The sequence below is a fragment of the Leucobacter faecis genome, from assembly GCF_054456695.2.
Genome location: NZ_JBTJER020000007.1, coordinates 115,343 through 172,457, shown reverse-complemented (window position 1 = coordinate 172,457; position 57,115 = coordinate 115,343). Strand labels below are relative to the sequence as shown.

Sequence of the window (57,115 nt, the reverse complement as noted above, 5' to 3'; positions counted from 1 at the left end):
GAAGATGAGCTTGTTGTACTTGTGCTCCGCCTCGGACATCGACGCGAGATTTACCGTTGACCCAGATTTGATGCGTTCATTGCCTCGAAGAGAGCGATTCAGCGGGTAGCCGCTCACCTCGCGCGGGGTGCGGGACTGGCCACAGACACAGTGACTACAAGCGTTAAGCTGTCGGCGGCTATCCGATCTCCTATGCCGAACGAGGTCGCGTAATCGATGCGTTTTGTCTTCTCCAGCAGCGGATGGATCCTACCCGGATAGGTTATGTCTATGAATGCCCGTACACGAATCAGTGCGATCGTTTTATCTTTTGTCGCATTCGTCTCCTTGGTGCTCTGCGTGCCGGCGGCCACAAAGGGTGGCTTCTTCGTGCTCTACGGGCTGCGGCTCAAGGTCAACGATCAGGTGCGGGTGGGCGACGAGTTTGAAGCCCAGGTGGGGCTGGTCTTCGCGGTGCTTCTGCTGCTGGTCGCAGCGTTGTGTCTGCTCTTCGCGGCACGGCTGGTGCGCCTGCACCTGACGCGCTGGGACTGGCTTTGGCTGGCTGTGGCCCTGCTCGGAGGCCTTGCCCTGGGGCTCAATGCGGGCCAGGTGCACAACTGCCTGATCTACTTCCCCGTAGAAGTGTGCCGCCCCGACCGGTACTAGGGGAATCAGGAGATCGAATCATGAACCCACCGAGTTGCGCTGCGAACTCGGCGTCAATCTCAGCACACACGCGGAAGCCGCCAAAGCCGCGTGTATCCATCGCTACGATGAGGGCATGGTCGACCTTCATCAAGTGGAGCCGGGCCTTCCTGACGGGCACCCCTGGAAAACCAGTTCACGCTGGCAAATGGCCTGGCGCACGTTCGGCGGCGTGTCACTCGTGGGCATGGCAGGCGTACTGTTTTTCTCGTTGATTACCGCGGGTAGCGGGTCGCTCAATATTATTGAGACGCTTTTCCCGTACGTCTTCGCTGCCGTCGTGCCGTTGATCTGTGCGGTGCTGGCGGTCGTGCTGGGCCCCTGGCTCAGGCGTTATTACCCGTTCTCGCAGTCGCTCCTCATGGGCGGATTTGCGGTACTAGCGGTCTTCGTTGTGTCCGCGGTCGCCTCCGTCTGGCAGTCGATTAACCAGGGCCCATGCCCGGCAGACACTATGTGTGCGTCGCCCCTTGACGGGATGTTCTGGGTAGGCATTCTTTATGGCCTTCCCGTGTTTCTGAGCGCATGCGTTGGATTCGGTATATCGATCTGGTCGCCCACGCCTCGCGGTCGTAAGGTCTTCTTGCCGCTGTGGGGTGCCCTGCTCGCTGCACTGGCAACGGTGCTTGTCGTCCTGGCTATGAAGTAAGGATTGCCGAACAGCAGAAAGCCCGAAGCGCTGCCGTTGCCCGCGGCGACGTCAAATATGTTCACGTACACGCACACGTATATGCCTATAACTCTCGTCACATCATCACGTTAAGCGTGATATTCTCGCGAAGAAGCGCGCGCGATGACCAGTGCTGAGGTCTTCGTTGACTGTGCTGGAGGGCCAGTCGTGGTTGGCCATGCGCACTTCACTTGACAGCGCGGCCAGATCTCCACCACCTTTCTGTATGACCTGGACTACCTGGCATCAGGCGGGGCAGTATCGACCCGGCACTGCCGCTTGTCACGGGCGCACAGCACCAGACCGAGCTGCTGCGTGCCTCCGATGAGCTTGCATCGGACGAGGACCCTACCGCCGCTGTGAAGCAGCTGCTCGACACAGGCACGACCGGGTTGGGTGGGGCGCGCCCTAAGGCCTCGGTGCGTCTCGAGGGCGGTGCCTTGGCGATCGCAAAGTTTCCGCACGGTAGTGACCAGTGGGATGTCATGGCGTGGGAGGCGACGGCGTTGGATTTGTTGGAAGCCGCGGGGATCGAGACACCTGATCGGCGGCTCCCCCGAGTAGTCGCCAGCGTTGCCTTGGGAAACGCCGACGACCATCTGCGCAACCACGGGTTCCTCGCCGACCGAGGGTTCTGGACGCTCAGCCCGGTGTTCGATGTCAACCCGCATCCCGATCCCTGGCGCATGCGCTCCACCTCGGTAATGGGCGCCGATGCGCTTCCTGATGAAGCCGAGGCTCTGCTCTCACTAGCAGAAGAGTGCAGCCTGACGGTCGAACAGGCTCGCGAGCGGCTTCGCGCTGTCGCCGAGACGCTCACATCCTGGAAGGAATGTGCTCGTTCAAATGGGATCCGTGAACGTGAGATCACGACGATGGCTGAATCGATCGAAACCCGACTGGACGCTGTGAATACTGTGGCAGGCAAAGGCTGAGCGGGCGAGTGCTACCTAGCGGCCCCGAGAGTGCGCCCACGAACGCCGCCCGCGCTAAAGTTGGCCTGTGACTTCTGCGCCCAGCGAACGCCCGCCACTCAGCGTTGATCTCTCTGAGCAGGAGTTCTTGCGATGGTATTGGCTCAAGGCCGAGCTTGAGGCTTTTGCACGCGAGCTCGGCGTTCGCGCCTCGGGCAGCAAAGACCTGCTCACCGCCCGAGTCTGCGCCTCACTGTCTCAGCGAGCATTCGTAGAACCCGCACCTGCGCGCACCTCTCATGGCGCGCAGCTCGTCGGCCCGCTTCTTCCCACGACCGTCATTCCTGCGGGCCAGCGGTCGAGCCAGGTTGTGCGCGCGTGGATGCGAGCGCAAGTAGGCTCCGGCTTCCATTTCGATGCCGCAATGCGCGAGTTCTTCGCGCAGGCAGACGGCACACAAACCATGCAAGACGCGGTCGACCACTTCCACGCGACGCGCGACGGGCACGCCGCGAAACCGATCGATCGACAGTTCGAGTACAACCGGTTCACCCGTGCCTGGCACCGGGAGCACCCCGCGGGCACGCGCGACGAGCTGCTGGCAGCTTGGCGCGCATACCGCAACGCCCCGATCGAAGATCGCGGTCGCGCGTAAAGCGCGCCGCGGCCTCGGGACACCGATCCGGATCTACGCCCCGGCACTAAGCAGCTGCCGCGATGATCGCGGCAAGCTCGGCAGGGAGGCTCCACATTGGCCAGTGGCCCGTCGGTAGGTCGATGTAGTTGGCGTCGTGATAGTGCGCGACGTCGGCGATAGCTTGCATTGGGGCCAAAAGTGGGGATTATGAGGCTCCATTACCCTCGTTTGTGGCCCCGCGAGGTGAAGTGGGAGTACGTATGCGCGGGGGTAGCGCAAGCGTGAGCGTCGGGATCGCAACCACTTCGGTTCCACTGCGACTCGCGCGCCTACCGATGCGCCGAAATCGCCCGTTGGATCTCCTCTGCGGCCGCTTGGTCGCGCACCACCATTTGCGTGCGGCGTCCGCCGATGTCGGTGACGGTGACTGACGCAGCGCCACCCAAATTGAGCCGCGTACGCGCGCCGTGATCTTCCCTCGTCACAAACCAGCTGACGCTCCCTTCAGCAAGGCCGTCGTCTGCTGCGACCGCGACGCCTGCGACCTCGTCGCGCGACAGGCAGCGCGTGAAGAACGGGCCACGAAAACACACGCCTTCGTCGTTCACCGTCACACTGGTGCGGGCGAACACAACGAGCGCGGCCACGATGAGCACCCAAGAGACCGTGAAAATCCACGCAAACAGCGACCCTGTGGCATACGAGATCAGCATCACTGCGGCGAGCGCGATGCCGAGCCCGACGAGCGGGCCGGTGAGCGCGGCGCGGCGCGGGCGTTCCGTGTGCGTAAATGTCGTGTGGTGGTGGGCTGCAGAGTGTTCAGTGGGCTCAGAGTTCATGCACGGGTCTCCCTCAATCGTTCACATCGACTGCTGCTGTGAGTCTACTGGGCCGAAACTCGGTAATGCGTGCTCAGGGCGACAAGTTCTGTCGCGCGAAAATACGCGCAAATTTCACCTGAAGGAACCAGCGAATCGCGTCAGTACAGCGGGCAAAGTGAGAAGTAGGCAGAACAGGCAGGCAGTACGCGGCCAGATCCAAGGAAGCCGAAGCCGAGAAAGCCGTGACCAACGTACAAGGGAGTAATCATGACTGCTTTTCAGAACGACAGCGCTTTTCAGAACGACAGTGCATTTCAAAACGACATGGACCAGGCTGAGACGCTCAAGCAGCAGAACGGGCGTGGCTGGAACCGCATCAGCGCCGAGGCGGTTGCCCGCATGCGTGCACAGAACCGGTTTCGAACGGGTCTTGAGATTGCGCAGTACACCGCCGACATCATGCGCCGTGACATGGCAGAGTACGACGTTGACCCGGCTGCTTACACGCAGTCGCTCGGGGTGTGGCACGGGTTCTACGCCCAGCAGAAGATGATCTCGATCAAGAAGCACATGAAGACGACGGGTAAGCGCTACCTGTACCTTTCGGGGTGGATGGTCGCGGCGTTGCGGTCGAAGTTTGGCCCGCTGCCCGACCAGTCGATGCACGAGAAGACCACGGTACCCGAGGTCATTGAGGAGCTGTACACCTTCTTGCGGCAGGCCGACGCTCGCGAGCTCGACCTGCTATTCACGCAGCTTGATGATGCGCGCGCGGCGGGTGATGACACCTCGGCCGAGTTCATTCAGTCGCAGATCGATAACTTTGAGACACACATCGTGCCGATCATCGCCGACATCGATGCTGGTTTTGGTAACCCCGAGGCGACCTACCTGCTCGCGAAGAAGATGATCGAGGCGGGCGCCTGCGCGATTCAGATCGAGAATCAGGTGTCAGACGAGAAGCAGTGCGGCCACCAAGACGGCAAGGTGACGGTGCCGCACGAGGACTTCATCGCGAAGCTGAACGCGGTGCGCTACGCGTTTCTCGAACTCGGTATCGATAATGGGATCATCGTGGCCCGTACCGACTCGCTCGGCGCTGGCCTCACCCAAAAGATCGCCGTGAGCCAGACACCGGGCGACCTGGGTGACCTGTACAACTCGTACCTCGATGTCGAAGAGATCCCCGCCGAAGGCCTCGAGAACGGTGACGTGGTGATCAAGCGCGACGGCAAGCTCGTGCGGCCCAAGCGCCTCGCCAGCAACCTGTTCCAATTTCGCCCCGGCACGGGCCCCGATCGGGCGGTGCTTGACTGCATCACCTCCCTGCAAAACGGTGCCGACATGCTGTGGATCGAGACCGAGAAGCCGCACATCGAGCAGATCGCGAGCCTCGTTGACAGGATCCGCGAGGTTGTGCCGAACGCGAAGCTGGTCTACAACAACAGCCCCTCGTTCAACTGGACCCTCAACTTCCGGCAGCAGGCTTTCGATCAGCTCGCCGAGGCGGGGCGCGATGTGACCGCGTACGATCGCGACCAGCTGATGGCCGTCGAATACGACGGCACTGAGATCGCCGAGATCGCTGATGACAAGATCCGGAGCTTTCAGCGTGACAGTGCGGCACGCGCCGGCATTTTTCACCATCTCATCACGCTGCCCACGTACCACACGGCCGCGCTGTCGACCGACGAGCTCGCGCGCGGGTACTTCGGCGACGAGGGCATGCTCACGTATGTGCGTGATGTGCAGCGGCGCGAGATTCGCGAGGGCATCGCGACGGTGAAGCACCAGAACATGGCAGGCAGTGACATCGGCGACAACCACAAGGAGTACTTCGCGGGTGAGGCGGCGCTCAAGGCGGGCGGCAAGGACAACACGATGAACCAGTTTGGTTAAGCACGAAGGCATCGCTCGCGACGAGGTCTGGTCGTAAGCTGTGTGACATGCGCACGAAGATACTGATTGCTCTGCTTGCGGGGAGCAGCCTGCTCACGGGCTGCTCCCCGCAAGCTGCGTCTGTGGTCTCAGAGACCCAGCAAGCGAAGCCGGATCACAGCGTCCAGGCCGACACCCGCGCGGCTCTGCCCGAGGGGTTCGTGTATGTGGGCGAGGCCGTGCCGGGGGTGCAGATCGATGCGCGGTACGGCACCCCCAATAACTTCACCGGGGCGATCGTTGACGGCTACCGTGACGGCACCGTCGCTGTTCTGCGTGATGAAGCGGCGGCCGCGCTCGCCGGTGCGCAGCAGGAGCTGGCAGAGGCAGGCCTCGGGCTGCTTGTGTGGGATGCGTTTAGGCCGACACGGGCGGTCGCAGACTTTGTGGCCTGGTCAAAGACCGACGACGAGTCCACGAAGGCCGAGTATTACCCGCAGCTTGAGAAGGCCGGCCTGTTTGAACTCGGGTACATTGCTACGCAGTCACGGCACTCCCTCGGCGGTACCGTCGACCTCACTGTCATCGACACGGCCACGGGTGAGCTTCTCGACATGGGCGGCAGCTTCGACCTCTTCAGCGAGCAGTCACACTATGCCGCCAACGGTTTGACCGACGAGCAGCGCGCGAACCGGCTGATACTGAACACGGTCATGCAGAACCAGGGGTTTGAGCCGTTCGACCTCGAGTGGTGGCACTTCAGCTACCCGCTCGACGAAAGCGTGAAACCGGCAGATTTTCGGGTCGAGTAGGCGCATAGTCGAGTAGGCGCAATGCAGCGACGGATGCAGCGACGGATGGAGCGACGGAGGCAATAATCATGCAGGTCAACACAGAGCACGCTGAATCAATGCACGCGACCGACGTGCTCATCGAGCTGGCCTGGCGGCCGCTCACGGCGGCGCAGGCACTCGCGCCGCTACTCACATCCGAGCGGCTGAACGCCCACCCGCATCACGACAACTCGATCGCATGGCTGCTGTGGCATGCGGGCCGCGAGATCGATGCGCAGCTCGCTGAGCTCACGGGAGGCGCGCAGGTGTGGGTGTCGCGCGGGTTCGATGCGCGGTTTGGGCTCGCGGTGGGTGAGCACGAGCACGGCTACGGCCACTCCTCGGCCGAGGCCCGGGCGATCGTCGTGCATGATTCAAGTCTGCTGCTCGAGTACCTCACTGCCGCAGTTAGCTCGCAGGTCGATTACTTGAACGGTTTGCAGGATAACGATTTGTCGCGGGTCGTCGATGACCGGTGGGAGGCGCCGGTGACGCTCGCCGCTCGCATGGTGAGCGTCTCGGTTGACGCGGCAGAGCACGTGGCACAGGCCGCTTACACTGCGGGCATGCGGGCCGCGGCCTTCGAATAGGGGATTGTCACAACCGTTCGGCGAGCGCGACGATGATCCCCTCTGGTCCTCGCACGTAGGCCATACGCCAAACACCCTCGTAGTCTCCGACGCCGCCGACAAGATGGAACCCATCAGCCGCGAGTCTGGCGATCTGCGCGCGTACGTCACTCACTTCGAACGCTACGCTGCGAATACCCGGGTCCGTCGCCATTGGGGCGGCCGACTCTGCCTCCGGTTCAAGTCCCGGCTCTGGAGCGGGGCGTACGAAACGTGATAGCTCCACCGTGGCGCCGCCCTCGGGTAGACGCAACATGACGATCTCAGAGCGGGCACCATCGATACCGGTCACGGTGTCGATGAAGTCGCCTTCGACGAAGGTGCGGCCCTCTACCTCTAAGCCCAAACTTTCAAAGAAGGCAGTCGCAGCATCGAGGTCGCGCACAGTGATACCAACGTGGTCGAACCGAATTTTTCGTGACATGGGCTACGCCTCCAGCAGTTGTGCCCGACGAATTACCTCAGAGTGTACGCCTCATCAGCCATCCTGCGAAGGGGCGTCACCCAGCGGGCCGCTGAAACACGAGCAGCGCGTCAGCGACGAGGTCGTGCGGGTACCGATCCCACACGACCTGTGTCTCACCCAACGGTGTCAGATGCTCACTGAGCACGCGCGCGCAGTCCCGGATCAGGGGAGTGACCTCCCCCTCGTGCAGAATATCGGCGACGTTCCACACCACGAAGCCGCCCGGCGAAACGAGCCGCGCACACTGCGCCGCGACAAGGCCAAGTTCACCCAGGTAGCGCGCATAGTCGCCGCCATCTCGCTCGTACGCCGTCAGCGGGTCTGCCTCGTGATGCGACGCCGTCATGTACGGCGGTGAGGTGAGCACAAGGGTGGGCCGCGCGGCGGCGGTCTGTGATCCGGCGCGAAGCACGAGCCGCAAGAGCTCGCGCGCATCACCCTCAATCACCCGCGCCCCAGGCAAGCGCTCATGCAACAGCGCGACACGTTCGGGCAACAGCTCGATACCGAGCGCCTCCCGGCCCAGTGCCGTGGCACGCTCAAGCGTGGTGCCAAACCCCGCAAACGGGTCAAACACCGTGTCCCCCGGGCCGGTGCACCGCTCGATCACATGGTCGACGAGCGACGCCAGCATGTGCACGTCTTCATCAGCCCCGGGCGGCCGCTCGGCCACGAACGCATCGTGTGTCGCCGCGAGCCGCGCATCGAGCGGAGAAAGCAGCGGCGGCGGCGGAGAAGAAGCGTGGTTCAGCAAGCGTGCGCCCGGGTAATCATCACGGGCAGTCTACCGCGAGCGGCGTCCAGCCCACCGGCAGCGGCCCGGCAATCGCCGCCCGTTCACGGTCGGCCCGCTCCGACCAGCCCTGGGCGAATCCAGAACCTACGTCGCCAGAACCTACGTCGCCACGTACCGGGCCCCGCACGACCCGAAGCCCGACATCTTCAACCCGGGCATCTGGGGCATTGCCGCGCCGCACCCCCACCCGGCAGCTCCACGCGGGGTCAGCCCAACCGCCACCCTTGAACACGCGGTAGTCGCCGTAGCGGGCAGGGTCCAGCCGATCCCAGCACCACTCCCACACATTGCCAAGGGCGTCATAGACACCGAACGCGTTGGGAAGTTTTAACCCCACGGGTTGCGGGCCAGCCACCCCGTCGAGCGCGCACCAGCCGACCTCGGCGAGCGCCCCATAGCGGGGGCCAGCGGTGCCGCCTCGCGCAGCCCACACCCACTCCGCCTCTGTCGGCAGTCGAAACCCAGTAGCACGAGGGGTCCAGTGAACAGCGCGCCCCTGTATGCGGTAGGCCGCTTCAAGCCCCGCCCGCGCAGACGCCACGTTGCACCACGACACCACATCAAACCAACTCATACCCCGTGCCGGCAGACCCGCGCTCGCCGCGAGCACGCCGGCGCTCGCCGCAACCTCGCCCGCGACGTACTCAGCCTCGGTAATAACCGTGCGGCTGATCGCAAATGCAGCGAGCTGCACGGAACGCTCCGATTTTCGTCGTGCGTCTGTGAGCGTCACAGCACCACCGGGCACGTGGGCGAACCGCTCCATCGCGCTAACCTCCCGGGCTTTCAGCAGAGCGCTCCAGCAGCTCTCGTAGCGCGGTACGGTCCACGCTCGTGAGGCGCGTCAAATACAGGCACGCCTTGCTCGTCTTGGACGCACCGAGCCGCGCGACAAGCTCTGGCCAGCGCGTGGCAAAGTCGCTCACCAGGTAGATCGTGTGCTGCCGATTATTTGACGCAAAAGCGAAGCGCGGCGCGGTGCCGCGATGACCACTCTCGTAGCGATACTCGTACTCACCAAAGCCAATGATACGGCCAGCCCACACGACTGGATCCTCACCGCTCAACGCAGTGAACAGCGCGAGAAGCTCGCGTGCCTCTGTTTGGCGCGGGCCGGAGATGCCGTCAATCAGCTGTAGGGGTGGAACGTTAGAGGGCGACATTGCGGGCTTCTTCGTGGCCATGTGTTACATCATCGCACGCTCACGCCCGAGGCGGGCTCGTGATCTATCCCTTCCGCGGCCGCACAATACCCCACACGATCGAGGCGAGCAGTACGATGACGCCGGGCACCGTGAGCACCACGAGATTGACAGGCAGCACGGCGCCGAGAATGACCCCGGCAAAGCTCAACGCGATGCCGAGGGTTACGCCCACCATCATCTGCTCGCCCACGCGGTATAGCTGCTGCGCGTTACCCTCTGAGATGTCAGCCGGATAGTTGTAGACGCGGGGGTGGTGCGAAAGCCAGGCGAGCCCCAGCGTCATCACTACTGCGAGCGCGATCAAGATAAAGATTGACCAGCGCGGCCCCCAGCCGTCGGCCTCGCCCACCAGATTGAAATGCACCGCAATCGTGTCGGGCATGAACGGATATCGCACGAGCGCAACAAACACGACAACCCCGGTAAGCGCGAGCGCCGCGACACGCAGCCGCGCCGTCCAGCGGCCCGTGACATACGTGCGGGCGGGGCGCTCGCCGTAGGCGCCACCCGAAGACCCTGCGCTCATCATCGTTTCGCGCCTGGGCGGAGCGAGCAGCTCGCGACGAATCTGCGCGCGCCGGGCCTCCTCAGCTTGCGCAGCTCTCTCACCGTCGGGCATCTCGGACTCCTCGTGTTCCATGCTTCCAGGGTACTGACGCTCACACGCGCCACCAAAGCGCGTCCCAGTAACATTGAGACCATGGGATTTCCTCGCGTGACCTGGGGCATGAGTGCCGCCGTCTGGTTTGTTGTGCTCGTGCTGTGCTGCTTCTGGTGGGGCGGGCAGGCGATCCTTATCGCCGCCGTGGTCATCGCCTTGCCGTACGCCACGCTCGTGGGATCCCTCACCGAGCACGGCCGCATGAAGCCCGAGCGAGTGCGACTGCACAATGCTGCCTTTGGTATTGGGGCGCCCATGGCGCTGCTCGCGATCGGCATCGTAACGCTGCTCGTCACCGGCGGCTTCGAGACGGGCACCTGGAGCGTGGGCATCGCGGGTCTCGCCTGGTTCGTAAATAACGCGGCCTACCGTGCGTTTGGGTTTGGCCCGCGCGACGAAGACGGCATGCTGCCCAAGGCTGCCCCCACCTTCAAATCTGGCTTCTAGCGGCCAGGCGGGCGCAAACTTTCGCTCACGCTTCTATTCTTGTAACCATGCAGATGAATGAAACGCGTGCCTGGAACCGGTTCTACGCCCCGGGTACGCCGGTCGACATCGAACCCGTGGTGGGTTCACTTAGCGACCTGCTCGACGAGCGCGTCGCGCAGTGGGCCGACCGCGACGCGGTGAGCTTCTTTGGCGCCACCACGACCTACCGTGCGCTGGGCGACCGCGTCGCCCGCGTTGCCGAGGGGCTCAAAAAACTCGGAGTGGCATCAGGCGATCGGGTCGCGCTCATTATGCCCAACGCCCCGCAGCACCTGGTCGCGTTCTACGCCGTGCTGCGCCTGGGCGCCGTGGTCGTCGAGCACAACCCGCTCTACACGCGCGCCGAGCTCGAAACCCAGTTTCGTGATCACGGCGCCACCGTCGTCATCACCTGGGACAAGCTCGCAGACCTAGTACAGTCGCTACCGCGCGAGCTCGGCATCACGACCGTCGTGGCGGTCGACATTACCCGCGCTATGCCGTTCGCGACCAGGCTCGCACTGAAACTGCCGATCCAGAAGGCGCGTGAGTCGCGCGCAAAGCTCACGGCGCCCGCCCCCGGCACGGTGTCGTTTGCGGCGCTCGAAAAGAGCGCGCCGCTCGCCACGTCGCACCCGCGGCCCGGCAAAGACGACGTCGCGTGCCTGCAGTACACCTCGGGCACGACCGGCACCCCTAAGGGCGCCATGATTACGCACGCGAACCTGTGGGCAAACGCCCGCCAGGGCGCGGCATGGATGCCCGATTTCACGCGCGGCGAGGGCAGCATTTACGGCCTGCTGCCCATGTTTCACTCGTTCGGCCTGCTGCTCTCGGTGATTTACTCGGTCGAGACCGGATCGCGCGCGGTGCTGTTTCCCACCTTCGACCCCGAGCTCGTCAAAAAGGCGGCCCAAAAGTTTCCGCCCACGTTCGTGCCCGCGGTTCCTCCCATGTTTGACCGGCTCGCACGGGTCGCCCGCGACGGCGCGCTCGATCTGTCAGGCGTCGTCTACGCGATCTCGGGCGCTATGACGCTCACCCCCGCGATCGTGAAGCGCTGGGAAGAGCTCGCGGGCAGCATGCTCAACGAGGGCTACGGCCTCACTGAGACGAGCCCGGTCGCGCTCGCCAATCCCTTCAATGACGCGCGCCGGATCGGTGCGATCGGTCTCCCGTTCCCGTCGACCGACATTCGCGTCGTCGACCCGAACGAACCCACCCGCGAGGTGGCGCAGGGTGAGCCCGGCGAGCTGCTGATTCACGGCCCGCAGGTGTTTCAGGGGTACTGGAACCGCCCCGAAGAGACGGCCCAGACCCTGCTCGAGGGCGGCTGGCTGCGCACGGGCGACCTCGTGGTGCAAGACGAAGACGGGTTCGTGACGGTCGTGGACCGTAAGAAGGAGCTCATCATCACCGGTGGCTTCAACGTTTCGCCGAGTGAAGTGGAGGCCGCGATCTGCCGCGTGCCGGGCGTCGCCGAGTGCGCCGTCGTGGGTGTGCCCCGCGGCAGCGGCGCAGAGGTGGTCACCGCCGCCGTGATTCTCGAAGAAGGCGCAAGCTTTGACGAGGCGGCGGCGCGCGAGATCGCCCGCGAGTCACTCGCAGAGTACAAGCGCCCCTCGAGCTACCTGGTGTGGGAGGAGCTGCCCAAGTCGCTCATTGGCAAGGTGCTGCGCCGCAAAGTGCGTGACACCCTGATCGCCGACCGGGGCGCGGTGCGTGCCGCCGGCGAAGTCGACGACGACGGCGCACAGAGCGACGAAACCGCGTAGGGGAGCGAGTGCACCTCAAGAGTCTTACGATCAAGGGCTTCAAGTCGTTTGCGCGCCCCACCACGTTTCAGTTTGAGCCTGGCGTCACCGCGATCGTCGGCCCCAACGGGTCGGGTAAATCGAACGTGGTCGACGCGCTCGCCTGGGTGATGGGCGAGCAGGGCGCAAAGACGCTGCGCGGCGGCAAGATGGAAGACGTGATCTTCGCGGGCACCGCCTCGCGCGGCCCGCTCGGCCGCGCAGAGGTGAAGCTTACGATCGACAACTCAGACGGTGCGCTGCCGATCGAGTACAGCGAGGTGACGATCAGCCGCACCCTGTTTCGCAGCGGCGCCAGCGAGTATGCGATTAACGGTGAGGGGTGCCGGCTGCTCGACGTGCAAGAGCTCTTGAGCGACTCGGGGCTCGGCCGAGAGATGCACGTGATCGTCGGCCAGGGGCAGCTCGACGCGGTGCTGCGCGCGACCCCCGAAGACCGGCGCGGTTTCATCGAAGAGGCCGCCGGAATTCTCAAGCACCGGCGCCGCAAGGAGCGCACGCTGCGCAAGCTCGACGCGATGGAGGCGAACCTCACGCGGCTCCAGGATCTCGCGGGCGAGATCCGGCGCCAGCTGAAGCCGCTGGGCCGGCAAGCCGAGGTCGCGCGCGCCGCCCAGAGCATCGCGGCCGAGGTGCGCGATGCGAAGGCGAGGCTGCTCGCCGACGATGTCGCCCGGCTGCGCGGCGAGCTGGGCGAGATCGCGCACTCAGAGAGCGAGCGGCACGCCGAGCGCCTCGTGCTCGAGGCGCAGCACGATCAGAAGCAGCAGCGCATGGCGCAGCTTGAGCAGGCGCAGCTCGGTGACGCGCTCGACGACGCGCGCCGCGTCACGATCGCGCTCGAGGGCGTGCAGCAGCAACTGCGCGGGCTCTTCACCCAGGCTCAGCAGCGGCTCACGTTCTTGGCGTCGCAGGCTGAAGCTCCGGATCAACAGGGCCGCATCTCGCGCAGCGCCGTAGATGAGGCGGCGGCAGAGAGTGTGCGCCTGGCGCAGCTCGTGCCCGTGGCAGAGCAGGCGTGGCGCGCCGCGCAGTCGGTGTCGCTGAAAGCAAAGGCGGGGCTTGACGCGCTCGACGAGCAACTGCACGAACAGAGCGCGCTCGTGTCGCAGCACGACCTGGCGCTGTCAAAGCTGCGGGGGCGCGTCGACGCAGCGCAGCAGCGCCAGCAGGCGCTCGCGCAGGAGCTCACCCGGCGCACCCACGCGCTCGCACAGGCAAACGAGCGGGCGCTCGCGGCGCAGCGGGAGCTCGACGCATGTGCGCAGGGCGCTGACGCTGACGCTGACGCTGACGAGGGCGAAACGCCTCGGCTCCCCAGCGCCGACGAACTCGAACAGGCACATCGGGCGGCGCAAGAGGCGCAGGCTTCGGCCGAGCGGCTGCGCGATGAAGCACGTGATGCGTTGCACGCGCTCGAGCAGCGCCGCTCAGGCCTCGAAGCGCGCGTGGGCGCACTCGCAGGGCTCTTGTCAGCCCGCGACGCATCGAGCGAGCTTCTCTCGGTCGAGCTCGCCGGCATCGACGGCCGCGTCTCAGATCACGTGCGCGTGCGCGCCGGGTTTGAAGCCGCGGTGGGCGCTGCGCTCGGGGCTCACGTCGACGCACTCCTGGCAGGATCGCGCGAGGACGCGGTGGCCACGATCGAGCGTGCCCGCACAGCCGACCTGGGCACGGTGCGCACGGTCGTGGGCGGTGCTGAAATCGAGACTGCTGTACTCGATACCGCTCTACTCGACACCGCTCTACTCGATACCGCCGCGACGGCTGCCGGCGCGACCCCGCTCACCGGCGTACTCGAAGCCGCCCCAGTGGGGGTGCGCGCCCTGCTGGTCGGCAGCTACGCCGCGACCGACCTTGCCCATGCCGAGGTTGTGGTGCGAGCGCTCGCAACGAGCCAGGGCCCGGGCTCCAGCTTCACTGTCGTCACCCCCGCGGGTGAAGTGCTGACCCGCCACACCCTCTCGGGCGGTGCGGGGGCCACTACCACGAGCATCGAGACAGCTGCAGAACTTGATAAAGCTCGTACTGAGCTCGAAGCTGTGCAGGCGGAGGCGCAGGCTCAGACTGAGACACTTGCCGCGCTGCGCGCAGCTGCGCAGCAGGCCAAGAAAGATCTCCACTCCGCCTACAGCCGCATGCGCGAGGCCGATGCCCGTGCGGCGGAGCACGCGAAAGAGCGCAACCAGCTTGCCGTGCGCGCCGAGGTGACCCACGCCGAGGCCGAGCGTACGGCGCAGCAGACCGAGCAGGTGCAGGCCGATGCTGCGCAGGCGGCCGAAGCTCTCGAAGAAGCCGAGCGCACCCTCGAGGACGCCGCGAGCACCCCGCGCCCGCTCCTCGACGTCACCGCTCGCGACGCCCAATCGGCCGAGCTCGAGAGTGCCCGTGCCAGCGAGCTCGAACACCGGCTCGCGCTCGAAACCGCGCGTGAGCGCGTGCGCGCGGCCCAGGCCCGCGAACGCGACCTGACGATTCAGCTGGAGGCAGAGCGCCGCGCGGCCGATGAGTCGGCGAGGCGCGAGGTGCTGCGCCGCCGTCAGGTGGAGCGCGCTGAGCGCGTCGCCCGCGCCCTGCCCGCCGTGATCGAAGCGTGCGACCTGTCGCTCGCCGAAGCCCGCACCGAGCAGCAGCAAGCCGAGGCTGCACGCGCGAGCCGCAGCAGCGAGCTTGTGCAGCTGCGCACCGAAGAGACGGCGCTGCGCACCAAGCTCGCGAGCCTGACCGAGCACGCTCACAGCGCCGAGCTGAAGAGTTACGAGCGTAAGCTGCACCTCGCGTCGCTGCTCGAGCGCGCGTCGAATGAGCTGGGCCTCGCGGAGGGGGTGCTGCTCGCAGAGTACGGGCCCGATCAGTTGATTCCTACGGCGCTCGAAAGCGACGCTGAACTCGAAGGCAACACTGAGGAGCAGGAGCCCGCGGAGCCCGCAGCGTTCGCGAGTCAGCTTGAGGCAGATCTCGCCCGCGAGCTGGGGGTCAGCGCGCCCGGCGCGGGCAGCCCGGGCGGTGCGGGGGAGGCGCAGCCGAGATCCGGAGCTGAAACCCAGATCGCTGGGGCGCCGTACGTGCGCGCGGAGCAAGAGCAGCGGCTCGCGGCCGCCGAGAAGAAACTCGCGCGCCTCGGACGAATTAACCCGCTCGCGCTCGAGGAGTTCGCGGCGCTCGAGCAGCGGCACCGGTTCTTGTCAGATCAGCTGCATGATCTCACCAAGACGCGTGCCGACCTGCTCGCGATCATCAGCGACCTGGACGAAAAGATGCAGGGCATTTTTGCCGCGGCGTTCGAGGACACGCGGGCGGCGTTTGGTGAGGTGTTTCCGATCCTGTTTCCGGGAGGCGCGGGTGAGATTGCGCTCACCGACCCCGAGGATCTGCTCACGACCGGCATCGATATTGCGGTGCGGCCCGCGGGCAAGAAGGTGGAACGTATGTCGCTGTTGTCGGGCGGTGAAAGGTCGCTCGCGGCGGTTGCGTGGCTGATGGCGATTTTTCAGGCCAGGCCGAGCCCGTTCTACATCGTCGACGAGGTCGAGGCGGCGCTTGACGATGCGAACCTGGGGCGGCTGCTGCAGGTGTTTGAGCGGCTGCGTGAGAACTCGCAGCTGATCATCATCACGCACCAGAAGCGCACGATGGAGATTGCCGACGCGCTCTACGGGGTGTCGATGCGGCAAGACGGCATTTCGCAGGTGGTGGGTCAGCGCGTAAACGCCGAGGTGTAGACGGCCCAGGCAGCGTCGAGGTCGGTGCCGGGTGGAAATCGGCCGGCGAGTTCGAGCGACACGAGCCCGTGGGCGGCTGCCCAAGCCGCGCGTGCGCGATCGTGTGACGCATGGGACTCGCCGAAAAACTTGAGCAGTGCGCTCATCGCCGCCGCTTCGGCTCCGGCCTCGAGGAGGTCGCGGTCGAGGGAGCGCTCGGTCATGAGCCGGTAGAGCTGCGGGTGTGCAGCTGCGTATGCACGATAGGCCTGCGCGAACTTGGCGAGCAGGTCTGGCTCTGGTTCGCCGCCTGGTTCGCCGGCTGTTTCGCGGGTTGTGGCGTCATCAAGCGCGGCCGCCAGGTGAAAGAACGCGCGCGAGATGAGGGCGTGCTCGAGATCGGCGAGGCCCGCAAAGTGCTTGTACAGGCTCGGTGTACGAATGCCCGCAGCGCGCGCGACCGCCCCGAGACTGAACTCTTCGAGCCCCTGCGATTCGAGCACTTTTTCGGCCTGTGCGAGCAGGGCCTCACGCCGCGGGCTCACGCCGGGACCTCGCTTCTATGTACGGTTCGGCGTATCGTCCCGTCAGCCTCCCGTGGCCCGTACCCGCATGCGCGGTCAACCGCAATGTGGGTGAGCCATGCCAGGCCCACAAGTAGCAGCCATCGCTGCGGTGTCAACAGGGCTAACACTGCGCCGGCAGTGAGGGTGGCGCTGGCCAGGCTGGCGGAGTGCATCAGGTTGTAGAAGCGAACGCGTTCTGGGCGCAGGCGGCCACCACCCGCGAACGCGCCGATGAGCGCCAGGTCGGGCGCAACCGCGGCCACCGCAATGATGCCGGCGGTGCCCCAGCCGAGGTGGACGCACAGTGACACGCTGGCGATGAGCAGCGCGACGGCAAGAGCGACCCAAAGGAGGCGAGAAGAATTCATAAGGCTAATGCTATTAGCCTTGCATTCTTTCTGCAATTGATGTTGTGCGACGGGTGGAATCTAACGAATTCATCTCTGACGGCGAGGCGTGTTCACGTAATTGATGCGCCGCCCAGTAGGCTCATCGACAAGCTCCGCAGCTTTGGGAGCGTTTCAATGATGAAAGGCAGTTGCCAATGAAGGTTTACTCCAACAAAGCAGCCGGTGCCCTTGCCCTGATGGCGGGTGCCGCGCTCATGCTCTCTGCGTGCTCGAGCGGTGGTGCTCCTGCAGACAAGGGTGACGCTGGGACAGACACGACCGCCGCAGAGTCGGTCGACGCGCTGCGCATCGGAACGCTGCTGCCGCAGACCGGCTCGCTCGAGCACCTGATCTACGGCCCGCAGGCCGCAGTGAAGCTCGCCGTGTCAGAGATCAACGACGCCGGCGGCGTGCTTGGTAACCCCGTCGAAGTGGTTGTCGAGGCCAACGAGCACGACCCCACTGATCCCACGATCATGGACAAGAGCATCAACGAGATCATCAAGGCCGACCCGGCGTTTGTGCTCGGAGCCATGGGTACCGGTAACACGAACGCCGCGATGCCGAAGGTCACCGAGGCGGGCATTTTGATGGGTTCCCCGTCGAACACGGGCATCGCGCTCGCAGGCATTAACGACCTGTACTTTCGCACCATCGCCTCCGACATTATTCAGGGCCGTGCACTCGGCAACCTGATTCTGCAGGACGGCAACGCGAAGGTGGCGGTGCTCACGCAGAACAACGACTACGGCAAGGGCCTGCGCGACAACCTGCAGACGACGCTCGAAGAAGCGGGCGGCGAGGTCACCTACGGTGCGACCGGTGCGGGCGAAGAGTTCCCCGAAGCGCAGACCACGTTCTCGTCTGAGGTGACCGCGGCGCTTGCCACCAAGCCCGACGCTGTTGCCATGGTCAGCTACGTTGAAGCCAAGCAGGCGATCCCAGAGCTCGCGGCGCAGGGCTTCGACCTGTCGAAGCTGTACCTAGTCGACGGCAACACGGTGCCGTACCCCGAGTTCGACGACGGTCTGCTCGAGGGTGCACAGGGCACCACCCCCGGCCGTACCGTCGACGAGGCGTTCGAGAAGGCACTCGTCGCGGCCTCGTCAGACGCGTCGAAGAGCCTCAACTTCGCGCCCGAGTCGTACGACGCAGTGATGCTCGTCGCGCTCGCCGCGCAGAAGGGCGGCTCGGCCGACACCGACACGATCGTGGCGAACCTGCACGCTGTCTCGGGCACCGACGGTGGCGAAGAGTGCGACACGTTCAAGGCGTGCTCTGACCTGCTGGCCGACGGTAAGGACATCCACTACCTCGGTAAGGCTGGCGGTGGCCCGCTGAACGACGACAATGAACCGTCGACCGCGCTGATCGGCATCTACAAGTACAACGATAAGAACGAGCCCGAAGCGGTGGGCGAGATCGAGGGCTAATCTCACAGCCCCTCGGGTAACACCAACATGGCGAAGAGCCTCCACGGTAAAAGTAATTCATGCCGTGGAGGCTCTTCGCGTTTGCACTTTTACAGGATGACCCTCATTACTATCCTGTTATCATAAGTTAACAGGAAGGTATTGAGGATGGCGCGAGAAAAGGTTGAAGTGCGTGGAAGTGCCCAAGATGTCCTTGAAGTGCTCGGCCAGCAGGTCAGGATTGCGCGAGTCGAGCGAGGATGGACGCAGAAGCACTTGGGAGCAGTCTGCGGTGCATCGGAACGCACGATTTCTATGATTGAGCGGGGACATCCGTCCGTCGCAGTTGGCAACGTGATCAACGCAGCGCTGGCTGCTGGCGTGCCGCTATTTCAAGAGGAGGACCCCGTAGCGCTGGCCCGAATGCGGTTTCGGGGCGAAGAAAAGATCGCGCTCATTCCCAAACGAGTAGCCGCACAATCAGAGGTGTCCCGTGACCTTCGAGACTTCTAATCTATTTGTTTGGACATGGCTCCCAGGTGAAGTATCTCCAGTCCCAGCGGGGGTGCTGTCTCCTGGGGCGAGCGGGGACCTGCGGTTCGCGTACGGCACCAGGTATCTGGAGCGTCCAAATGCGATTAGCTTAGCCCCCACTTTGCCACTGGGAGATCGTACTTACGAGCCGACCGGCACCATGTCGCTGCCAAGTGCCATCCGGGATGCCGCCCCAGACGCTTGGGGGCGACGAGTCATATTGAACCGCCTGACGGGAAGCCGGGGCGACGCTGCAGAGACGGCGGACCTATCTGAATTCACGTATCTGATTGAGTCAGATTCAGATCGGATTGGCGCTCTGGATTTTCAGCGATCACCGGCTACATATGTTCCGCGCGGTGGCGGTGCTCCGTTGACCGACTTGCAGCGTGTAGCTGAGCTGGTGTCTCAGGGTGAGTCGCTCCCACCAGCCTTGCACGATGCAATTTTGTCGGGTACAGGTATCGGCGGTGCTCGTCCTAAATCACTCGTTGCCGTTGCCGGCACACCATCTCTGGTGAAATTTAGTGTCACGACAGACGTGTTCCCCGCCGTCGAAGCTGAAGCATTGGCGTCGAAACTTGCCCACTATGCCGGGGTGTCCACGGCTCCAGTGCAGGCGCGAAACATTCAGGGTCGCTACGCGCTGATTTCAGAAAGATTTGATCGTGTCCAAGGTGCTCGACGTCTTGTCGTGTCCGCGCTCACGATCAGTGGCAAAGACGAACTCTCAGCACGCTTTGGCACTTATCCTGAACTGGTGGAAAAGGTTGCCAGGCTCGCGTCCCAACCCGAGTTGGTCGGCCCAGAGCTCTTTAAACGCGTAGCTTTCAATATGGCAATCTCCAACAACGACGATCACCTTCGTAATCATGCAGCATTTTGGGACGGCTCAACACTGGAGTTGACCCCGGCGTATGATCTTGCCCCCGCTGCGCGCCGCGAGGGGGCCGAGGTGACTCAGACGCTGGCATATGGAAAAGACGGAGAGAAGCTGGCGAGTCTGGCTGCTTTGATAAGGCAGTCGGCCTTCTACGGGCTAAGTCGACCGGCAGCTTCAAACATTGTAGACGAGCTCAGAGTTGCAATAGCGAATAATTTTAGCGACGCGGCCGACGAAATGCGTATACCCGCCGCGACTCTGGCCATTGTCCGAAGCTCATTTCTGCACGAAACTGTCACACGAGACCTGCCTCGGGCCATCGCGTTTCAGCCCGTAACGCGCCCTTCACCCAGGGCAGACCCGCTTTAGCTAACAGCTCCAAGGCGAAGTCGCTGTATCTGCCTCCGGCTCGGCCGCCTAGGCCGCCTAGGCCGGCTCAGCCGGCTTCGCGGCGGCCGCCTTCTGCTCCACGTCTTGTGCGAGTGTGCCGAGATACAGTTCGATCACGCGCGGGTCGTTCGCGAGTTCGCGCCCCGGCCCCTCGTAGGCGTTCGTGCCGTGGTCGAGCACGTAGGCGCGGTCACAGATCTGCAGGCAGCGGCGTGCATTCTGCTCCACCATAATGATCGTCACGCCGGTCTTGTTGATCTGCCGCGTGCGAATAAACGTCTCGTCCTGGCGTACGGGGGAGAGCCCGGCGCTCGGCTCGTCAAGCAGCAGCACACTCGGGTTCATCATGAGCGCCCGCGCCATCGCGACCGACTGCCGTTCGCCGCCCGATAGCGACCCCGCGAGCTGCTTCTGGCGTTCGGCGAGCATGGGAAACAGCTCCCACATCTCTTCGACGCGGCGCGCAAACTGCTTCGGCTTCAAAAACAGCCCCATCTGCAGGTTCTCTTCGATCGACAGTGACGGAAACACGTTGTTCGTCTGCGGCACAAACCCGACGCCCGCTCGCACCAGCTCGTTCGTCTTGAGGCCCGTCACGTCCTCGCCGTTCAACACGACCCGGCCACTTCGAATATTCACGAGCCCAAACAGCGACTTCAAGAGCGTCGACTTGCCCGCACCGTTCGGCCCGATAATGCCCACTAGTTCGCCCCGGCGTGCCTCGAGCGAGCAGTCGTTCAAAATGTTGATGCCCGGCAGATACCCCGCATCGAGGTTCTCTGCCCGCATCACAATGTCCACGGAATCTGGCCCGGAATCTGGCCCGGGTCCTGGCACGTGCACGCCAGCTTGCTCGCTCATCGCGTCTCCTCTGAAATCTCTTGTGCCAGCTCTTCGGCCGCCTCGCTCGCGATCGCGCGAATCACGCCCGTCGTGAGCACGTCATCATCGCCCAAGTCACGATCGTGGTGCGCGCCCAGGTAGGCGTCGACCACGGCCGGGCTCGTCATGACCTCCTCGGGCAGACCCTCGGCGATAATGCGGCCCTGCGCCATCACGATCACCCAGTCAGAAATGTGGCGCACCATGTGCATGTCGTGCTCCACAAACAGCACGGTCGTACCCTCGTCGCGTAGCATCTGAATGTGATCGAGCAGACTCTGCGTGAGCGCCGGGTTCACGCCCGCCATCGGCTCATCGAGCATAATCATCGATGGGTTCGTCATGAGCGCGCGCGCCATCTCGAGCAGCTTCTTCTGCCCGCCCGAGAGCCCGCCCGCCATGTCGTCACGCTTCGCATCGAGCTTAAACCGGCGCAAAAGCTCCTCGGCGCGCTCGACGTTCTCGCGCTCGCGCTTCGCCCACAGCGGCTTCACGAGCCCTACGAACAGGTTCTCGCCCGGCTGGTCATTCGCGCCAATGAGCATGTTTTCAAGGACCGTCATCCGGTCCAGGGCCTTCGTTAATTGGAAGGTCCGGATCATGCCCGCGCGCGCCACCCGGGTCGCATTCGTGCGGCCGAGCGGCCGCCCCTCAAACGACCACTTCGCCTTGCCGTCGCTGCTGCCCACGAGCGGCGCAGCATTCGTCGGGTGATCGAAACCGGTCAGCAGGTTGAAGAACGTCGTCTTGCCGGCACCGTTTGGGCCGATCAGCGCGGTGATCGCGCCGCGCTGCACCTGCAGGTGGTCGACATCGACCGCGGTCATGCCCCCGAAGCGCCGTTCGATGTTGTCGACAGTGAGAATCGGATCCGGCTTCGCGACACCGGGGGTCTGATCGAGCGTGCGCAGCTGGGCCCGCAGGGCCTCGCGGTCGCTCGGGTATGCGAGCCCCGTCGGGCTTACCGTGCGAGAGCTTCTAGACATTGAACGACAGCTCCTTTTTGTTACCGAGTATGCCCTGGGGTCTGAATATGACGAGCAGCATGAGCATCGCGCCGATGAGGATCCACGACACGATCTCGGTCTGCTGCGCGTTGAACACGCTCGCCGGCACAAACTCGGTCATGGTGGCTGAGATCACGAGACGCACCACGAAGAACAGGATCGAGCCGAGCAGCGGGCCAAGAATGGTGGCCGCGCCGCCGAGCAGCATGATCATCCACAGGTTGAACGTGGTCGCGCGCCCCATGCCGTCGGGGTTGATGGCCGAGGGGAGCACCATGATGATGCCGCCGAAGCCGCCCATGACACCGCCGATCATGAGCGCCTGCATCTTGTACGAGAACGTGCTCTTACCGAGCGAGCGCACCGCGTCTTCGTCTTCGCGAATACCCTTGAGTACCCGGCCCCAGGGACTGCGCATGAGCAGCCAGGTGATGAGGATGAAAAGGGCGACGAGCCCCCAAGCGACGATGCGTGACCACCAGTCGTCAACACCCGTGTTGACGTATTCGAGGCCGAGAATCGTGGTGCGGCCCTCGGGCAGCGGCGAGAGGGCGTTCAGCTCCACCCGAAAGTTGGGGCTCTGAATGCCGCTCGGCCCGCCCGTGATCGGTGAAAGGTTCGCGAGACGAGCGACCATGCGCACAATTTCTGCCGCCCCGATCGTGACGATGGCGAGGTAGTCGCCGCGCAGCTTGAGCGTGGGGATCCCGAGCAGCAGCGCGAAGAGTGCCGAGGCGAGCATCGAGATGATGAGGGCCGGAAAGAAGCCGAGCCCGCTCATCACCGAGATGACGAAGCCGTAACCGCCCAGCAGCATGAAGCCGGCCTGCCCCATGTTCATGAGCCCGGTGAAACCGAAGTGAATGTTGAGACCGATCGCGGCGATCACGAACGCTGCCGTGACCGGGCTGATCGCGGTCTGCAGCATCGACTCGAGAAGGCTTGAGAGAAATTCCATGATGGCCCCTAACCGATGCGTTCTTTACGGCCGAAGATGCCCTGCGGGCGCACCAGCAGCACAACGATAAGAATGAAGAGAGCGGCAGCCTGCTTCAGATCGCCCGGCAGCCAAATGTTTGCGACCTCGATGATGTAGCCGATGATCATCGAGCCGATGATCGCGCCAAACGCGGTGCCAATGCCGCCGAGCACGACGGCCGCAAACAACAGCAGCAGGTAGTGCCAGCCGGTGTTCCACGAGATGCCGTTGAGTACGAGCCCGAGCAGCACACCCGAGAGACCCGCGAGGGCCGAGCTTGCCACCCACACGACGCGAATCACCTGGTCGACGTTGATACCCGACGCCTCGGCGAGGGCTGGATTGTCTGACACGGCGCGGGTGGCGCGGCCAAACCGCGTGTACTTGAGCGCGAGCCCCACCCCGATGATCGCGACGAGTGCGATCGCCATCGCCACGTACGACTGCACCGTAAGGGTGACCCCGAGGAGCGTGACGGTCTTCGGAGTGCTCGGGTCGATGCGCAGAATGTTCGCGCCAAAGAAGAACTGAAACACGTTCTGCAGCACAATCGACAGACCGATCGAAACGATCATCAGCTGCATGAGGCTGAGCCGCTTCTTGCGCAGCGGCTTCCACAGCCCCGCGTCTTGCACCCAACCGAAGGCGGCGAGTAGCACGAACGAGATGCCGCCGGCGAGCCAGATGTTGCCTGTGAGGCCCATGAAGAGGAACGCGAGAATGCCGCCCATCGACATCATCTCGGCGTGCGCGAAGTTCGTCATGCCCGTCGTGCCGTAGACGAGGGAGAGGCCGACGGCCGCAAGCGACAGCAAGAGTCCCATGCGCAGGCCAGACGCCGACTGCTGCCAGAACCTCGGCCACGAGAAGCCCGCACCGCTCGCCTCGGTGGCGGTCTGGTTGGCGCTTGCCCCGTCGCCGCCTGACTGGTTGGTGTTGGCCGGCTTTTGGGTGCTCCCGGTGTCCGTGCCTGTGCCGCTCGTGCCGCTCGTGCCGCCGCTGCCGGGTGCGGGCGCGGCCGCGCTCTCGTCGTCGGTCAACGGAAACAGTGCGCTCGACGAGGTGTACAGCTTCGCGGTGAGCGTGCGGCTGTCAGCGCCCTTGGCGAACTGGCCGTCGGGCAGCGTGCCCGTATCGAGAGTGACGGTGTACTCGCCGTCGGCGTCAACCGAGAACGCCCAGCGCCCGGCCTCGTCGGTGGCAACCTGCTGCTCACCGTCGTTCAGTTCGAGCCCGACGCCGGGCGCCGGGTCACCGTCGCTCGTTTTGATGATGCCCTGAATGCAGGCCGTCGCCGCGTCAGGCGTGCAAGTGACGGCGTGGGCCGGGGGCATTGCGAGGGACGAGAGGCCAAACACGGCGAGTAAACCGATGCAGAGCAGAAGCATGAAGCGCCGTATGGGCGCCCCGCTTCTGTGCGGGGTGAGGATCACGTGACCTCCGTTGGTCGTTTTCCATCGAGCTGCGAATGCGATTGCGACTGTGTGGCCTGCATTGGCGCACACAGTCGGTTGTCAGTGAATATAGCGGAGTCGCGGGGCCCTGCGCGCCACACTCGTCGGCATGGTGCAATTTGATGCGGCGACGCGCCGGGTAGTTCTGTGGCTTCCCGTGGCGGCTCGCGGGGGAGAAGTGGCGCCGCCTACACCGGTAGGATCGAGGGTATGGCAGAGCGATCCTGGTCTTTTTCAAAAGCGTTTCGTGGCATCTTCAGCGGCCCCGAACTCATCACCGATGAGACGTGGGACGACCTCGAAACGGCGCTCATCACCGCCGACTTCGGGCCAGACGTCACCGACGAGATTCTGGGCCAGGTGCGCGAAGACGTGCAGCGTCACCGTGTCACCGAGGTAAAAGAGATGCGGCGCATGCTGCGCGACGCGATCGAAGAGAAGCTGGCGGCGTACGATCCGACGCTTAAGCTGTCTGACCGGCCCGCCGTGATTCTCGTAGTGGGAGTCAACGGCGTCGGCAAGACGACCACGATCGGCAAGTTCGCGAAGTATCTCACGGCCTTCGACAAGAAGATCATCGTGGGCGCCGCCGACACGTTCCGTGCCGCGGCCGTCGAGCAGCTCGCCACCTGGGCCGATCGGGCGGGCGTCGACATTGTGAAGCCGCAGCAACAGGGGCAAGACCCCGCGTCGGTCGCGTTTCAGACCGTGCAGCGCGCGATCGATGAGAGCTACGACATCGCCATCATCGACACCGCGGGACGGCTGCAGACCAAGGGCGGCCTGATGGACGAGCTCGGCAAGGTGCGCCGCGTGATCGAAAAGCTGGCGCCCGTCGCCGAGGTGCTACTGGTGCTCGACGCGACGACCGGCCAGAATGGTCTCGCGCAGGCCGAGGCTTTCATCGAGCACGCTGGCGTCACCGGGCTCGTGCTCACTAAGCTCGACGGGTCTGCCAAGGGTGGCTTTGTGTTGTCGGTGCAGCAGAAGACGGGGCTCGCGATCAAGCTCGTCGGCCAGGGCGAGGGCATCGGTGACCTGACCGGCTTCACACCGCACGTGTTTGCGCAGCAGCTCGTCGGGTAGCGGTACTGCCCAACCCGATTCTGACTGCCTGCAGTGGCGTGTGATTGTACTCCTGCATGTAGCCGGCCGCACCCCCATGGTGCGGCCGGGGTGCATGGCGTAGCGTCCACTCACAACGGCAGAGAGGTCGCATCATGCCCATCTCACAGGTGGACCTGGATCGGGAAGCGTTGACGCTGACCGTCACAGCAGATTATCCGGTCGACAGACGCAGGCTCTGGGATTCGTACCTCGACCCACGGCAGATTGAAAAGTTTTGGGGACCTCCCGAGTTCCCAGCCGTGTTTTACCGGCACGACGGGTATGCGGGCGGGCTTTCGAGCTACGTGATGACCAGCGAGCGTGGCGACGCAAGCGCGGGGTATTGGCGCTGGCGTTTGGTCGACGCGCCCGTAGCGTTTGAAGTTGAAGACGGGTTTGCCCACGAAGACGGCACACCGAACTCGGCCCTGCCAACCGTGCGCATGCGGTTTGAATTCACCGAGACGAGCACGGGCGCGCGACTGGTGACGCGGTCTCGGTTCGCTAGCGTCCAGGCGCTCGAAGAGTTGCTCGACATGGGAATCGAAGCGGACATGCGGTCTGCGATGGAACAAATAGACGAGATCGTCACAGACGAAGCGAGTTTTTCAGCCGGTCAACCCGTTACCGCCCAGGAGCTCGGCACCGCGCAGCTGCGCATCTGCCGGGTGCTTCACGGGTCTCCCGAGGACGTGTGGCAAGCGCATCATGATGCGCACCTTGTGCGGGGCTGGATGCACGGCGGTGACGAGTGGAAGATGGTGGCCTGCCAGACCGCTAGGCGCGTGGGAGAGTCCTACCGGTACGAGTGGGAACGGGTGACTCCGAGCACCGGGCCGACCGAGGGTAGCGTCTTCGGGAGCACCGGAGTCGTACTCGAAACAGAACCGCCCTATCGCGAAGTCGCGAGCGAAGCCCAAATAGGCCATGAGCAGGTGCGCGCACACAACGAACTGACACTTCGCTCCCACTCGGGAGGAGCCCTGCTGACTCTGGTCATCACCTATTCGAGTGCTGCCCACAGGGCGGCCGCGCTCAAACAGGGCATGCTCGCGGGAATGGAAGAGAGCTACGCTCGGCTGGAGCGGGAGGTGCTTCCGGCCATGTAAGCGGTCTTGTGCGCGAGAGCGCTAGAATCAGAAGCACTATGGCTACTTTCGGAAACCTCTCTGCGCGGCTCACCGACACTTTCAAGAACCTTCGCTCGAAGGGCAAGCTGTCGGCGTCTGACGTTGACAGCACGGTGCGTGAGATTCGTCGCGCTCTGCTCGAGGCCGACGTCGCGCTCGACGTCGTTAAAGCGTTCACGGGCAAGGTGCGCGAGCGCGCCCTCGGTGACGAGGTCAACCAGGCGCTTAACCCCGCCCAGCAGGTTGTGCAGATCGTCAACGAGGAGCTCGTTGAGATTCTCGGCGGCGAGCAGCGTCGCCTCGAGTTCGCGAAGAACCCGCCCACCGTCATAATGCTCGCGGGCCTGCAGGGCGCAGGTAAGACGACCCTCGCGGGTAAGCTTGCGAAGTGGCTGAAGGGTCAGGGGCACACCCCGCTGCTCGTCGCCTGTGACCTGCAGCGCCCTAACGCTGTTACCCAGTTGGGCGTTGTCGCCGAACAGGCGGGCGTGGGCATTTACGCCCCCGAGCCGGGCAACGGAGTAGGCGACCCGGTCAAGGTTGCGAAGGCGGGCGTCGCTGAAGCGAAGGCCAAGCAGCACGACTTCGTGATCATCGATACGGCCGGTCGTCTCGGTGTCGACGAAGAGCTCATGAAGCAGGCGTCGAACATTCGCAAGGCGACGAACCCCGACGAGGTGCTGTTCGTTATCGATGCGATGATCGGTCAAGACGCAGTCGCGACAGCGAAGGCGTTCCAAGACGGCGTCGATTTCACAGGCGTGGTACTCACGAAGCTCGACGGCGATGCGCGCGGCGGCGCCGCACTATCGATCCGGAGCGTGACGGGCCGACCCATTCTGTTCGCCTCGACGGGCGAGGGCCTGGGCGATTTCGAGCCGTTCCACCCCGACCGCATGGCGAGCCGCATTCTTGACCTCGGCGATATTCTCACCCTCATCGAACAGGCGCAGAGCGCCTTCGATGAAGAAGAGGCGATGAAGGTCGCCGAGAAGATCGCGAAAGACGCGTTCACGCTCGATGACTTCCTCGGCCAAATGCAGCAGCTGCGCAAGGCCGGCTCCATCAAGAAGATGATGGGCATGCTGCCAGGCATGGGCAAGATGAAGGAGCAGCTCGACAACTTCGACGAGCGCGAGATCGTACACACTGAGGCGATCATTCAGTCGATGACGAAGGCCGAGCGCGCGAACCCCAAGATGCTCAACGGATCGCGCCGCCTGCGCATCGCGAAGGGCTCGGGCATGACCGTGACCGACGTGAACCAGCTCGTGCAGCGCTTCGAGCAGGCGGCCAAGATGATGAAGACCGTCGCGAAGGGCGGCGTGCCGCAGATTCCCGGCATGGGGCCGATGCCCGGCGTGGGCGGTCACGGCGGTAAGAAGAAGCAGCAGGCCAAGGGCAAGGGCAAGAAGCAGTCGGGTAACCCGGCCAAGCGCGCACAGCAGGCCGCAGGTCTCGAGGCTGCTTCGGCCGCGGCGCCCGCAGGCGCTGGCTTTGGCCTCGGCGGGGGCGGCGCGGCTGCCGCACCGAGCGAAGAGGAGCTCGCGAAGCTGCAGCAGATGCTGGGCAAGGGGCTGCGCTAGGCCATGTCTCCCGGGGGTCGCGCGCAGCGAGGCGCAGAGTATTTCATCGGCACGCAGATTGTCGCCCGCGACGTCTGGACGACCGTGCCGCTTGACTGGCGCGACCCCGAGGGCGAGACGATTCGCGTGTTTGCACGCGAGCTCGTCGCCGCCGAGAAACGCAGCGAAGATCTGCCGCTGCTCGTGCACCTGCAGGGCGGCCCCGGGGGCAAAGGCCCCCGGCCGCTCGCCCCCACTGCGTGGCTGGGCGCGGCGCTCAAGCGGTTTCGTGTCATCGTGCCGGATCAGCGCGGCACAGGCCGTTCGACCCCGCTGTCGGGTCGCGAATTTGCGCGGCTACCCGCGGCCGAAGGGGCGCGGCGGCTTTCCTTGCACAGGGTCGACTCGATCGTGCGTGATTTTGAGGCGATTCGCCACGCGCACTACGAGGGCCGGCAGTGGTGGAGCCTCGGGCAGAGCTATGGCGGCTTCTTGACGCTACACTACCTGACGGTCGCACCCGAGGCGCTCGTTGCTTCTGCGATCACGGGTGGGCTGCCAGCGCTCGACCCGTGCCCAGATGAGGTCTACCGCCGCACGTTTCCGCGCGTCGCCGATAAGAACAGGGCCTTTGCCGCGCAGCTGCCGCACCTCGCCGATCGTGTTGGCCGCGTGGCCGATCTGCTCGCTGAAGGGCAAACGTACCTGCCCGACGGGGACTTGCTTACCGTACGCAGGCTGCAAACACTCGGCGGTGACTTCGGCATGGGGCCGGGTTTCGACCGGGTGCACTGGTTGTTCGATGAGGCGTTCAGTGACGCCGCTGAAACGCGTCTGAGCGACACGTTTATCGAGGCTGTGGGAGTGGCGACGTCACATGCGATGGCACCGCTCTACATGGCACTGCAAGAGAGCATCTATGGGCCCGGCCCCACCGCCTGGGCTGCGCAGCGTGCGCTCGAAGAGCGACCCGAGTTTGCTGCGGAGTGTCGGCCGCTACTTTTCACGGGCGAGATGGCGTTTCCGTGGATGTTTGATGAAGTACGGGCGTTGCGCGGTTTTCGTGCTGCGGTTCACGAGCTTGCCGAGAGGCAGTGGCCGATCTCGCTGTATGACGCTGCCCGACTCGCTGCGAACGAGGTGCCGGTCGAAGCTGCTGTCTACTTTGACGACATGTACGTCGACGCGGGGCTCTCGCTTGAGACCGCTAGCTCCGTGGGTGGCCTACATGCGTGGGTCACCAACGAGTTTGAACACGATGGTGTGCACCACGACGGTGTCGCCGAGCGGCTATTCACTGCACTTGAGCGGCGCCTGGGTTAGAAAACACCTGATCGCAACATAAATTGCGATTTTGGTTTGATTGTGGCAAAATTGACGAGTTCGCGAAATACGCGTGCCTAAGGTTTTCACGCCGGCCCACTCCTTGGATGTGCGCCAGGTGCTGTGCCATTCAATTCAAGGAGTCACTCATGGCTGTCAAGATTCGCCTCAAGCGCTTCGGTAAGATCCGCGCACCCTTCTACCGTGTTGTCGTTGCAGATTCGCGCACCAAGCGTGACGGCCGCGTCATCGAGGAGATCGGCAAGTACCACCCCACCGAGAACCCCTCGTTCATCGAGATCGACTCGGATCGCGCTCAGTACTGGCTCAGCGTGGGCGCACAGCCCACCGAGCAGGTTGCTGCGCTGCTCAAGCTGACCGGCGACTGGGGCAAGCACACCGGCGAGGGCAACACCGAGTCGCTGGTGAAGGCACCCGAGGCAAAGGTTCCCTTCGAGGCAGACGCTGCAAAGAAGACCGTTCTGCGCCCCAAGGCTGAGAAGCCCGCAGAGGCACCGGCTGAGGCTCCCGCTGAGGAAGCAGCAGCTGAGACCACCGAGGCGTAAGACCCTTGGCTGAACAGGCGCTCGCTGAGGCGCTCGACCACCTGGTGCGCGGTATTTCCACGCACCCAGATCAGGTGCGGGTAGACTCGCGCGACACTGGTCGCGGCGAGGTGCTCGAGGTGCGCGTGCACCCGAGCGACCTGGGCCGCGTGATCGGTCGCGGCGGCCGCACTGCGTCATCGCTGCGCACCGTTGTGTCGGCGCTGTCTGAGACGGGTCGCGTGCGCGTCGACGTCATCGACACCGACGTGGTTGATGCAGCCGTGGTTGATGCCACGCATAACTCTGCCGAGGCTGGCGTCTGATGGCCGACGCCTCAGGGCGCGCGCAAGCTCCCCGTCCCGCTAGCGGGGCGGGGAGCTTGCGCGTTGGCCGACTGACAAAGCCCCACGGACTCAAGGGAGGGCTCAAGCTCGAGCTCTTCACCGATAACCCCGAGCTGCGGTTTGTGCCAGGCGCAGTGTTTCACCTGCAGGTACCCACCGACTCTGACTGGTTTGGCCGCACGATCACGATGCGTGAGCTGCGCTGGTTCAACGAGTCTCCCGTCGGATTCTTCAACGAGGTGCCCGACCGTACCGCGGCAGAAAGCATTGTGCGCGCGATCCTGTGGATCGATGAGCAGGCCGTGGCTGAGGGGCATGAAGATGATGCATGGTATGACCACCAGCTCGTCGGTCTTGATGTCGTACGTGACAGTGAGAACGGCCCTGAAGTGCTCGGCAAGGTTGCAGAAGTGCAACACTTCCCAGCACAGGATCTGCTCTCGGTAACCACGCCCAACGGCACGGTGCTCGTGCCGTTCGTTGAGGCGATCGTGCCGAGCGTCGATATTGAAGGCGGTGTCGTACACGTGACCCCGCCCACAGGACTGTTCGATGAGACCGAGGCCGAAATCGCGCGGGGTGACGCGTGAGGGTCGACGTTGTAACCATCTTTCCCGAGTTTTTCGCCGCGCTCGAGCTGTCACTGCTCGGCAAGGCGAAAGACAAGGGGCTGCTCGACCTGCGCGTGCACAACCTGCGCGACCACGCTCACGATAAGCACCGTAAGGTAGACGACACGCCCGCGGGCGGCGGCGCAGGCATGGTGATGAAGCCCGAACCCTGGGGCGAAGCTCTCGACGGAATTATCGAGGACGGCGACTCTTCAGACGGCCCCGTCATCATCTTCCCGTCGCCCGCCGGTGACGTGTTTAACCAAAAGATGGCGCACGAGCTCGCGCAAGAACCGCACCTCGTGTTTGGCTGCGGCCGTTACGAGGGCATCGATCAGCGCGTGTTTGATGAGTACTCGGCCCGCGGCCGGGTGCGCCTCGTGAGCATCGGTGACTACGTGCTCAACGGCGGCGAGGTCGCCTCGATCGCCATGATCGAAGCGATCGGCCGACTCGTGCCAGGCGTCGTGGGGAACCCGCAAAGCCTCGTCGAGGAGTCGCACGAGGAGGACGGGCTGCTCGAATACCCGAGCTACACAAAGCCCGCTTCGTGGCGCGACCGTGAGATCCCGGCCGTGCTGCTCGGAGGCAACCACGCCGCGATTGACAAGTGGCGGCATGAGGCGCGTGTCGAGCGTACCCGCCGTGTGCGCCCCGACCTGCTGTCGCGTGAACTGCGCGGTGAGTCGCGCGGCCGTCACGCGGCAGACTAGCGCGCCACTAGGCTTGAACGCATGCGTGATGTGATTTCGGCCGCCGTCGGTAAAGCCGTACGCCAAGTGGCGCGGCTGCGCGGCGGCGGCTCGGCTCTACCCGGCCTCGTTGTAGAAAAAATCGACCCGGGGTACCTCGGGCGCGTACTCGGCCGACTCCCGTACGGGGTCGTTGCCGTGAGCGGCACCAATGGCAAAACGACAACCACCAAGATGGTTGTCGAGATGCTTGAGGCTCGTGGCCTGCGGGTGTTTACCAACAAGACCGGCTCAAATTTTTCGCGCGGGGTCGTCGCTGCGGCGATCCAGGAAAGCACGATCCGGGGCCGGATCAATGCCGACATCGCTGTGCTCGAGCTCGACGAAGCGCACGCAATGTACTTCATTGACCGCGTGCCGCCTCGTTTTACGCTGCTGCTGAACGTGCTGCGTGACCAGCTTGATCGCTTTGGGGAGATAGACACGACGGCGCGGTATCTGCAGCGCATCGCAGATGCCACCACGGGCGGCCTTGTCGTGAATCGTGAGGATCCGCTCGTCGCAATGATCGGGGAACGCACGCGTGGCCGCGGCGCCGCCCCCGAGGTACGTGCGTTCGGGCTGGCACCCGACCTGCTTGCGACTTTTCCGAGTGACGACGACTTTCATGCGGGGGAAGCCGCGCAGGTTGTCGCCGCCGCTAGTGCGCGCCCCGCAGATGTGACGCTCACCGTGCTCGGCGACCACGCCGCCACGTTCGAAATGGACGGCGAGGCCTACAGCACCACTCTGAAGCTTGAAGGCCTCTACAACACCTTTAACGCTGCCGCCGCGCTGTCGACCGTGCGCATGATCCTCGCGGCCGGGCCACAGCCCGGGCATTCGGCCGTCCAGCAGCCGTCGGCCGACACCAGCGCGATTGTCGAAGCGCTGTCACAGGTACGCCCCGCGTTTGGTCGGGGCGAGCAGCTCACGCTCGACGGCCAGCCTCTCGAACTGGTGCTGGTGAAGAACCCCTCTGGCTTTCGTCTCGGGCTCGCTTCGTTCGAAGCGGCTGGGGTGGCGACCATGATTGCCATCAACGACGAGTATGCCGATGGCCGAGACATGTCTTGGCTGTGGGACGTCGATTTCTCGAGCTTGGCGGCCGCCGGTAGTGGTATCGGCGTAGACACTGTTTCGGGCACCCGTGCCTGGGACATGGTGCTGCGTCTGGAGCACGATGACGTGGCGACCGGGCTTGTGGAAGAAGACCTGGGGCGTGCGCTTTCGGCCTTTCGCGAGCGCACCCCGGGGCAGCCACGGCGCATCTACTGCACGTACACCGCCATGCTCGAGCTGCGTCGCGCACTCGCGCTCATTACCGACGTGGAGGACATCTGGTGACCGCAGCAAACGAAACGACGCGCGAACTCGTCATTCTCTCGCTCTACCCGCGCGACATGAACATTTATGGCGACCGCGGCAATGTGCTCGCTCTTACCAGGCGCGCTCGAGCCCACGGTTTTGAGCCCGTGGTTGTCGAACTGAATCCGGGCGACCAGTTGCCTGAACACGTCGATATTGTGATCGGCGGAGGCGGCCAAGACTCAGGTCAGGGCCGCGTTGCAGTTGACCTGGTGAGCCGACGGGAGGAGTTTCACGCACTCGCTGAACGTGGCACTCCGATGCTGCTGGTGTGCGGTCTTTACCAGCTATTTGGGCACCGGTTCATCACCCACACAGGGGAGACGCTCGAGGGTATTGGCGTGCTCGACGTTGAGACTCGGGGCGGCAGCGACCGCATGATTGGCAACATTGTGCTCGACGCGGGAGAGCTGGGCGAGGTGATTGGCTACGAGAACCACAGCGGTAACACCACGCTCGGTGACGGTTCACGCCCGTTTGGGCGCGTGCTGCAGGGAGCCGGCAACAACCCCACTTCGGGCGTGGAGGGTGCGCGCAGCGGCAACGTGATTGGCACGTACCTACATGGTTCGCTGCTGCCGAAGAACCCCGCCGTCAGTGACTTCTTGATTGGGGAGGCCGCGAAGGCGCGTTATGGGGCGTTCACACCGACGGCGGGCCGTGACGAGACAGCCGAGCGCGCTCGTGAGAGTGCGAAGCGCCGGCCCAGGTAGAGAGCACTAGAACGGCTGTTCTTTGGGGACGCTGCGGGCGGCCCTGCGCTCGTATTCTGCACGGAGCTCGGTGCCGCAGTCGCGGTCGCAGAACTCGGGGTAGTTGCAGCCGCAGGTGATGGCGTGCTTCTCGAGGGCGGTGAGCCGGTCGCGTACCGTGAACCCGCTGTGCCAGGCTCTGCAGTCGGTCGCGTCGTTGCTGGTCGCTTCGCTGCTGCGAGCCTCATCGCCCGTGCCTGCGTCACTGCCGTCGGTGCCGTCGGCAGTCACGAACCTCACCTCGCGCTTGGGTGCTGTGGTGTCTGCCGGGGTGGTCTCTGCTGGTTTTGGGCGGTCTGCTTCCGTACTCGCTTGGCGCCACCACAAAAACTCGCTGAACTCCTGCGCCACCGCTGGCGCCTCGTCCCAAGGGTCGGGCCCAAGATCGCCGGGCTGCCCGTTCTCGGGGCCAGTGTCGGGGCGGGGGTAGCGGCGGCCCGCGAGCCGGTCCGTGTGTACCCGACCGGTCGGGCTCTTCCACGTCACCGTGCCCGTGCGGTCTTGCACGGGCCGCCAATCCGTGCCGTGTTTCAAGGAATGGTGTGCTTTGCACAGCAGTTGTAAATTAGTTGTGGTGGTGGGGCCGCCGTGTTCCCACGCGATCGTGTGGTCCATGTCGCTGGTTTGGGGGAGCCGGGTGCAGCCCGGAAACCTGCACCTGCGGTCTCTCGCCCACAACAGGTTACGCATCGCCCTCGTCGGTTTATAGCGGTCGACGCGCAGCACGTTACCGTGCTCGTCTTCGTCCACGCGGGAGACGTTGCGGGAGAGGGCAAGCATGTCGTGCGCGATCTGCGAAGCGATCGGCCCGTACCCCACGAGTTCACACACCTGCCGCGGGGATGCGGCGCTGGTGTCGGTGGCGAGGTCTGTGGTGGCCGGGATCGAGTCGATGGGCACCATCACCTGCACGTGCGCGAAGAACCCACTGGGTACCTGCGCTGCTTTGCTGCCGTCGCTCACATCAAGCTCGGTGTACGGGTTACCGTTGAGCAGCAGCTCGGCGAGGGTGTCGGCGCGCACCTCGTCGAGCGTGCGCGCCGGTGTCACCTGATCGGCCAGGCTCGGCGCCGGCTCTGCCGCCTGGCCTGCCTGGCTGGCCTCGCCTGCCTGCTCAGCCTCTTGGGTGGCAGCAGCCCGCGCGGCTGCTTCGCGCGCGGCGGCTTCGCGGGCGGCGTCTTCACGTGCGGCGGCCTGCCGTTCAGCCTCGACCGTGACGACCTCGACGGTCCAGGTTTGTTTCGCGATGCGCTGCACCCGGTCTTTGATCGCGTACGCGATCTCGGCCGGCAGGTAGGCGTACAGCTCGGCCATTCCGTCTTCACGGTCAACCACTTCAATGCGGCGCCGCTTGCGGGCGGCCGCGTGCCGCTCGTCAAGTGACACTTCAGCGTATTCCTCGGCGAGCCGCTTCGCGATGGGTTGCAACCGGGTCGGGGTTTCTTCGATCGCGTACTTCAGCACGGCCGCTTCGTACTTCGCGTGCCGCACGGCAGATCCCTCGCCTGATCCGATGATCGTGCCCGCGTCACAGATCACGCGCACATGCGCCAACCCGACAAGCCCAGCCCCGAGCACTTCACTCGTGGCGACATAGCGGGTGGCGAGGGTGTGGGCGAGGTCGAGTTCACGTTCGACCGCGTGTTCACTCACGTGTAGCGCGGCCGCGAGCTCTGCCCGGAGGCAACGCAGCCCGAGCTGGGCGGGGGAGCGGTCATGTGACGCGACCGCGACGAGGCGGGCGTATTCGTCCATGCGGTCGCGGTCGATGCGCCGTTGCATGCGCGTGAGTTCTTCAACATAGGTGACGGCCTCGTTCGTGGTGCGGCCGTCACGACGCCGTTCGCGCTGTTCTTTGCGGGGCTTCTTCTGCCCCGGGCCACGGCCCGCCCCGGCCCCTTCCCCGCGCGATGCGCGAGGAGTAGGGCCCGGGGCGTGAGCGGTCATGATACAAACACGCTCCAGCGGCCGGTGACTCGCCCCAGCTCCCGGCACGCACTGTGTGCCGGGAGTTGGGGCGAGGTGGTGGGAGTCATGTATCTATTATCTCACAAATCGTACAAATATTCGGGAAATGTTATCCACAGATTCGAACGTAGAGACCCCGAAAAGAGGGCCTGTGGACGAAGATAATTCACTGCTGCAGTGATCCATGTGAATCGACGTTGCGCCCGCATCTCGCCGTGCACAAAAAATATTTAGATGCACGGGAATATAAATTCTTGAAGTGCCGTTGACCCTATGTGAGGCCGCACAACCTGGCCGCTTCACTTTGTTAGTCACACTTTGTTAGTCACACTCGGAAGGCACAGCATGTCGAACACCGCAGCACAGATCACCGCAGCACAGATTCCCGGTTACCGCGCAGGTACCTGGATCATTGACCCCACGCACTCAGAAGTTGGTTTCTCGGTGCGCCACCTCGCGATCAGCAAGGTAAAGGGCAAGTTCGAGAACTTCACGGCCACGTTTGAGACGGCCGAGAACCCGCTCGACTCGAAGGTAACGGCCTCGGCAGAGGTGGCGTCGATCAATACGAACGAGAAGAACCGTGACGGGCACCTGCGTACGGGCGACTTCTTCGCGGCCGACGAGCACCCCGAGCTCTCCTTCGTGTCGACCGGCGCACGCGCCGAGGGCGGCGACTTCTACGTGGACGGTGAGCTGACGATGCGCGGTGTGACGAAGCCCGTCAGCTTCGCTTTCGAGTTCGGTGGCTTCGGTGAGGACCCCTACGGAAACTACAAGGTCGGCTTCACCGCGACCTCGGTCGTGAAGCGCGAGGACTTCGGTCTGACCTGGAACGCGCCGCTTGAAAAGGGCGGCCTGCTGCTCGGTTCAGACGTCACGATCACGCTCGACGTACAGGCGGCGCTGCAGGCGTAATCGCCAGAGCTAGTCGAGTTCGCCCGTGATCCGGCCCCGCACGCGCCGCAGATCCTCCATCAGTGAGCCCACCAGCACCCAGTGTGTGAGGCTTGGCCGGGGGATCGTGTACGGCGCCGTGAGTGCGGGCGGCTCGACAGGCTCACCCTCGGTCGCGTGCGCGAGCCGCGTGAGATCGTGAGCGGCCCGGCGCATCTCATCGGCCATGCCAGTGACCGTGGGGTCTGTGGCCAGGTCGGGGGAGTATAGGTCGCTGAGCGCCCGCGCCATGCCAATCACCTGCGTCACGATCGGCTGCAACCGTTGAAACTGGTCGTCGTCTTCGGCGAGCGCCTCGCGGTAGCGGCGGCTGCGCGGATTAAACCTCAGACTCTCGCGCGCCTGTCGTAGCAACTGGTGCACGCGGGTACGCTCGGACTGCAGCGCGCGAGCGTCGGCGAGCATCTGGGCGAGCCACGCTGAGTCACGCGGGGTCGTGAGCCCGTCGGCGATCTCTTCGAGTACGAGTGCGGCGTCGTCGGTGAGCAACACAATCGCTTCGTGCACCGACGAATTGCGCACGGGGGCGATCACGAGCGCATTGATGAGCACGCCGATCGCCGCGCCAATGGCGGTCTCGACGAGCCGCTCCACCCCGTAGTGCAGCTGCAAACCGCCGAGCGCGATCATGAGCAGCGCGCTGATCGCGATCTGGTTTGCGGAGGAGGGCGTCATGCGTAGTAGCCAGCCCACCGCCATGGCCGCGGGAATCGCGGCAATGAAGAGCCAGGGCTGGTTCCCAAACAGGGATCCGGCGCCGATCGCGACAGACACCCCGATGAGCACGCCGATGACGCGCTCGATACCCTTCGTGAGCGACTGATCGACGTTATCTTGCATCACCAAGAGAGCGGCGATCGCCCCAAAGATGGGCAGCTGTTCGGTGAAGATTGCACCGCACACAAACCAGGTCAGAATCGACGCGGCCGCTCCCTTGAGTAGCTGAAACCACGAGGGCCGCACCTTAACGGTGAACCGCCCGGTGAGGTCGCGTTCGAACCGGCGCCAGGGCCGCGTGACCGGGCCGGTCACAGCAGGTTGAGCTTTCTCAGCTCCTCGCGCAGGGTGGCGCCGTCGGGGCCGTAAACCCAGGGCACACCGCTCGTGCTGCGGTTGACGCGCGCCTTCGAGCGCCCGCCCGCGAGCACCGCCTCGCCGATCGACAGCTGCCTAATGAGGACGGCGGCGACATTCTCGGGATGCTCGCGGGCAAACTCGTGGTACAGCCGCTCGTCGTTTTGGCCGTCGTCACCGATGAGGATCCAGCGCATGTCAGGAAATTCGCGCGCAATGCGCTGCAGTTCGCGGCGTTTGTGCTCTTGGCCGCTGCGAAACCAGCGGTCGTGGGTGGGGCCCCAGTCGGTGAGCAGCAGCGGGCCCATCGGGTACAGGTTGCGGGCGAGAAACCGGCTCAGGGCGGGCGCCGCGTTCCAGGCGCCGGTAGAGAGGTAGACGACGGGGCTGCCGGGGTGGTGCGCGGTGATGTGGTCGAGCATTACGGCCATGCCGGGCGTTGCGCTGCGCGCGTGCTCGTCGAGCACAAAGCTGTTCCAGGCCGCCACGAAGGGCTTGGGGAGTGCCGTGATGAGAATCGTGTCGTCCACGTCAGAGATCACCCCGAGCTGCGCACGCGGGTCGACGATCTTGACGGGGGCGTCGGCGGCCTCGCTGTCGCCCGCCTGCAGGGTTACCGTGTGCCAGCCTGCCGCAAGCGAAACGGGCACGATCGAATCGATCACGCCACCGCGGTCGGCGACCACTTCGGCCACGTGTACGCCGTCAATGAGCACCTGCACGGGCTGGTGCGGCACCGACAGGCTCGTAAACGTGCGCCATCCGCGCACGCGCGACACGGCGGCGACGTCTGGCCGAAACCGGGTGTGCTCGCGGCTCTCGGGGCGCAGGTAGAGCACTCGACCCAGCACGCGCACCCACTCGGTGGTGCCGTACCCAATGTACGGAATCACCGACGGAGTCTTGCCCTTGGCGACCGCTCGCTTGGCTCGGCGCGCGTGCACCCAATCTTCGAGGCGTGCCGCGAAGCGGGGTCGAGAATCGGGCGAAGCGTTCAATGTCACCCAGCTAGTCTACGCGCAAGAACCAACCGTGAGCCTGGCAGCTCGGCGGGCACCTCGGTGTGCGTGATCAGCAACACCGACCGGTCTGGGGGCAGCGCGCCCAGCAGGTCGCGCAGCAAGCGATCGGCGAGCGGGGCGTCGACGCCCGCCGTGGGTTCGTCGAGCACTACCACTGCGAAGTCTGCGAGCAGCACGCGCGCGAGCGCGATGCGCTGCGCCTGGCCGCCCGACACGAGCGCACCGCGCTCGCCAATCCACGCATCAAGGCCACCGCGTGAGGCCGCCCACTTGTCGAGTCCCACGCGCGCGAGCACCGCCCACAGCTCCTCGTCGGTCGCGGTGTCGCGCGCAAACTTCAGATTTTGTCGCAGGTCGGTGTCGAAGAGGTGCGGCTGCTGTTCGCACAGCCCCACGACCCGGCGCACCGCCGCGATCGGCAGGTCTGCTGCTTCGACGCCGCCCAATAGATACGAACCCTCGTACGCGAGAAATCGGGTGAGCGCGAGCGCCAGTGTGCTCTTGCCGGCCCCGCTCTCGCCCGTCACGACGAGCGTCTCGCCCGGCCGCAGCGTCAATGAGACACCCGCTACGGCGTCGGCCGAGGTGCCCGCATGCCGCACCGCGACGTCGCGTAGCTCGATGGTCGTGTCTGTGCCGGTGGTGTCTGTGTTGGGCGCTGCAGCAAGCTCCGGATCCGCCGGCGCAGGCGCCCCCGGCTCGTCCGGCGCCCCCGGCTCGTCCGGCGCCCCCGGCTCGACCGGCGCCCCCGGCTCGACCGGCGAGCTGAGCTCGACCGGCACCTCGGGCGGTACGGCCCCCTCGGTGAGCCGCGCCACGCGCTCGGCGCTCGCGCGCACGGCCCGCGCGGCCACGAGCGCGGCGGGTACCTGTGCGAAGATCTCGAAAACAGCGGCGGGCAGCACGGTGACGGCCGCGATGAGCGGCGCAGACAGACCCGCAGCTCCAGCAACTCCCGCACCGACGCCGCCGGGAGAAACCGCCACGAGCGTCGCGAGGGTCGCAGTGCCCGCGCCCACCGCGAGGATCGCGCCCGTGCGCCCCGCGCCTGCCGCCCGCCCCAGCTGAATGCGTGCCAGCTCGGCCTCAGCCGCGTGAATCGTCTCGCGCGATTGCCCGAGCGCGTCAAAGGCCGCGAGCGTTTCTGAGCGGGTGAAGCGTTCGAGCAGCGCATCGCTGAGCCGGGCGCGTGCGGCCGCGAGCGCGCGATCGTATTCGCCCGACGTGCGGGCGGCGAGCCACACGGCGAGTGCTCCCGAGATAGCGAGCGCGAGCGCGAGCACAAGGGCCGCGATCGGGGCGATGAGGGCGACAACCACGAGTGACAGCACAACAACGATGCTGCTCGTGATCAGCGGCCCGCGCACGCGCAGCGGTTCGTCTTGCAGCTGGTCGACGTCGTCAACGAACGCTGCGAGGAGTTCGCCGCGGCGGCTCGTGGGCAGCGCCCCGGGCACGCGCGGTACGAGGGAATCAAAGGTGGCGGCGCGCAGCGGGGCCAGCTGGGCGAGCGCGGCGTCGTGCGTCGCGAGCCGGTGCACGTAGCGCAGCGCGGCCCGGCCGATCGCGAGCGCGCGCACCCCCACGATCGCAAAGGTCAGGTGCAGAATGGGTGGCTGCTCGGCAGCGCTCACAATGAGCCACATGCTGAGGCCCAGAAGCCCTACGACGCAGGCATCTGCCAGCACGCCCCAGGCGTTGCCTGCGAGTGCCGCGGGGCGTGGCGGTAGCGCACGCGCAATCACGCGGCGCGCCTCGGGGGTGGTGGCGTGAGCGCTCACTGGGCGACCTCCTGTATCTGAGCGTCAATGGTCACGACGCTATCGGCCGCGGCGAGCACGGCGGGCCGGTGGCTTACAACGAGCACGGCCCGGCCCGCCGCGGCCTCGGCGCGCAGCGCACGCATCACGCGCGCCTCGGTGTCTGCGTCGAGCGCCGAGGTCGGTTCGTCGAGCATGAGGAGCGGGGCCGATCTGGCCCACGCGCGGTAGAGCCCGCGGGCGATCGCCACGCGCTGCGCCTGCCCGCCCGAAAGGCCCGCGCCTAACGCTCCGAGCTCGGTACTCGGGGCGAGCTCGGCAAGCTGTGCGGCGGCGAGCGCGCGCTGCACGAGTTCCGGATCAGGCCTAGCCTCACCCAGCGCCACGTTGTGGGCGACGGTGCCCCGGGCGAGGTCGGGCCGCTGGCCCACCCACGATACGGTGGCGGGGCGTTCGAGGGAGCCCGAGGTGTAACTCGCGAATCCGAGTACGGCAGCGATGAGGCTCGACTTACCGGCGCCCGAGGGGCCCGCAAGGGCCACGATTTCGCCGGGGGCGACGCTGAGCGAGACGGGGCCAGACACGGCGTGGCCGCCGCGGGTGACGACGAGGTCGCGCACTAAGAGGGCGGGGGTGGATCCTGCGACTCGTTCCTCGCGCAGGATGACAGGGGAGGGGGTGGCCTCGCGCAGGATGACCGGGGAGGGAGTAACCTCGCGCTGACTCCCTCCGTCATGCTGCGCGAGCCTGCGAGTCGCAGCATCCATCGTGCCAAAGACGTCTGCCACGGCGGCCAGCCCCTCGGTGGAGGCGTGAAAGGCTGCGCCGACCTGTCGAATGGGAATGAACGCCTCGGGCACGAGCAGCAGCACGAAGAGGCCCAGCGCGAGCGGAAACGCGCCGTCGACGAGCCTCGTGCCCACGGTCACGGCGACGAGGGCGATCGAGAAGGTGCCGGCGAGATCGAGTACGAACCCCGAGAGAAATGTGACGCGCAGCACCTTCATGGTGCGGCCGCGGTAGTCGTCTGCTTCGCGGGCGATACGTGCGGCCTGCCGGTGCTCGCGGCGAAAAATCTTGAGCGTCGACAGCCCCTCGACGGCGTCGAGAAAGGAGCCCGAGAGCCTGCGCAGCTGGGCCCATTGCCGGTCTTGCACCTGCTTGGTGGCGAGCCCGATGAGCACCATGAAGAGGGGGATGATGGGAAAGACGATGAGCACAGTGACACCGCTGACCGGGTCTGCGGCGAAGATCGCGGCGACGAGCACGGGGGTGGCGATGGCGGTGAGGATCAGTTGCGGTAGGTAGCCCGAGAAGTAACCGTCGAGGGCGTCGAGGCCGCGGCCGAGCACCGTGGTGGTGTCTGCCGCAGGGGTGCTCGGGCCCGAGCCCTGGGCTGCCGCGTCGAGTGCGTCGAGTGCGGCTGCCCGCAGCTGTGCCTTCGCGCGTACGGCGCCGCGGGCCGCCGACACGTCCATCGCCCAGCCGGCGGCGGCGCGCACGGTGAACGCGGCCGCGGCACCTGCGAGGAGCCAGGGCAGCTGGCCCGGATCCGGAGCATTCTCACCGATGCGACCCGCGCCGCCCCCCGCCCCGCCCAGGAGGGGCAGCAGCGCCGCGGTGAGCGCGTGCGCGAGCAGCCAGCACCAGGCGACGGTCGCGAGCGTGCGTACGAGGCCGAAGCCCCCGCCGAGCGCGAGGACGCGGCGCGCGGCGGAGGCGTGGCGGAGGAGGCGCGGATCGAGTGGCTTCATGCTCAGGCGGCCGCGACGGGGGTGGGCGCGGTGTCGGCTGGGATCTGCGCGCGCGAAAGGCGCTTGCGGAAGATCCAGTAGGTCCATGCCTGGTAGGCGATGACGAGCGGCATAGTGAACGCGGCCGTCCAGGTCATCAGTTCGAGCGTCTTCTGGGAGCTTGCGGCGCCCGCGATTGACATCGAGTAGGTCGGGTCAATGCTCGAGTGCATGACGTTGGGAAACAGCGCCATGAAGATCGCGAGCAGCACGAATGTGATCGCGACGGTGTTGCCCGTGAACGCCCATCCCTCGCGGCCGCCGAGGTTGGCGAGCCAGGCGGCGATGAGGGCGACCGCGGCGACCGCCGATGTGAAGATGATGAGCCATGCGGTGTCGCTCGAAGCGTGCTGCATGATCGTCCACGCGAGGAAGGCGGCGCCCACGATGATCGTGGCGATGCCCGCCTTGGCGGCGAGCGCGCGTGCGTCATCGCGCATCTTGCCGGTCGTTTTGAGCGCGATGAACACGAGCCCGTGGGTGAAGCAGAGCAAAAGCATCGCGAGGCCGCCGAGCAGACCGTAGGGGTTCAGCAGCGTGAAGAGCGTGCCCTCGTAGATCCAGCCGCCGCGCTCCATCGGTGCGATGGGCACGCCCTGGGCGAGGTTTGCGAACGCGACGCCCCAGAGAAACGGCGGCAGCACGGAGCCCCAGAAGATGAACCGGTCAAACCACTTCGTCCACGCTTCGCCCTTGCCCTGGTGGCGGTATTCGAACGAGACGCCACGCAAAATGAGCGCGACGAGAATGAGCAGCAGAGCGAGGTAGAAGCCCGAGAACATCGTGGCGTACCACTCGGGGAACGCGGCGAAGATCGCGGCGCCCGCGACGATCAGCCAGGTCTCGTTGAGATCCCAGACCGGGCCGATCGTGTTGATGATCATGCGGCGGTCGGTGTTGTCTTTACCGAGAAAGGGCAGGGCCATGCCCACGCCAAAGTCGAAGCCGTCGAGCACGAAGTACCCGATCAAGAAGACGCCGACGATCAGAAACCATACGGTTGTGAGTTCCATGGTGTGTGATGTCCGTTCTAGTAGACCGTCGCGAGGGACTGGTGATCGGGCTCGCCGTTGGCGTCATCAGCGATCTCGGGCGGCCCCTCCTTGGCGGCCTTCGCGAGCAGTTTGAACTCGACGACGGCGAGCGCGCCATAGACGAGGGTGAACACCGACAGCGACACGAGCACCGCCCAGGCGGGTACGCCCGGTGAGACCCCCTGTTCAGTGGTCATCACCCCAAACACGATCCAGGGCTGGCGGCCCATCTCGGTGAAGACCCAGCCGACGAGCGACGCGAGCATGGGCAGCGGGGCCGTCCAGATGGCGACGCGCCACACCCAGGTGGGCAGCTGCGTGTTCTTGCGGGTGATCCAGAGGCCCACGAGCGACACGAGTGCGGCAATGGCGCCCAGGCCGATCATCCAGCGAAACGCCCAGTAGGTGACCCAAATGATGGGGGCGAACTGCCCGTCGGTGGGGCAGGTGAGCAGCGAGTCGGGGCTGCCGCAGTACATGGCCGTGTAGTCGGCCTGCAGGTCACGGATCCCCTCGACGGTGCCGTCGAAGGAGTTCGTGGCGAGCACCGATGCGAGGTACGGGATGCGCACCGAGAAGATTTCGTGTGCGCCGTCGGGGGTGCCGAGGCTGAACAGCGAGAACGAGGCGTCTCGGCCCGAGACGGTGTCGTACATCGCTTCGGCGGCCGCCATCTTCATGGGCTGCGTTTCGCTCATCACCACGCCGAGGGAGTGACCCGACAGCCCCACGCCGATAAACGCGAGAATGTTGGCGACCGCGCCAAATCGCAGCGTCGTGCGCATTTCGTCGACGAACTGGTTGCGCTTCAAGTGCCACGCCGCGACGGCCACCATGACGGTGCCGGCGAACATGACGGCGGCGAAGATGGTGTGCGGAAACTGGGTGAGGGCGACGGGGTTGAGCAGCACCGCGCCAATGTCGGTGAGCTCGGCGCGACCCTTCTCGGGGTTCAGCTCGTAGCCGACCGGGTTTTGCATGAACGCGTTGGCGGCGAGAATGAAGTAGGCCGAGAGTACGCTGCCGATCCAGACGCACCAGATGGTGGCGGCGTGCACCTTCTTGGGTAGCTTGTCCCAGCCAAAGATCCACAGGCCTATGAAGGTCGCCTCGAAGAAGAAGGCGATGAGGCCCTCCATTGCGAGCGGGGCGCCAAAAATGTCGCCGACGAAGCGTGAGTAGTTTGACCAGTTCATGCCGAACTGAAACTCCTGCACGATGCCGGTGACGACGCCCATCGCAAAGTTGATGAGAAACATCTTGCCAAACAGCTTCGTGAGGCGCAGGTACTTCGCGTTGCCCGTCTTGACCCACGTGGTCTGCAAAATGGCGACCAGCAGGGCCATGCCCACGGTGAGGGGCACGAAGATGAAGTGGTACAGCGTGGTGAGGCCAAATTGCCAGCGCGCAAGGGCCAGCGGGTCGAGTTGCTCGATCATATGTTGCTCCACAGTGCAGGGAACGCGCGCTGTGCAAACTGCTGCACGGCAGGATCCACGTAAGGGATCCGGTCACTCCCTTAGTGAGATCCGCTACGAGATGTCATTCTCGCCGGAGCGCCGACCGGTGGTTCGGCCCCCAAATTCTATTGAATTACCAGGTCAGAGGCGACTTCGCTTCGACGTCGAGAGACTTTTATCTTGATGCCAAACTAGAAATATTTCGATGCCGAGCGAGAACTATTTCGACGCCAAGAGAAACTGCTGGCTCGAAGTGCTCTGGGCCGTGGAGTTTGGGACGCGAGGCGCCGTGGCGGTCGGCACCCCGCATGCAATTTGCACTCCTACAGGAGATCTGCACTCCTGCAGGACTGAAACCTGCATTCGATCCTGCGCGAGTGCGGATCTCCTGCACTAGTGCAAATCCATGACAGCGACTACACATCACTACCGGCGCCAAGGCGCTACGCGAGCACCGGCTCCCACGTCTGATCGAAGAGGTCGCGAAACTCGGTGAACCGCGCCGACACGATCGGCATCTGCACGCCGTCGATCGCGATGACCGGGCGAATGCCGTGCAGGGCATTCACGGCCCACACCTCGAGCGACGCAAGTTCGGCAGGCGTCGTGTGCCCCGGCTTCAGCGGGGTGCCGAGCCGCGAGGCAATCGCCGACACGATCGCCTCGGCGACCGAGGGCACCCGCTCGTGCGAGGCCGATGTGAAGCCCGCGCCCGTCTTGTCCCACCACACGAGGCTCGTCGTGGTGCCCTCAATGATCTGCTGCTGCGAGATCGGCCCAGCGGGCGCGCCATCACCCGGCTCGACGAGCAACACCTCGCCCCCGGCCTGCCGCATCAGCGACGCATACAGCTCAATGTTGGGGCCCTTGCGGTGCGGGTGGGTCACTGCGCCCCGGCGTTCGACCGACGTGACCTCAATCGTGCTCCGGATCTCTGGGAGCGGGCGCAGTTCAAGCGCCAGGTCGAGCGCCCTGCGCGCGCCGCTCTGCGGTGACCCTACCGAGTAGTCCCAGAGTTCGAGCCGGGGAAAACTGCCGACGGCGCGCGCGGGGTGCGTGCGCACGGCCTGTTCCATGAGGTGTTCGGCGATGTGCGTGCGGGCCGACACTAGAAACTCGTCGATCTCGTCTTCGGTGATGGTGTGGCTCGCGGGTGACCCGCCTTTGTGCGCGTGCTCAGCAAACTCGGCAGACGCGGTCAATACCGCGTTACGGAATCGGGCGAGGTGCAGCGAAAACCCGCGCACCTCGGCGGTGCCGCCGCGCAGACGCGCACGAAAGGAATCTGCGACGACGAGCGAACGGGCGGCAGGGGTGCCGAGAGAATCGTGCTCTGGCGACGACGCGGTCATACTGCGAGCGTACCAGTGTGCTTCACCCCGACTACGCTGGGGTGGTGCAGAAATCAGTCGCACGCGGTACGCGGCGAATCATCCCCGGTCAGTTTGACGCCGAAGCGCTCGCGCGCGCCCTCGCGGCGACAGGCGAGGCGTGGTGTTGGCTCGACGGCGCAGCGCCCGCACCGGGTGAGCCCGGTGTCAGCTATTTCGGCGTGACCGACCACGTGATGAACGCCCAGCCCGGGCGAGAACGCGAGTTTCTGACGAGGCTTGGGGAGGCACGTTCGCGGGCGGCAACCGGCGGCGAGGGGGCCTTTCACTCCGGCTGGGTGGCGGCGCTCGGCTACGAAATGGGCGTCGCGCTCATGGGCATCACCCCTGCAATCGACGACGCGCCCCCCGCGTTCGCGCTGCGGCTCGACGTGGTGCTCGCGCTCACAGGCTCCAGCGTCGAGCTGCGCGCCGACACGGCCGAAGCGATCGACGACTGGCTCGCCCGGCACGAGGGCACCCTCGAGCGTGCCGCTCGGGGCGAGCGCGACACCGCTCGGGGCGCAGCGCCCGGCCCGGCGCAGGCCGCTGCACGCTGGCGGCGATCCGGAGCCGACTATGCCGCGCAGGTCACCGCATGCCAGCGCTCGATCGCGGCGGGCGACGCCTATGTGCTGTGCCTCACCGACACCGCGACGAGCGAGGGCCGGTTCGACCCGGTAGATATTTACGCGCGCCTGCGGGCGACGGGAACCGCGACCCGCGGCGGCGTGATCGTCGCGGGCGATCGCGCGCTCGTGAGCGCGAGCCCCGAGCGGTTCTTGAGCGTGCGGGGTCGCTGCGTCGCGACGCACCCTATCAAGGGGACAAGGCCCCGCGGTCACGACGCCCTAAGCGACCGGGTGCTCGCGGCCGAGCTCGCTCACGACCCCAAGGAGCGGGCCGAGAATCTGATGATCGTCGACCTGATGCGCAACGATCTCAGCCGCGTGTGCGACGCCGGATCAGTGGGCGTGCGCGCGTTTCTCCAGGTCGAGGAGCACCCCCACGTGCACCAACTGGTGAGCTCGGTCGAGGGTCGCCTCGCGACGGGTAGGAGCGCGGTCGACGCGGTCGAAGCGTGTTTTCCGGGCGGGTCGATGACGGGGGCGCCGAAGCGGCGCGCCGTCGAACTACTGGCGGTGCTCGAGGCCGGGCCGCGCGGGCTGTACTCGGGCTGCTTTGGCTGGTTTGACGACGGGGGTGATGCTGAGCTTGCGATGACGATTCGCGGGGTCGAACTGCGCGGGCTTCTCGCGCCGAGGCAGCGCGCGCTCGTGGGCGCGGGTGGGGGAGTGACGGCCGATTCTGACGCTGAATCTGAGCGCGCCGAGAAAGATCTGAAGGCGGCTTCGATCCTTGCTGCGCTCGCGTAGCCGCGCGTTCATGCAGCTGCCCAGGTCGCGGTATCCTTGACGGGTGTATGTCCGCTTGAGCGGACTCTTGCGAACAAGATCGAGGTGTGTGTGACTGAGCAGGGGCGTGAAGCCGAAGGCTACGACTTCAAGACAATTCAGGATCGGTGGCTACCGGTCTGGGACGAGCTGAAGCCGTTTGAGGTCACAAACGAGGCGACGGATCGCCCCACCAAGTACGTGCTCGACATGTTCCCGTACCCCTCGGGTGACCTGCATATGGGGCACGCTGAGGCGTTCTGCTTCGGTGACGTGATGGCGCGCTACTGGCGCGGCCAGGGCTATGACGTGCTGCACCCGATCGGCTGGGACTCGTTTGGGCTGCCCGCCGAGAACGCCGCGATTAAGCGTGGCATCGACCCGCGCCAGTGGACCTACGAGAACATTGCGCAGCAGAAGGCGTCGTTCCGCATCTACGCGCCGTCGTTCGACTGGAGCCGTGTGCTGCACACGAGCGATCCTGAGTACTACAAGTGGAACCAGTGGATCTTCCTGAAGATGTACGAGAAGGGTCTCGCCTACCGCAAGGCGAGCTGGGTCAACTGGGACCCGGTAGACCAGACCGTGCTCGCGAACGAGCAGGTGCTCGCCGACGGCACGTCAGAGCGCTCGGGCGCAATGGTCGTGAAGAAGAAGCTGACGCAGTGGTACTTCCGCATCACCGACTACGCGGATCGCCTGCTCGACGATCTCGATCAGCTCGAGGGCCGCTGGCCCTCGAAGGTGCTCAATATGCAGCGCAACTGGATCGGCCGCTCGCGCGGAGCCGAGGTTGAGTTTGAGATTGAGGGCCGTGAGGCAAAGGTGCCCGTGTTCACGACGCGCCCCGACACCCTGCACGGCGCCACCTTTATGGTCGTGGCCCCCGACTCTGATCTGGCCGCTGAGCTTGCCGCAGGAGCCTCGGCTGAGTCGCGCGAAGCTTTTCAGGAGTACCTGGCCGCGACGCAGAAGCAGACTGAGATTGAGCGCCAGAGCACCGAGCGCGAAAAGACGGGCGTGTTTCTCGACCACTTCGCGGTGAACCCCGTGAACGGCGAGCGCATTCCCGTGTGGGCCGCCGATTACGTGCTCGCTGACTACGGTCACGGTGCGATCATGGCCGTGCCCGCGCATGACCAGCGCGACCTCGACTTTGCGCTGAAGTTCGACCTGCCCGTGCGTGTGGTTGTTGACGTGCGTGACGAAGACGGTGCGGCGCTACCCGATCCGTCCGAGAGTGGCGTTGCGACCTCGGGTGACGGCGTGCTCGTCAACTCGGGTGAGCTCGACGGCTTGGGTAAGACCGAGGCTATTGCCAAGGCTGTTGAAGTGCTCGAGGCGCGCGGCACCGGCCGTGCCACGACCAACTACCGCCTGCGCGACTGGCTGATCTCGCGCCAGCGCTACTGGGGCACCCCCATTCCGATTCTGCACGGTACCGGCGACAACGAGGGTGCGATGCGCCCGGTTGACACCGCGGCGCTGCCGGTTGAGCTGCCGTCGACCGAGGGGCTCGACCTGAAGCCGAAGGGCTCGTCGCCGCTCGGAGCGGCCCACGAATGGGCGAACGTCACCGACGAAGAGGGCGTCGCCTGGACCCGCGACGCCGACACGATGGACACGTTCGTCGACAGCTCGTGGTACTTCTTGCGCTACCTGTCAGCGCAAGATAGCTCGCAGCCGTTTGACCCCGCGTCGGCCAAGAAGTGGGGCCCCATCGATCAGTATGTGGGCGGCGTCGAGCACGCGATCTTGCACCTGCTCTACTCGCGCTTCATCACGAAGGTGCTGTTCGACCTCGGCTACGTCGACTTTGAAGAGCCGTTCATGGACATGCTCAACCAGGGCATGGTGCTGCTCGACGGCGCGAAGATGTCGAAATCAAAGGGCAACCTGGTCGAGTTTGCGTCTGAGCTGCAGGCGCACGGCGCAGACGCGCTGCGCGTGACGCTCGCGTTCGCGGGCCCGCCCGAGGACGACATTGACTGGGCCGACGTGTCGGTGCAGGGCTCGGCGAAGTTCTTGGCACGCGCGTGGCGCATCGCCGACGACGTGCAGTCAGGCGGCGCACCCGCGGGCGTCGACTTCGCGGGCAGCGATAAGGCACTGCGCAAGCACACGCACCAGTTGCTGGCTGACGCCCCCACGCTCACCGAACAGTACAAGTTCAACGTCGTGGTTGCCCGCCTCATGGATCAGGTGAACTTTACCCGCAAGGCGATCGACTCGGGGTGCGGTGTCGCCGACCCGGCCGTACGCGAGTCGGCTGAAGCGATCGCAATGATCCTGTCGCTGTTTGCGCCCTACGCGGCCGAAGACATGTGGGCCAAGCTCGGGCATGAGCCGACCGTGGCGCTTGCCACCTGGCCGAAGGCAGACCCGGCGCTGCTCGTCGAAGACGAGGTAACGATGGTTGTGCAGGTCGACAAGAAGGTGCGCGACCGGCTGACGCTGCCCGCTTCGGTGACCGAGGCCGAGGCTGAGGCGGCAGCACGTGCAAGCGACGCCGTGCAGCAGGCGATTGGTGATCGCGAGATCGTCAAGGTCGTGGTGCGCGTGCCGAAGATCGTGAGCATCGTCACGAAGCCCGCCGCGTAACACGGCATTCTGGTGACTCGGGCCGGGCGCTCCTCTAAGACAGGGGAGCGCCCGGCCCGAGTCGTCCACAGCCCCTCTTAGCGGGGTATATTTGGCGAGTTATGCACACCTGCGTGAATCATCTGGCGACGTAGGCCGGGGCGAAGTACGGTGCGGGTATGTGCCCCAGGTCGCGCCCAGCTCACGCTCGGCAGGAGCCGCCGCAGTTGCTCCCCGAAGACGTGCTGTCGAGCGAGCGCTGGCGTTCGCGAGTCGGAGCTGCCGGTGCACGGAGAACTCTGGGTGCTGGCTCCCGTGGCAGCGCCAGCGACGCGCGGGCGGCCGCAGACACCGAGGCGTTCGAGCGAGCGCCCGGTCTATCACTGCGCATACGTCTCGTGCGGGCGGTGCGCGCCCCGGTGCTCGCGGGGGTGGCCGTGTTTGTGGTGGCCGTGGTGGCGACTATTGGTATTGCAGTCGCTGGTTCACTTGGGGCGCAGCTGCCGGGTGAGAGACCCGCACCTGATTCGACGACGCAGGCATTAGAAGATGCGGCAGCGCAGGGAGCGTTTGAGTCGCCCGCGTCGGCCGCGTCGTCTGCTGGGAGTGACTCGAGTGCCGATACAAGCACGAGCGTCGTAGGCGAGGTCTACGTACACGTCGTAGGGGCGGTCGGCACTCCCGGGGTCGTGAAGCTGCGGGCAGGCGCGCGCGTGCAAGACGCGATTGACGCCGCCGGCGGCCCCACAGAGGAGGCAGTGCTTGCGGGGGTCAACCTGGCGCGTGTCGTGGCTGACGGCGAACAGTTGCTGGTGCCAGACGCCGAGGCGCTCGAGGCCATGGCAGCCGCCGCGAGTGCAGGCGCTGACGCAGGCGCTGACGCCGGTGCTGGGGCGGCGGGCGACGCCGGTGCAACGGCGAGCGCAAGCCCCCAGGGCAGCTCAGGTGCCCAGGGCAGCGCGAGCCTCGTCAACATCAACACGGCCGATGCGGCGCTGCTCGAGACGCTACCTCGCGTGGGCCCGGCCCTCGCAGGGCGCATTATCGATTGGCGCACACAAAACGGCGGCTTTCAGAGCGTGGATCAACTGCTCGAGGTTTCGGGGATCGGGGTGAAAACTCTCGAGGGGTTTCGTGACCGGGTGACAGTGTGAAGTCACCGCCGGGGCTGTGGCGGGTGCTTGCGCCGGCCGGCGCGACGTGGGCGCTCGCGGCGGGATCGATCGTGCTACCGGGCAGCTGGTGGGTGCTTATCGTGGTGGGAGTCTGCATCGGCATGGCCGCCATGGTTATTGCTGCGCTTACCTCAAAGGACCATGCCGCGCAGCTTCTCGCTTTCGCTGGTGTGCTCGCGGCACTGCTGCTCTTGACCGGCGCGCGCATTGGCGTGGCTGAGATACACAGGGTGGCGCCGGTGCTCGACGCCGCCATCGAAGCGTCTGATCGAGTCGAGTTTCGAGTGCAGCTGACCGATTTCGCCCAGCTCGAAGCGGGCAGCGAGCTCGCGCAGCTCACGGGCTGGGTGCCCGCCACGGTGCTCGAGTACGGCGGCGGGGGTGGTCGTGCTGACGCCACGGCAGCCACCAGAACGCCCGTCGTGCTCTGGCTGCAGCGTGCCACCCAAATCCGGGCGCCCGAACAGAGCGAACCTCGGCAAGGGGGTTCCGAGAGCTCGACGTCCAATCAAGTGACCGCCAGAGACGCCGCGCACTGGGCGCCGGGCACTGAGCTGATAGTCGTGGGGGAGCCTGTGCCGCTCGAGTCGACATCGAGCGCCGCGTACGGTGTGCGCGTCACCGGGTATTACACCGTGAGTGAGGCGCGCGGCCCGGTGCTTATTGCGGCGACGCTGCGCTTCCAACTGCGAGCCGCGGCCGAGCGTGTGCCGGGCGCCGAGCTCGTGCCGGGCTTCGCGGTCGGAGACACGGCGCTCGTGGGCCCCGAGCTTGAGGCCAACATGCAGGCGAGTTCACTCACTCACCTTGTCGCTGTCTCGGGTGCGAACTGTGCCCTCGTCACGAGTGGGGCTATTTGGGTGCTGTCGTGGCTGGGGGCTGGGCGGCGTCTGCGGGCGGTGGTCGCGGGGTTAGCGCTCGCCGGGTTTGTGGTGGTCGTGGGCCCCGATGCGAGTGTACAGCGCGCGGCGATCATGGGCGCTGTGTTGCTCGCGTCGAACTTTGGGGGCAACCGGGCCACTGCGCTCCCCGCCCTGGGCATTGCTATCGCGGTGTTGCTTGTGCTTGATCCGTGGCAGGCTTGGCACCCCGGGTTCGCGCTGTCGGTGGTGGCGACGGGCGGCATTATTCTGTGCGCGCCCGCCTTCACAGAGGCGCTGCGCCGCGTAGCGCGCATCCCGGCTTGGGTTGCGCTGCCCTTCGCGGTCGCGGCCGCGGCGCAGCTCGCCTGCGGGCCGCTGCTGTTGCTGCTGCAAGACGGGATCCCCGCCGCGGGCCTTCTCGCGAACGTGCTGGCGGGCCCGGCGGCGCCAGCGGGCACCGCGCTCGGTCTGCTGGCGCTGCTTGCAGCCCCCGTATCGGGCGCTGCGGCGCACACACTCGTGTGGCTCGCGAGCCTGCCCGCGCGGTGGGTAGAAGAAACGGCGCGCATCACGGCGGGGCTGCCGGGTGCCCGCTGGGAATGGGTGACGGGTGTGCCGGGCGCGCTCTTGCTCGCGGTCGCGGAGGCCCTCGCGATCGTGGCGTGGCTGCTGGCGACCGGCCGTCTCACCCGGCACGAAATGCGGGTGCGGCGCCCCTGGGAGCCCGACATCCCTGGTCCCCGGGTGCTGCGCAGATGGGTGTCGGTGCTAGCTGGCTGTGCCGCTGGCGTGTTCGTCGGGCCGACCCTCGTGGCACCCGCCGTCGAGCAGGCGGGTACACCAGCCGATTGGGTGGTGGTGGCGTGCGATGTGGGGCAGGGCGACGCGCTGCTCTTGCGCGGGCCTGACGCACGTCCCGGCGAAGCGGTCCTCGTCGACACCGGAGACGATGACAAGCTGCTGCGCGACTGCCTCAGGCTTTTCGGGGTCACGCGCATTGCGCTGCTCGTGCTCACGCACGATCATCTCGATCACACGGGCGCGCTCGATGCGGTGGCCGCGCTCACCGAGACGGCGCTGATCGGGCCCGCGGCCCGCAACAGCGAGGCGCCCGCCGATCACGCCGCTGCCAGCCCGCTTCACGTGCGGCTTGCCGCGCACGGCGTGCCGACGGGCGTCACTGGGGCGGGGGCGGCTGGCTCGCATGCGGGTGTTGACTGGTTCATGCTCGCTCCGGATCCCCTCCTCACGCCCGCGTCAGCTAACGACTCGAGCCTGGTGATGCGCGCTGAAATGGGGGAGCGCAGCGTGCTGCTACTGGGAGACACGGGAGAAGAATCCCAGGCCATGTTGGCTAATGCGATGCGCCGGGCGGGCATTGAAGCATTGTTACAGGCTGACACAGTGAAGGTGGCTCACCATGGTTCGCGTGACCAGCGGGAGGGCATTTACGAGACCGTAGGTGCCACGCTGGCGCTCGTCTCGTCGGGGGCGGGCAACAGCTACGGCCACCCGGCCCCCGCGACGCTCAGCGCGCTCGCGTCGGCGGGCACTCGGGTGCTGCGCACTGACGAACTGGGATCGATCGCGGTGCTCGCGGGCGAACGCCCGGGCGCCGGCACGCCCCTTGATCCGGCACTGCCTCGAATCTGGGCCAGCCGCGGCGGTAACGCGCGCAGCGACGAATAGCCGTGCGGCCTGCTTCAGCCCGAGCGCAACAAGGCAGGGTCAGCAATAAGGTACGGCAGCTCCACCGTCCTTGACGTCGAAACGAATTTCGTCCGTGAGACGGTCGCCGATCGGCGCCTTCTTCGTCGACCGGTCGGTAGTGACTGAGCCTTTCAACCGTACGGCCCGACCCTCCTTCGCGTCACCGGACTGGTCAACGAACGGCAGGTGCGCTGCGTTCAGTGCCCAGTCTTTCGAAGCCTGGGGCTGGCTGCCGTAGTCGATCTACCACGCCCAGGTGTAGAAGACAGGGTTGACGACAACTTGCCGGCGGATGACGCGGCAGCGTTCTCGCGCTGGGAGATGCAGGTGTCTTCGAGGACTGGTCTCATGCACGAGAAGCTCGAAGGGTTTGAAGGTGATTTTGATGCTCCACCGAGATTCTCCCTGGCTGGCGTCCAGGGAAAGTTTGCACTGGCCATAGAGACAGACGACATCTTCTGACCTGACGCCGCTACGCCATCGACGCACATAGTAAAGCCAGCAGGCAAGTAGTACCCCGGGCTGAGCCAGCTTGAGTCAGTGCCGTCTGCGCGCGCAGCGTACGCGGCCCGTTAGCAGCTACTTGCTGATCCCTGAACTGAGTTAAATGAAGTAAGTCATTGTCAGTAGATTGCAGTCGCCTTGAATTATATGGATCAGTACTAGGTCTGGAACGGTGCCCAGCCCACGCGAGTACACCAGTAGTGCGGGAGCGCTCGCGGGGGTGGTGTCAGAGCCTGACACCACCCCCGCTGGGTGCCGAGAACGATGTCGGTACCTAGATGCCGCGCCAGCCGTCCTCGGTTGTGACCAAGAGCTGCTTTTTGTCCAATGATTTATCGCTGGCAATCTCGACAAGGGCGGAACCCACGCTGGCATATGTAAGTGTGGGGAGGCCAGGAACTTTCGCGACTTCCTCCAGTGCCTTGACTGTAGTTGGTGACTTAGGACCAGATTTGAGGTTCACCGGGTAGACCGCAGTCCAGTTCATGTTCAAACTGGGCAACACGGCGGCTTCCGCGAGGGCTTTGTCATTGAATAATTTCTTCACCATGGTGCTGTAGATGGACTGTGCAAACCAGGAAGCTTTAGTTTTGGAGTCTCCTACTCCAAAGCCTGACACCAGTACGAAGCGCTCCACATCGGCCTGACGGGCTGCGGCGGTGATGATCGGGAGTGTCAGCTGAGCGAATCGGCCTGTCGGCGAACCGGCGGTATGGATGATGGCATCAGCACCAGAAAAGGCCTGAGCCATGCTGGATAGATTCTCCAACGATCCGCCAATCGCCGTGAGCCCCGGTGCAGTGGGGACAACCTCTGGACGGCGCACATATGCAGTGACGGTATGACCCGCGTCTAGGGCGGCCTGAACGGTGGCCTGGCCAACATTTCCTGTTGCACCGAGGATTACTATCTTCACGGAATTTCCTTCTGTTGAATTGCTGGACGGTATGGCTTACTTGCGAGTGCCGGGAAGTTCTTGGAGAGAAAAGGAGTAAATGCAGATGTGAGGACCAGTGTTGTTCCCACGGTCGCGGTAATGAGCCCGAGCGTTGCTGCGTTCCACCTACTTGCACCTTGGAATAAGAGTGCGCGAGCCCCATTCGCAAGCAACTGAAGCGGGTTCCAGGGGGGCACCCATTGCTGCCAGAGCGACGGAAGGGTTGGGCACGGGCGCAGAAAAGATGGATGCGGCGCTGAATCCGGTAATGAGTGCTCCAATCGCGGCCATGAAGAGCTGTGCGGTGACTGTCGGCGAAAGAGGAACTTCGTTAAAGTACTTGGTCTCTGCGGCGAGGGGAGACTCGCTCGTCAAGCGCGATCTGGGAGCCCAAGATCTGCCAGGCGATCATTCCGTCAGCAGGGGGGATCGCGTGGATTCATGCTGACCAGCGGTGCCATCAAGAGGGCACCGCGGCTAAAGCGGCAATAATCGCGCACTGAGGCGTGAGCCGACGAGGCCAGGAGGTGGGCGACTTTTTGGAGTTGCTCGACATGTTGTTGCACTCTTTTCATTTGATAACATACGGTACGTATCGTATCTTATGGGTTGAAGTGTATGCTCCTTCTTGAGGGAGCGCAACGTATCTTGAGAGATGGTTTAAATGAGTGCGATAGGGAAGTCGGAGAATGTATCGCGACGACGTGGTATCCGACTCGATGAAGCTATCCGTCAGGCTGTGCGTGATGAGCTTGAAGAAGGCACGTATGCAGGCCTAACGTTTGAGGGAGTTGCAAAGCGTGCACAAACTTCAAAGCCTGTGATCTATCGACGGTATGCCTCGCGCGCGCACATGGTGCTCGATGCGTGGGTGCAGTACTCGCCGATCAAAGATAAGCCGTTCGTGAGCAGCGGGAGCCTGCGCCAAGATATTCTTGCGCTCGGCCGCGATTTCTCGGATCGGTTCGAGCGCGTCGGCGTTGAGACAATGCGCGGTCTGCTCGCCGAGATTCCTGCAGATCAAGTTCAGACGCTCACCACGACCTCCACGTCGTGGGTGCTTGATTCACTCATGTTGATTCTAGATGCTGCGCGAGAGCGTGGAGAGATCTCCCGGAGCCCTGTTTCTCCGAGAGTCCTGTCCTTGCCGTTGGTGCTGGTGCGACACGAGTTACTCTTCGCCGGAAAGTTGGACGACAGTGCACTCGCTGAGCTCATCGACAGCGTCTGGCTGCCACTTCTCGGCTCAGATAGGTAACTGCGGAATCAACCTGGATATAAATTATCGAGGTGCACTTTCCATTGGGCGCTGAGGCGCTCACGAGGACAACCGAACCGTGAGATTTTGCTGATCTCCAT

Annotated in this window: 52 protein-coding genes and 1 pseudogene (1 of these 53 only partly in view); 31 read left to right on the top strand and 22 right to left on the bottom strand. The window is 65.1% G+C overall.

Annotated elements, in window-relative coordinates; genetic code table 11:
• The 5 genes from ACXR2W_RS09665 to ACXR2W_RS09645 form a co-directional block, all read left to right on the top strand.
• Positions 1-60, top strand: the 3' portion of a protein-coding gene (locus ACXR2W_RS09665; protein WP_458816272.1) for a type II toxin-antitoxin system RelE family toxin. 198 nt of this gene lie to the left of the window's left edge; the window shows 60 of its 258 coding nt (coding positions 199-258); the start codon falls outside the window, past its left edge; the stop codon is at positions 58-60.
• Between the two features lie 210 nt (positions 61-270).
• Complete coding sequence (locus ACXR2W_RS09660) at positions 271-648, top strand: hypothetical protein (protein ID WP_458816274.1); 378 nt, start codon at positions 271-273, stop codon at positions 646-648.
• Between the two features lie 115 nt (positions 649-763).
• Positions 764-1,336, top strand: coding sequence for a hypothetical protein (locus ACXR2W_RS09655; protein WP_458816276.1), 573 nt, complete (start codon positions 764-766; stop codon positions 1,334-1,336).
• A 380-nt stretch (positions 1,337-1,716) separates the two neighbouring features.
• Positions 1,717-2,292 carry a HipA domain-containing protein gene (locus tag ACXR2W_RS09650; RefSeq protein ID WP_458816278.1) on the top strand — a complete coding sequence of 192 codons (576 nt, stop codon included), beginning with the start codon at positions 1,717-1,719 and terminating at the stop codon, positions 2,290-2,292.
• Between the two features lie 67 nt (positions 2,293-2,359).
• Entirely contained in the window at positions 2,360-2,926 is a 567-nt protein-coding gene (locus ACXR2W_RS09645) for a DUF6434 domain-containing protein (RefSeq protein ID WP_458816280.1), read from the top strand.
• Between the two features lie 46 nt (positions 2,927-2,972).
• On the opposite strand, the gene ACXR2W_RS09640 is transcribed toward ACXR2W_RS09645, so the two are convergent.
• Together ACXR2W_RS09640 and ACXR2W_RS09635 are read right to left on the bottom strand one after the other, a co-directional pair.
• Positions 2,973-3,095 (bottom strand): hypothetical protein, encoded by a 123-nt coding sequence (locus tag ACXR2W_RS09640; RefSeq protein ID WP_458816282.1) that lies wholly within the window; start codon positions 3,093-3,095, stop codon positions 2,973-2,975.
• 142 nt (positions 3,096-3,237) lie between these two features.
• Complete coding sequence (locus ACXR2W_RS09635; RefSeq protein WP_458816284.1) at positions 3,238-3,747, bottom strand: hypothetical protein; 510 nt, start codon at positions 3,745-3,747, stop codon at positions 3,238-3,240.
• A gap of 249 nt (positions 3,748-3,996) precedes the next feature.
• On the opposite strand from ACXR2W_RS09635, the gene ACXR2W_RS09630 reads away from it, so the two are divergent.
• The 3 genes from ACXR2W_RS09630 (at position 3,997) to ACXR2W_RS09620 (ending at position 7,030) form a co-directional block, all read left to right on the top strand.
• On the top strand, positions 3,997-5,628 hold the full coding sequence (locus ACXR2W_RS09630) for an isocitrate lyase (protein WP_458816286.1): 1,632 nt from the start codon (positions 3,997-3,999) through the stop codon (positions 5,626-5,628).
• 47 nt (positions 5,629-5,675) lie between these two features.
• Positions 5,676-6,419: a M15 family metallopeptidase gene (locus ACXR2W_RS09625; RefSeq protein ID WP_458816288.1), complete on the top strand. Its 744-nt coding sequence runs from the start codon at positions 5,676-5,678 to the stop codon at positions 6,417-6,419.
• A 68-nt stretch (positions 6,420-6,487) separates the two neighbouring features.
• Entirely contained in the window at positions 6,488-7,030 is a 543-nt protein-coding gene (locus tag ACXR2W_RS09620; protein WP_458816290.1) for an aspartate/tyrosine/aromatic aminotransferase, read from the top strand.
• 7 nt (positions 7,031-7,037) lie between these two features.
• Here the strand turns inward: ACXR2W_RS09620 and ACXR2W_RS09615 are convergent, their stop codons facing one another.
• From ACXR2W_RS09615 to ACXR2W_RS09595, 5 genes are all read right to left on the bottom strand, one after another.
• Positions 7,038-7,493: a VOC family protein gene (locus ACXR2W_RS09615; protein ID WP_458816292.1), complete on the bottom strand. Its 456-nt coding sequence runs from the start codon at positions 7,491-7,493 to the stop codon at positions 7,038-7,040.
• A gap of 76 nt (positions 7,494-7,569) precedes the next feature.
• The gene (locus ACXR2W_RS09610) at positions 7,570-8,289 is read right to left on the bottom strand and encodes a DNA methyltransferase (protein ID WP_458816294.1); all 720 of its coding nucleotides are present in this window, start codon (positions 8,287-8,289) and stop codon (positions 7,570-7,572) included.
• A gap of 19 nt (positions 8,290-8,308) precedes the next feature.
• Positions 8,309-9,097 (bottom strand): formylglycine-generating enzyme family protein, encoded by a 789-nt coding sequence (locus ACXR2W_RS09605; protein WP_458816296.1) that lies wholly within the window; start codon positions 9,095-9,097, stop codon positions 8,309-8,311.
• 4 nt (positions 9,098-9,101) lie between these two features.
• On the bottom strand, positions 9,102-9,515 hold the full coding sequence (locus ACXR2W_RS09600; RefSeq protein WP_458839626.1) for a DUF1801 domain-containing protein: 414 nt from the start codon (positions 9,513-9,515) through the stop codon (positions 9,102-9,104).
• 43 nt (positions 9,516-9,558) lie between these two features.
• On the bottom strand, positions 9,559-10,176 hold the full coding sequence (locus ACXR2W_RS09595) for a DUF1648 domain-containing protein (RefSeq protein WP_458816300.1): 618 nt from the start codon (positions 10,174-10,176) through the stop codon (positions 9,559-9,561).
• A gap of 60 nt (positions 10,177-10,236) precedes the next feature.
• On the opposite strand from ACXR2W_RS09595, the gene ACXR2W_RS09590 reads away from it, so the two are divergent.
• The 3 genes from ACXR2W_RS09590 to smc are packed head-to-tail and all read left to right on the top strand — an operon-like array spanning position 10,237 to position 16,201.
• Positions 10,237-10,644: a DUF4260 family protein gene (locus tag ACXR2W_RS09590; RefSeq protein WP_458816302.1), complete on the top strand. Its 408-nt coding sequence runs from the start codon at positions 10,237-10,239 to the stop codon at positions 10,642-10,644.
• 47 nt (positions 10,645-10,691) lie between these two features.
• Positions 10,692-12,440 carry a long-chain-fatty-acid--CoA ligase gene (locus ACXR2W_RS09585; protein ID WP_458816304.1) on the top strand — a complete coding sequence of 583 codons (1,749 nt, stop codon included), beginning with the start codon at positions 10,692-10,694 and terminating at the stop codon, positions 12,438-12,440.
• Between the two features lie 8 nt (positions 12,441-12,448).
• The gene (gene smc / locus ACXR2W_RS09580; protein WP_458816306.1) at positions 12,449-16,201 is read left to right on the top strand and encodes a chromosome segregation protein SMC; all 3,753 of its coding nucleotides are present in this window, start codon (positions 12,449-12,451) and stop codon (positions 16,199-16,201) included.
• Here smc and ACXR2W_RS09575 read toward each other — a convergent pair.
• The gene (locus tag ACXR2W_RS09575; protein WP_458816308.1) at positions 16,177-16,725 is read right to left on the bottom strand and encodes a TetR/AcrR family transcriptional regulator; all 549 of its coding nucleotides are present in this window, start codon (positions 16,723-16,725) and stop codon (positions 16,177-16,179) included. The two genes, smc and ACXR2W_RS09575, sit on opposite strands and share 25 nt — an antisense overlap.
• The gene (locus ACXR2W_RS09570; RefSeq protein ID WP_458816310.1) at positions 16,722-17,114 is read right to left on the bottom strand and encodes a DUF4260 family protein; all 393 of its coding nucleotides are present in this window, start codon (positions 17,112-17,114) and stop codon (positions 16,722-16,724) included. The genes ACXR2W_RS09575 and ACXR2W_RS09570 overlap by 4 nt, the downstream gene beginning before the upstream one ends.
• A gap of 176 nt (positions 17,115-17,290) precedes the next feature.
• Here ACXR2W_RS09570 and ACXR2W_RS09565 point away from each other — a divergent pair, with 176 nt between their 5' ends.
• The 4 genes and pseudogenes from ACXR2W_RS09565 (at position 17,291) to ACXR2W_RS09550 (ending at position 20,333) form a co-directional block, all read left to right on the top strand.
• Positions 17,291-18,568, top strand: coding sequence for an ABC transporter substrate-binding protein (locus tag ACXR2W_RS09565; RefSeq protein WP_458816312.1), 1,278 nt, complete (start codon positions 17,291-17,293; stop codon positions 18,566-18,568).
• A gap of 147 nt (positions 18,569-18,715) precedes the next feature.
• Positions 18,716-19,060 (top strand): helix-turn-helix transcriptional regulator, encoded by a 345-nt coding sequence (locus tag ACXR2W_RS09560; RefSeq protein ID WP_458816314.1) that lies wholly within the window; start codon positions 18,716-18,718, stop codon positions 19,058-19,060.
• Positions 19,041-19,397 (top strand): annotated as a pseudogene (locus ACXR2W_RS09555) (HipA N-terminal domain-containing protein); the annotation flags it as partial. The gene ACXR2W_RS09560 and the pseudogene ACXR2W_RS09555, both read left to right, overlap by 20 nt.
• 57 nt (positions 19,398-19,454) lie before the next feature.
• Positions 19,455-20,333 carry a type II toxin-antitoxin system HipA family toxin gene (locus ACXR2W_RS09550; protein WP_458816348.1) on the top strand — a complete coding sequence of 293 codons (879 nt, stop codon included), beginning with the start codon at positions 19,455-19,457 and terminating at the stop codon, positions 20,331-20,333.
• Positions 20,334-20,390: 57 nt separating this feature from the next.
• Here ACXR2W_RS09550 and ACXR2W_RS09545 read toward each other — a convergent pair whose 3' ends face one another.
• Genes ACXR2W_RS09545 through ACXR2W_RS09530 form a run of 4 tightly spaced genes read right to left on the bottom strand, consistent with a single transcriptional unit; the run spans position 20,391 to position 24,610 of the window.
• Entirely contained in the window at positions 20,391-21,215 is an 825-nt protein-coding gene (locus ACXR2W_RS09545) for an ABC transporter ATP-binding protein (RefSeq protein ID WP_458816316.1), read from the bottom strand.
• Entirely contained in the window at positions 21,212-22,222 is a 1,011-nt protein-coding gene (locus ACXR2W_RS09540; protein ID WP_458816318.1) for an ABC transporter ATP-binding protein, read from the bottom strand. The genes ACXR2W_RS09545 and ACXR2W_RS09540 overlap by 4 nt, the downstream gene beginning before the upstream one ends.
• Complete coding sequence (locus ACXR2W_RS09535; RefSeq protein ID WP_458816320.1) at positions 22,215-23,201, bottom strand: branched-chain amino acid ABC transporter permease; 987 nt, start codon at positions 23,199-23,201, stop codon at positions 22,215-22,217. Before ACXR2W_RS09535 ends, ACXR2W_RS09540 begins: the two co-directional genes overlap by 8 nt.
• An 8-nt stretch (positions 23,202-23,209) precedes the next feature.
• Positions 23,210-24,610, bottom strand: a complete 1,401-nt coding sequence (locus ACXR2W_RS09530; RefSeq protein WP_458816322.1) for a branched-chain amino acid ABC transporter permease — start codon at positions 24,608-24,610, stop codon at positions 23,210-23,212.
• A 276-nt stretch (positions 24,611-24,886) separates the two neighbouring features.
• On the opposite strand from ACXR2W_RS09530, the gene ftsY reads away from it, so the two are divergent.
• The 10 genes from ftsY (at position 24,887) to ACXR2W_RS09480 (ending at position 34,116) form a co-directional block, all read left to right on the top strand.
• A complete protein-coding gene (gene ftsY, locus ACXR2W_RS09525) occupies positions 24,887-25,762 on the top strand; it encodes a signal recognition particle-docking protein FtsY (protein ID WP_458816324.1) in 876 nt (291 codons plus the stop codon).
• A gap of 134 nt (positions 25,763-25,896) precedes the next feature.
• Positions 25,897-26,892: an SRPBCC family protein gene (locus tag ACXR2W_RS09520; RefSeq protein ID WP_458816326.1), complete on the top strand. Its 996-nt coding sequence runs from the start codon at positions 25,897-25,899 to the stop codon at positions 26,890-26,892.
• A gap of 38 nt (positions 26,893-26,930) precedes the next feature.
• Positions 26,931-28,499, top strand: coding sequence for a signal recognition particle protein (ffh, locus tag ACXR2W_RS09515; RefSeq protein ID WP_458816328.1), 1,569 nt, complete (start codon positions 26,931-26,933; stop codon positions 28,497-28,499).
• A 3-nt stretch (positions 28,500-28,502) separates the two neighbouring features.
• Complete coding sequence (locus tag ACXR2W_RS09510; protein WP_458816330.1) at positions 28,503-29,801, top strand: alpha/beta fold hydrolase; 1,299 nt, start codon at positions 28,503-28,505, stop codon at positions 29,799-29,801.
• A gap of 149 nt (positions 29,802-29,950) precedes the next feature.
• Entirely contained in the window at positions 29,951-30,367 is a 417-nt protein-coding gene (rpsP, locus tag ACXR2W_RS09505; RefSeq protein ID WP_458816332.1) for a 30S ribosomal protein S16, read from the top strand.
• 5 nt (positions 30,368-30,372) lie between these two features.
• Complete coding sequence (locus tag ACXR2W_RS09500) at positions 30,373-30,672, top strand: RNA-binding protein (protein WP_458816334.1); 300 nt, start codon at positions 30,373-30,375, stop codon at positions 30,670-30,672.
• Positions 30,672-31,283, top strand: coding sequence for a ribosome maturation factor RimM (rimM, locus tag ACXR2W_RS09495; protein ID WP_458816336.1), 612 nt, complete (start codon positions 30,672-30,674; stop codon positions 31,281-31,283). The genes ACXR2W_RS09500 and rimM overlap by 1 nt, the downstream gene beginning before the upstream one ends.
• Positions 31,280-32,017 carry a tRNA (guanosine(37)-N1)-methyltransferase TrmD gene (trmD, locus tag ACXR2W_RS09490; RefSeq protein WP_458816338.1) on the top strand — a complete coding sequence of 246 codons (738 nt, stop codon included), beginning with the start codon at positions 31,280-31,282 and terminating at the stop codon, positions 32,015-32,017. Before rimM ends, trmD begins: the two co-directional genes overlap by 4 nt.
• A 21-nt stretch (positions 32,018-32,038) precedes the next feature.
• Positions 32,039-33,382 (top strand): DUF1727 domain-containing protein, encoded by a 1,344-nt coding sequence (locus ACXR2W_RS09485; RefSeq protein ID WP_458816340.1) that lies wholly within the window; start codon positions 32,039-32,041, stop codon positions 33,380-33,382.
• Positions 33,379-34,116 (top strand): type 1 glutamine amidotransferase, encoded by a 738-nt coding sequence (locus tag ACXR2W_RS09480; protein ID WP_458816342.1) that lies wholly within the window; start codon positions 33,379-33,381, stop codon positions 34,114-34,116. Before ACXR2W_RS09485 ends, ACXR2W_RS09480 begins: the two co-directional genes overlap by 4 nt.
• 6 nt (positions 34,117-34,122) lie before the next feature.
• On the opposite strand, the gene ACXR2W_RS09475 is transcribed toward ACXR2W_RS09480, so the two are convergent.
• Complete coding sequence (locus ACXR2W_RS09475) at positions 34,123-36,102, bottom strand: HNH endonuclease signature motif containing protein (protein WP_489948844.1); 1,980 nt, start codon at positions 36,100-36,102, stop codon at positions 34,123-34,125.
• Between the two features lie 366 nt (positions 36,103-36,468).
• Here ACXR2W_RS09475 and ACXR2W_RS09470 point away from each other — a divergent pair, with 366 nt between their 5' ends.
• A complete protein-coding gene (locus ACXR2W_RS09470; protein WP_458812949.1) occupies positions 36,469-37,041 on the top strand; it encodes a YceI family protein in 573 nt (190 codons plus the stop codon).
• A 9-nt stretch (positions 37,042-37,050) separates the two neighbouring features.
• Here the strand turns inward: ACXR2W_RS09470 and ACXR2W_RS09465 are convergent, their stop codons facing one another.
• The 7 genes from ACXR2W_RS09465 to ACXR2W_RS09435 all read right to left on the bottom strand — a co-directional run bounded on the left by ACXR2W_RS09465 (position 37,051) and on the right by ACXR2W_RS09435 (position 46,575).
• Positions 37,051-38,112 carry an FUSC family protein gene (locus tag ACXR2W_RS09465; protein WP_458812947.1) on the bottom strand — a complete coding sequence of 354 codons (1,062 nt, stop codon included), beginning with the start codon at positions 38,110-38,112 and terminating at the stop codon, positions 37,051-37,053.
• Positions 38,109-39,158, bottom strand: coding sequence for an App1 family protein phosphatidate phosphatase (locus ACXR2W_RS09460; protein WP_458812945.1), 1,050 nt, complete (start codon positions 39,156-39,158; stop codon positions 38,109-38,111). The genes ACXR2W_RS09465 and ACXR2W_RS09460 overlap by 4 nt, the downstream gene beginning before the upstream one ends.
• Positions 39,155-40,957 (bottom strand): thiol reductant ABC exporter subunit CydC, encoded by a 1,803-nt coding sequence (gene cydC / locus ACXR2W_RS09455; protein ID WP_458812943.1) that lies wholly within the window; start codon positions 40,955-40,957, stop codon positions 39,155-39,157. The genes ACXR2W_RS09460 and cydC overlap by 4 nt, the downstream gene beginning before the upstream one ends.
• Complete coding sequence (gene cydD, locus ACXR2W_RS09450; RefSeq protein WP_458812941.1) at positions 40,954-42,690, bottom strand: thiol reductant ABC exporter subunit CydD; 1,737 nt, start codon at positions 42,688-42,690, stop codon at positions 40,954-40,956. Before cydD ends, cydC begins: the two co-directional genes overlap by 4 nt.
• Positions 42,691-42,692: 2 nt before the next feature.
• Complete coding sequence (cydB, locus tag ACXR2W_RS09445; RefSeq protein ID WP_458812939.1) at positions 42,693-43,742, bottom strand: cytochrome d ubiquinol oxidase subunit II; 1,050 nt, start codon at positions 43,740-43,742, stop codon at positions 42,693-42,695.
• A gap of 17 nt (positions 43,743-43,759) precedes the next feature.
• Positions 43,760-45,202, bottom strand: coding sequence for a cytochrome ubiquinol oxidase subunit I (locus tag ACXR2W_RS09440; protein ID WP_458812937.1), 1,443 nt, complete (start codon positions 45,200-45,202; stop codon positions 43,760-43,762).
• Between the two features lie 464 nt (positions 45,203-45,666).
• Positions 45,667-46,575 carry an aminotransferase class IV gene (locus ACXR2W_RS09435; protein WP_458812935.1) on the bottom strand — a complete coding sequence of 303 codons (909 nt, stop codon included), beginning with the start codon at positions 46,573-46,575 and terminating at the stop codon, positions 45,667-45,669.
• A 44-nt stretch (positions 46,576-46,619) separates the two neighbouring features.
• On the opposite strand from ACXR2W_RS09435, the gene ACXR2W_RS09430 reads away from it, so the two are divergent.
• The 4 genes from ACXR2W_RS09430 to ACXR2W_RS09415 all read left to right on the top strand — a co-directional run bounded on the left by ACXR2W_RS09430 (position 46,620) and on the right by ACXR2W_RS09415 (position 54,294).
• Complete coding sequence (locus ACXR2W_RS09430) at positions 46,620-47,969, top strand: anthranilate synthase component I family protein (protein ID WP_458812933.1); 1,350 nt, start codon at positions 46,620-46,622, stop codon at positions 47,967-47,969.
• 90 nt (positions 47,970-48,059) lie between these two features.
• On the top strand, positions 48,060-50,588 hold the full coding sequence (gene leuS, locus ACXR2W_RS09425; protein WP_458812931.1) for a leucine--tRNA ligase: 2,529 nt from the start codon (positions 48,060-48,062) through the stop codon (positions 50,586-50,588).
• A 206-nt stretch (positions 50,589-50,794) separates the two neighbouring features.
• Positions 50,795-51,721, top strand: a complete 927-nt coding sequence (locus ACXR2W_RS09420) for a ComEA family DNA-binding protein (RefSeq protein WP_458812929.1) — start codon at positions 50,795-50,797, stop codon at positions 51,719-51,721.
• Positions 51,718-54,294, top strand: a complete 2,577-nt coding sequence (locus tag ACXR2W_RS09415) for a ComEC/Rec2 family competence protein (RefSeq protein WP_458812927.1) — start codon at positions 51,718-51,720, stop codon at positions 54,292-54,294. The genes ACXR2W_RS09420 and ACXR2W_RS09415 overlap by 4 nt, the downstream gene beginning before the upstream one ends.
• Positions 54,295-55,093: 799 nt before the next feature.
• Here ACXR2W_RS09415 and ACXR2W_RS09410 read toward each other — a convergent pair.
• On the bottom strand, positions 55,094-55,735 hold the full coding sequence (locus tag ACXR2W_RS09410) for an NAD(P)-dependent oxidoreductase (RefSeq protein ID WP_458812925.1): 642 nt from the start codon (positions 55,733-55,735) through the stop codon (positions 55,094-55,096).
• Positions 55,736-56,495: 760 nt separating this feature from the next.
• Here ACXR2W_RS09410 and ACXR2W_RS09405 point away from each other — a divergent pair.
• On the top strand, positions 56,496-57,014 hold the full coding sequence (locus tag ACXR2W_RS09405) for a TetR/AcrR family transcriptional regulator (protein WP_458812923.1): 519 nt from the start codon (positions 56,496-56,498) through the stop codon (positions 57,012-57,014).
• The last annotated feature ends 101 nt before the right edge of the window (positions 57,015-57,115 follow it).

Bases quoted from the DNA above. Each gene is read 5' to 3' on its own strand.
- ACXR2W_RS09535 (WP_458816320.1), bottom strand. From the start codon at position 23,201: ATGGAATTTCTCTCAAGCCTTCTCGAGTCGATGCTGCAGACCGCGATC.
- ACXR2W_RS09635 (WP_458816284.1), bottom strand. From the start codon at position 3,747: ATGAACTCTGAGCCCACTGAACACTCTGCAGCCCACCACCACACGACA.
- ACXR2W_RS09475 (WP_489948844.1), bottom strand. From the start codon at position 36,102: ATGACCGCTCACGCCCCGGGCCCTACTCCTCGCGCATCGCGCGGGGAA.
- ACXR2W_RS09530 (WP_458816322.1), bottom strand. From the start codon at position 24,610: ATGCTTCTGCTCTGCATCGGTTTACTCGCCGTGTTTGGCCTCTCGTCC.
- ACXR2W_RS09630 (WP_458816286.1), top strand. From the start codon at position 3,997: ATGACTGCTTTTCAGAACGACAGCGCTTTTCAGAACGACAGTGCATTT.
- ACXR2W_RS09660 (WP_458816274.1), top strand. From the start codon at position 271: ATGAATGCCCGTACACGAATCAGTGCGATCGTTTTATCTTTTGTCGCA.
- ACXR2W_RS09520 (WP_458816326.1), top strand. From the start codon at position 25,897: ATGCCCATCTCACAGGTGGACCTGGATCGGGAAGCGTTGACGCTGACC.
- ACXR2W_RS09510 (WP_458816330.1), top strand. From the start codon at position 28,503: ATGTCTCCCGGGGGTCGCGCGCAGCGAGGCGCAGAGTATTTCATCGGC.
- rpsP (WP_458816332.1), top strand. From the start codon at position 29,951: ATGGCTGTCAAGATTCGCCTCAAGCGCTTCGGTAAGATCCGCGCACCC.
- ACXR2W_RS09595 (WP_458816300.1), bottom strand. From the start codon at position 10,176: ATGGAACACGAGGAGTCCGAGATGCCCGACGGTGAGAGAGCTGCGCAA.
- ACXR2W_RS09615 (WP_458816292.1), bottom strand. From the start codon at position 7,493: ATGTCACGAAAAATTCGGTTCGACCACGTTGGTATCACTGTGCGCGAC.
- ACXR2W_RS09470 (WP_458812949.1), top strand. From the start codon at position 36,469: ATGTCGAACACCGCAGCACAGATCACCGCAGCACAGATTCCCGGTTAC.
- ACXR2W_RS09585 (WP_458816304.1), top strand. From the start codon at position 10,692: ATGCAGATGAATGAAACGCGTGCCTGGAACCGGTTCTACGCCCCGGGT.
- rimM (WP_458816336.1), top strand. From the start codon at position 30,672: ATGGCCGACGCCTCAGGGCGCGCGCAAGCTCCCCGTCCCGCTAGCGGG.
- cydD (WP_458812941.1), bottom strand. From the start codon at position 42,690: ATGAAGCCACTCGATCCGCGCCTCCTCCGCCACGCCTCCGCCGCGCGC.
- ACXR2W_RS09625 (WP_458816288.1), top strand. From the start codon at position 5,676: ATGCGCACGAAGATACTGATTGCTCTGCTTGCGGGGAGCAGCCTGCTC.
- cydB (WP_458812939.1), bottom strand. From the start codon at position 43,742: ATGGAACTCACAACCGTATGGTTTCTGATCGTCGGCGTCTTCTTGATC.
- ffh (WP_458816328.1), top strand. From the start codon at position 26,931: ATGGCTACTTTCGGAAACCTCTCTGCGCGGCTCACCGACACTTTCAAG.
- ACXR2W_RS09485 (WP_458816340.1), top strand. From the start codon at position 32,039: ATGCGTGATGTGATTTCGGCCGCCGTCGGTAAAGCCGTACGCCAAGTG.
- ACXR2W_RS09435 (WP_458812935.1), bottom strand. From the start codon at position 46,575: ATGACCGCGTCGTCGCCAGAGCACGATTCTCTCGGCACCCCTGCCGCC.
- ftsY (WP_458816324.1), top strand. From the start codon at position 24,887: ATGGCAGAGCGATCCTGGTCTTTTTCAAAAGCGTTTCGTGGCATCTTC.
- ACXR2W_RS09560 (WP_458816314.1), top strand. From the start codon at position 18,716: ATGGCGCGAGAAAAGGTTGAAGTGCGTGGAAGTGCCCAAGATGTCCTT.
- ACXR2W_RS09570 (WP_458816310.1), bottom strand. From the start codon at position 17,114: ATGAATTCTTCTCGCCTCCTTTGGGTCGCTCTTGCCGTCGCGCTGCTC.
- ACXR2W_RS09605 (WP_458816296.1), bottom strand. From the start codon at position 9,097: ATGGAGCGGTTCGCCCACGTGCCCGGTGGTGCTGTGACGCTCACAGAC.
- ACXR2W_RS09565 (WP_458816312.1), top strand. From the start codon at position 17,291: ATGAAGGTTTACTCCAACAAAGCAGCCGGTGCCCTTGCCCTGATGGCG.
- ACXR2W_RS09655 (WP_458816276.1), top strand. From the start codon at position 764: ATGGTCGACCTTCATCAAGTGGAGCCGGGCCTTCCTGACGGGCACCCC.
- ACXR2W_RS09440 (WP_458812937.1), bottom strand. From the start codon at position 45,202: ATGATCGAGCAACTCGACCCGCTGGCCCTTGCGCGCTGGCAATTTGGC.
- ACXR2W_RS09545 (WP_458816316.1), bottom strand. From the start codon at position 21,215: ATGAGCGAGCAAGCTGGCGTGCACGTGCCAGGACCCGGGCCAGATTCC.
- ACXR2W_RS09640 (WP_458816282.1), bottom strand. From the start codon at position 3,095: ATGCAAGCTATCGCCGACGTCGCGCACTATCACGACGCCAACTACATC.
- ACXR2W_RS09620 (WP_458816290.1), top strand. From the start codon at position 6,488: ATGCAGGTCAACACAGAGCACGCTGAATCAATGCACGCGACCGACGTG.
- ACXR2W_RS09600 (WP_458839626.1), bottom strand. From the start codon at position 9,515: ATGGCCACGAAGAAGCCCGCAATGTCGCCCTCTAACGTTCCACCCCTA.
- ACXR2W_RS09540 (WP_458816318.1), bottom strand. From the start codon at position 22,222: ATGTCTAGAAGCTCTCGCACGGTAAGCCCGACGGGGCTCGCATACCCG.
- ACXR2W_RS09590 (WP_458816302.1), top strand. From the start codon at position 10,237: ATGGGATTTCCTCGCGTGACCTGGGGCATGAGTGCCGCCGTCTGGTTT.